Source organism: Pseudomonas sp. 24 E 13, from assembly GCF_900004715.1.
Taxonomy (GTDB): domain Bacteria; phylum Pseudomonadota; class Gammaproteobacteria; order Pseudomonadales; family Pseudomonadaceae; genus Aquipseudomonas; species Aquipseudomonas orientalis_A.
The window spans coordinates 33899-87703 of record NZ_CVTO01000099.1; the positions used below are offsets into that span (position 1 = coordinate 33899).

The window sequence follows — 53805 nt, forward strand, 5'->3', positions numbered from 1 at the left end:
CGGATTTGAACCGACGACCTTCGGGTTATGAGCCCGACGAGCTACCAGACTGCTCCATCCCGCGTCTGTGTGTCGGCATTCTACAGAGGAACGCGAGTGTGTCAACCCTAAAATCGAACAAAAGCGCTTGTGGTTCAATTGGTTAGCTCTCCAAGGCAGGTGTCGAAAGGGCGCCGAGCCAGTCAGGCCAGGGCTTCCAGCTCTATTGGAAGGTTGAATTCGATTGAGAAAACCAATTCATCTGAGATATTTCCTACCGCTCGGACGGAAGATTCAAACTACTGGTGCTATATACAGGGGTGAATGCGATACTGGCCACCCGTTGATTCACACCCCGTTTATATGACGCAGCGCAAAATCATCCACGTCGACTGTGATTGCTTCTACGCCGCCATCGAGATGCGCGACGACCCGAGCCTGGCGCAAAAGCCCCTGGCTGTCGGTGGCTCGGCGGACCGGCGCGGGGTGATTGCTACGTGCAATTACGAAGCGCGGGCTTACGGGGTGCGCTCGGCGATGTCATCGCGTCACGCATTGAAGCTGTGCCCGGACCTGACGATCGTCAAGCCGCGTATGGATGCCTATAAAGAAGCGTCGAAGGAAATCCAGACGATCTTTCGCGACTACACCGACCTGATCGAGCCGTTGTCGCTGGATGAAGCCTACCTCGACGTCTCCGACAGCCCGCACTTTGGCGGCAGCGCCACGCGCATCGCCCAGGACATTCGCCGGCGTGTGTCCAATCAGTTGCACATCACCGTGTCCGCCGGCGTTGCGCCCAACAAGTTTCTGGCTAAGATCGCCAGCGACTGGAAGAAACCCAACGGCCTGTTTGTGATTACCCCGGACCAGGTCGAAGAGTTCGTCTCGCAGTTGCGGGTGAGTAAATTGCACGGTGTGGGCAAAGTCACTGCCGACAAGCTGGCGCGCCTGGGCATTGAAGATTGCCTGCAACTGCGCGAGTGGAACAAGCTGGCACTGGTGCGCGAATTCGGCAGTTTCGGTGAGCGTCTCTGGAGCCTTGCCCGTGGGATCGATGACCGCGTGGTGCAGAACGACAGCCGGCGGCAATCCATCAGTGTGGAAAATACCTACGATGTGGACTTGCCGGATCTTTCAAGCTGCCTGGCCAAGCTGCCCGAGTTGCTGGAAACCCTGGCGGGGCGCATGGCGCGTATCGACAGCAGCTACCGGGCAGGCAAGCCGTTCGTGAAGGTCAAGTTTCATGACTTTACCCAGACCACTCTGGAGCAGGCCGGGGCAGGGCGGGATCTGGAGAGTTATGAACAGCTGATGACCCAGGCATTTAACCGTGGGGGTAAGCCTGTGCGGTTGCTGGGGATTGGGGTGAGGTTGCTGGATTTGAGCAGCGGTAACGAACAGCTCGAGTTTTCCTGGTAGAACCCAGGGTGCCCCTGTAGGAGCGAGCTTGCTCGCGAAAAACGTCAACGATAACGCGTGTTTCCTGGAAGAACGCGGTGCCTGTGAGTTTTTCGCGAGCAAGCTCGCTCCTACAAAAACAGCCTGGGATCAGCGCGCGCCGGGATCTGCGACGAGTCGCCCCGCATCCTTGGCCAATGCCTGCAAAAACTCCTGCTGCAGTTCCGGATCGTTGCGCGTCAGTTCAATCAGGCTTTGCTCCAGTTCGCTGGCTTCTTCTTCCAGGCCCAGCTCCGAGAGGCGCTTGACCCGGTGCACCCACTGATTGACCTCGTCGTCTTCCAAATCGTCATAGATCAGGCCATGGGCTTCCAGCAATTTGCCGCGCAGGGTGTTGCTGACCGCCAGGGTCGAATCCGTGTGCACATCGTCCTGGCCGTCTTCCACGCTGATTTTCAAGGTGGTGATGCGGTTCAGGTCCTGCTCGGCAAACGGACTGTCCAACAGGTTCAGGCGCAGCACGCCGTCGCGGTCGGTGGTCAGTTCATGGGTTTGTTTGCCGGCGGTGACCTGTACCGGGCGTTCGCTCCAGGGCAGGCTCGAATATTCCAGGCGCTTGTCACGCTGCACTTCATCGATAGCCGCGAGGTTCTGCTGCGCACGACCGTGAGATTGCACGTTCATGAACGGGTTGATGCCGTCCACGCCGTAGCTCAGCCAATCGCGCGTCATGCTCGCAGGCAGGTTGCCGAGGGCGAAGATATTCGCCACATTGGCGCCCGCGCCGGCCACCAACGCAACGGCACCCAGTGGCATCTCATAGAGTTTGCGCCACGGCTGGTAGGGCGTGTAGCGGTCGTAGCGCCGTGTGACTTCGAATTCGGTGACCTCGAACGTCTTCTGCTCGTGAATCCGAACCCGGCGTTGCGGCAGTTCCAGCACTTTGGGCTCGCCGACATCGATCTGCAGGCTGTGGTCGAGCAACTTTCGCTCGACCCGCTCCTCGTGCTCACTGCGTTGCGACATCTGGTTGGCGCAGCCGCTGACCAGCAGGGCGCCGCACAAGGCGGCGCCCCCCAGGGCTCTGGTGTTTCGCTTGAACATGACTTCTCTTGATCTGGTTTTCAGCGACGAATACGCGCCTGAAGGAAAGACAGCACGTCAGCCACCGGCAACGGTTGGGCTTCGGCTTCGGTCCGGCTCTTGTATTCCAGATTGCCATCGGCCAGGCCGCGGTCACTGACCACGATCCGGTGCGGGATGCCAATCAGCTCCATGTCGGCGAACTTGATGCCCGGGCTGGTTTTCTTGTCCCGGTCATCGAGCAGCACTTCAAAACCGGCGGCCGTCAGTTCGGCATACAGTTTGTCGGTGGCTTCGCGTACTTGCTCGGTTTCATAGCGCAACGGCACCAGCGCCACCTGGAACGGCGCCAGGGCGTCGCTCCAGATGATGCCTTTCTCGTCGTTGTTCTGCTCGATGGCGGCGGCGACCACACGGGAAACGCCAATGCCGTAGCAGCCCATGTCCAGGGTGATCGGCTTGCCGTTCTCGCCCAGCACTTCGCACTTCATCGCCTTGCTGTACTTGTTGCCCAGCTGGAAGATGTGCCCGACTTCGATGCCGCGCTTGATCTCCAGGGTGCCCTTGCCATCCGGGCTTGGGTCGCCGGCCACGACGTTACGCAGGTCGGCCACGGTCGGCACCGGCAGGTCGCGCTCCCAGTTCACACCGAAGTAGTGCTTGTCGTCGATGTTCGCGCCGATACCGAAGTCGCTCATCAGCTCGACCGAACGGTCGATGATGATCGGCAGCGGCAGGTTCAGCGGGCCGAGGGAACCGGCGCCGGCGCCAATGGCGTCGCGCAGTTCGGCATCGCTGGCCATGACCAGCGGGCTGGCCACGCCAGGTTGCTGGGCCGCCTTGATTTCGTTGAGCTCGTGGTCGCCACGGATCACCAGGGCGATCAGCTTGCCTTCTTCTTCGGCGTGCACGATCAGGGTCTTGATGGTCTTTTCAATCGGCAGATTGAATTTCTCCACCAGGGCCGCGATGGTCTTGGTGTCCGGGGTATCGACCAGGCGCAGTTCTTCAGCCGGGGCTGGGCGCGAGGTTTCGCGCGGTACGGCTTCGGCTTTTTCGACGTTCGCCGCGTAGTCCGAAACATTGCTGAACGCAATGTCGTCTTCGCCGGATTCGGCCAGCACGTGGAACTCGTGGGAGCCGGCACCGCCGATGGAGCCGTTGTCCGCTTCAACCGGGCGGAATTTCAGGCCCAGGCGCGTGAAGATATTGCAGTAGGCCTGGTGCATGCGGTCGTAGGTCGCCTGCAACGACGCCTGGTCGGCGTGGAACGAATAGGCGTCCTTCATGATGAATTCACGGCCGCGCATCAAGCCGAAGCGTGGGCGTATTTCATCACGGAATTTGGTCTGGATCTGATACAGGTTCAGCGGCAATTGTTTATAGCTGCTCAACTCGTTGCGCATCAGGTCGGTGATGACTTCTTCGTGGGTCGGGCCGGCGCAGAAATCGCGGCCATGACGGTCCTTGAAGCGCAGCAACTCAGGGCCGTACTCTTCCCAACGTCCGGATTCCTGCCACAGTTCAGCCGGTTGGGTGCTCGGCATCAACACTTCCAGAGAGCCGGCGGCGTTCATTTCTTCACGAACGATGGCTTCGACCTTGCGCATCACCTTCAAGCCCATGGGCAGCCAGGTGTACAGGCCCGAGGCCAGTTTGCGGATCATGCCGGCGCGCAGCATCAGCTGATGGCTGATCACAACCGCGTCGGAAGGCGTTTCTTTCTGTGTGGCGAGCAAATATTGACTGGTACGCATGGTAGGCCGTTGTCGGTTGCTTGGACTTGAAATGACTTGGGATTGTACGGGCGGTTGCCGCTGGAGTACAGGCGTGACATTGCCGGGGATCTGACCGGCTATGGAAGTTCCAAATGTGGGAGGGGGCTTGCCCCCGATAGCAATGTGTCAGCTACAAGATACTCGGCTGTTCCACCGCAATCGGGGGCAAGCCCCCTCCCACATTTCAGTCTTCTGCAGGGGGATTCAACCGGGCGCGCCGGTTTTCCTGGAACCAGTGCAGCGCAATCAGGAACAGCGTCGGCACTCCCATCAGGCAGGTGATCATGAAGAAGTTGTGATAGCCGAACTTCTCCACCATCACCCCCGAATACCCGCCGATCAGGCGCGGCAGCAACAGCATGATCGAGCTGAGCAGGGCGTATTGGGTGGCGGAGAACTTGAGGTTGGTCAGGCTCGACAGGTAAGCGACGAACGCCGATGTGGCCAGGCCCGAGCTGAAGTTATCCAGGGAAATGGTGACGATCAGCATCTGCAGGTCGGGGCCCATGTCGGCGAGCATCACGAACAACAGATTGGTGCCGGCCGAGGCCACGCCGCCGATGAACAGGATCGGCAGGATCCCGAACCGTACGATCAACAGGCCACCCATGCCGGCGCCGACCAGGGTCATGATCAGGCCGAAGATCTTGCTGACTCCGGCGATCTGGTCCTTGGTAAAACCCTGGTCGATATAGAACACGTTGGCCATCACGCCCATGACCGTATCGGACATGCGGTAGGTGGCGATCAAGCCGAGCAGCAGCAACGCTTGCCAGCGGTAGCGCAGGATGAAGTCGTTGACCGGCGTCAGCACCGGCGCCAGGCCACGTCGGCCCATGGCGGAGAGACACATTGCAGTCAGCAGGATATAGAGGATGGCGCGCAGGAACGCGCGGTCTTCCATCAGCAATTCCCACAGGCTCACGCCCTGGAACAGCACGCTGGCGAAGTCAGTGTTGTACAGCTGGGTAAACATCGCCGGCACCGACACCAGCAGCACGATCAGCACGAACACCGACACCAGCTGATGCGCGAAGCTGTAGCGCCCGGCCTGCAACTGGGTGCGCAGCGGTACGTTGGGTTCGCGCATGAACAGCGTGGTGAGCAGCGCCGGGACCATCAGCACGCCGAACAGCACATAGGTGCCGGTCCAGGCCGAATGTTTATAGTTGAAACCGGTGGAACCGAAGCCCTCGGCGAAGAACAGCGCACCGGCCGTGGCGAGCAGGGCGGCGATGCGATAACCGGACATATAACTGGCGGCCAGGGCCGCCTGGCGGCTGTCGTCGGCGATTTCCAGGCGATAGGCATCGACGGCGATGTCCTGGGTGGCCGACGCGAAGGCCACGACGACGGCAATGGCGATCAGCCAGGACAAGTGTTTTTGCGGGTCACAAAAGCCCATGCCGATCAATCCGAGGATCACCAGCGATTGGGCGAGCACCAGCCAGGAACGTCGGCGCCCGAGTTTTCCGAGCAATGGCAGGCGCCATTGGTCGAGCAGCGGCGACCAGACCCATTTGAAGGCGTAGGCCAGCCCGATCAGGCTTGCATAACCGATGGTCTCGCGGGCAACGCCGGCTTCGCGCAGCCACACCGACAGCGTCGAGAACACCAACATATAAGGCAGGCCGGCAGCGAAACCGAGCAACAACAGCACTAACGTCGAGGGGCTGGCATAGGCGGCGAGCGCGGCGCGCCAGGTTTTACGGGGCATGGGCTGGAGTCTGCCTCAGATTTGCGGAAACAAAGCGCGCACTCTAACCGCTGTGCTCTACCGGACGCCAGCCATGGCGCTGAATATCAACACGATTGTTCAGGATAGTGACGCCTTCGCTGCGTAAACGCGCACGTTGCTCGTCACCGGATGCACTGCCCGGCGGCAGACTTATCCGACCACCGGCACCCAGCACACGGTGCCAGGGCAATCGGGTATCGGCGGGAAGCTGGCTCAAGGTGCGCCCGACCCAGCGCGCGGCGCGGCCCAGGCCTGCCAGGTGCGCCAACTCGCCATAACTGACCACGCAACCTGACGGTACTTGCGCCAGCGTCAGGTAAAGCGCGGTGCGGCGCATTTCGGCGGGGCTTTGCGGGGTGTCGGCGGGTTCATTCACTGTGAGGCTATCCGTTTGGAACGTCGGTGTTTTGTAAGAAACGTCTGTAAACTTGCCGTTGAGAATTGAACTCAATATAAATAGTTGAGTCAGTTCAGGCTATCTAACACGATAGCGTCTTCTTTTCGCCAACCCCGAGCCCCGTATCCGCTTATGTTGTCCAGAACCCTGCTGTGCCTTGCTGTCCTCAGTGCTTCCACGCCCTTGCTCGCCGATACCGTCTGGTTGAAGAACGGTGACCGCCTGACCGGCAAGATCAAAGTCTTCGACGGCGGCAAGCTGCTGATCCAGACCAGCTACGGCGGGGCGATCCCGGTGGACTGGAAGCAGGTGAAAACCCTGGAGAGTGATCAGGAGTTGCTGGTCAAGCAGGACGCCTATGACGGTGAAAAGGCCAAGTCCCTCAAGCCTGCAGAGGATGGCAAAGTCGTGCTGGCCAATGGCGAAGCGCCCAAGACCGTGGAGTTGGCCAGCATTCAGCAGATCCTCAAGCCCAAGCCGGTGATCGAAGACCTGGTCTGGAAGGGCAACGTCGACCTGGCGCTGGACTACAAGCGCGCCGACAAAGACACCAACGACTACGACATCGACTTCAAGACCTCGGCCCGTCACGGCCAGTGGCGCCACACGGGCAAGGGCGAATATAACCGCGAGTTCCAGGACGACGTCACCACCACCGACAACTGGGCCCTGGAATACGACCTCGACCGCTTCTTCACCGAGCACTGGTTCTGGCAGGGCCGCCTGACCTACAAGCGCGACAAGGTCGAAGACCTGGCACGCCAACGCACCGTCGGTACGGGCCCTGGTTATCAGTTCTGGGACGATGAACTGGGCGCGTTCTCCCTGGGCTCGCTGGTCAACCGCACCGATTACGAATATGCCGATGGCGGCAAGGACAACTTCTACTCCCTGGCCATGAAGTGGAACTACAACCGCTACCTGGTGGGCAAGACCGTCGAGTTCTTCACCAACGGCGAGGTGGGCAAGCCGCTGGACGGTCCGGCCGAGTATTCCCTGGATGCCGAGATGGGCCTGCGCTACAAAGTCACCGAATGGGCGTCGCTCAATCTCAAGGCTGAGCGCGATGTCATCAGCGGCGACTCCGACAGCAGCTTGAGCAAGACCCGCTACACCGCAGGCTTTGGCGTGGCCTGGTAAAGCGGCATCGAGCACGCTGGCAACCTGCGCGGATATTGATTACCTTGTGTTGAGATCCATTCCCATATGCCATGGGCGGCGGGACAACCCAGGAGTCATACATTGAGCGCGCACGTTGCCAGGAACGCCCGAGAGCTGTTGCTCAAGGAATACCGTGGGGCCTTGGCCACACTGTCCAAAGCCATGCCCGGTTTTCCCTTCGGTTCGGTCGTGCCGTACTGCCTCGACGAACACGGCCAGCCGCTGATCCTGATCAGTCGCATCGCCCAGCACACGCACAATTTGCAGAAGGACCCCAAGTGTTCGTTGCTGGTCGGGGAGCGCGAAGCCGACGATGTGCAGGCCGTCGGGCGCCTGACCTACCTGGCTGAAGCCCACAAGCTGGAAGACGCCGCCGCCATCGAAGCCGCCGCCGAGCGCTACTACCGCTACTTCCCTGACTCGGCCAATTACCACCAGGCCCACGATTTCGATTTCTGGGTGCTCAAGCCGGTGCGCCACCGTTATATCGGTGGGTTTGGCGCGATCCACTGGGTCGATCAACTGACCCTGGCCAATCCGTTCGCGGGCAAGGCTGAGCGCAGCATGATCGAACACATGAACAGCGATCACGCCAAGGCCATCGCCCACTACGTCGACCTCGCCGGTTTGCCGACGACCGAGCCTGCGCAATTGGCCGGTATCGACAGCGAAGGCATGCACCTGCGCATTGGCCAGTCCCTGCACTGGCTGCCGTTTGCCGAGTCTTGCAACACGCCGACACAAGTACGCGAAGCCCTGGTTTCATTGGCTCACGCGCAGACCTGGCCGAAAAAATCAGACATTAGCGCTTGAATTCACGAAAAGGCGACGTCATCTAGGGTGAACTAGCAAGGCATTCTTGCGTTGAGGAACCATTTGATGCGCCCTTTTTTGTTGCTTTTTCTATTGTTCCCGGTGCTGGAGCTGTTCGTATTCGTTCAAGTCAGCGGTGCGATCGGATTTTTCCCGGCACTGTTACTGATCATTCTCGGCTCGATGCTCGGCGTCCTGGTGCTGCGCGTCGCCGGCCTGGCGACGGCCCTGCGCGCCCGTGAAAGCCTGAACCGCGGTGAGCTGCCCGCCCAGACCATGCTCGAAGGCCTGATGATGGCCCTGGCCGGTGGCCTGTTGATCCTGCCGGGCTTTATCAGCGACGTGGTCGGTGTGGTGATGCTGCTGCCGGTTACGCGCAAACTGCTGGCCGGCAAGATGCGCCAGCGTGCCGAAGAAGCGGCCGTGCGCCAGCGCGCATTTGCCGACGACCTGCAACCCCGTGGCGGCCCGGCCCCGCGCCAGCCTCTGGGGCGAGAAGGTGATGTGATCGAAGGCGAATTCGAACACCGCGACAGTAAATAACCGCTTCACCGGCACGGCATCTTCGGGTGCCGTGTTGCATTCTTCCCTGAGCAAAACACAAAAAAAATCATTCGCTGCCCCTTGTAATAAGCCTGGCCGCCCTTATGTAACGGTCACCGCAAGGTTTCTGGTGGTGACACTAGACAGACTTCCGCGGTTCGCCCTGCGAGCCGCGACCGGCACCGCCGGAATTTAACCCGCCGGAATTGATACCGGCCGATGAAACATACAATTAGGAGAGATCGACAATGAGCAAGCTTCGTCCTCTGCACGACCGCGTCGTCATCCGTCGCAGCGAAGAAGAAAAGAAAACCGCCGGTGGGATCGTCCTGCCAGGTTCGGCTGCTGAAAAAGCCAACCACGGCGTGATCGTCGCTGCTGGCCCAGGCAAGACCCTGGAAAACGGTGAAGTACGTGCGCTGGCCGTGAAAGTGGGTGACAAGGTTGTTTTCGGCCCTTACTCCGGCAGCAACACTGTGAAAGTCGACGGCGAAGACCTGCTGGTAATGGCTGAGAACGAAATTCTCGCTGTACTGGAAGGCTGATTCCCCGCTCATTTTCCCGTTACTACAAAGTATTTAAGGAATATCGATCATGGCTGCTAAAGAAGTTAAATTCGGCGATTCCGCCCGCAAGAAAATGCTCACCGGTGTCAACGTCCTGGCTGATGCAGTAAAAGCGACCCTGGGCCCGAAAGGCCGTAACGTGATCATCGAGAAGAGCTTCGGCGCTCCGACCATCACCAAGGACGGCGTTTCCGTAGCCAAGGAAATCGAGCTCGAAGACCGTTTCGAAAACATGGGCGCGCAGCTGGTCAAAGACGTTGCCTCCCGTGCCAACGATGACGCCGGCGACGGCACCACCACTGCGACCGTGCTGGCCCAGGCCATCGTCAACGAAGGCTACAAAGCCGTCGCTGCCGGCATGAACCCGATGGACCTCAAGCGCGGCATCGACAAGGCGACCATCGCCATCGTTGCCGAGCTGAAAAACCTGTCCAAGCCATGCGCTGACACCAAGGCTATCGCTCAGGTAGGCACCATCTCCGCCAACTCCGACAGCTCCATCGGCGACATCATTGCCGAAGCCATGGAAAAAGTCGGTAAAGAAGGCGTGATCACCGTTGAAGAAGGCTCGGGCCTGGAAAACGAACTGTCGGTTGTAGAAGGCATGCAGTTCGACCGTGGCTACCTGTCCCCGTACTTCGTCAACAAGCCGGACACCATGGTTGCCGAGCTGGACAGCCCGCTGATCCTGCTGGTCGACAAAAAGATCTCCAACATCCGCGAAATGCTGCCAGTGCTGGAAGCCGTCGCCAAAGCCGGCCGCCCACTGCTGATCGTTTCCGAAGACGTTGAAGGCGAAGCCCTGGCGACCCTGGTTGTGAACAACATGCGTGGCATCGTCAAAGTCGCAGCCGTCAAGGCTCCAGGCTTCGGCGACCGTCGCAAGGCCATGCTGCAGGACATCGCCGTATTGACCGGCGGTACCGTCATCTCCGAAGAGATCGGCCTGAGCCTGGAAAGCGCCACCCTGGAAAACCTGGGTAGCGCCAAGCGCGTGACCATCTCCAAGGAAAACACCATCATCGTTGACGGTGCTGGCGTTGAAGGCGACATCGAATCGCGTATCGCCCAGATCCGCGCCCAGGTGGCCGAGACTTCCTCGGACTACGACCGTGAAAAACTGCAAGAGCGTCTGGCCAAGCTGTCCGGCGGCGTTGCAGTGATCAAGGTTGGCGCCGGTTCCGAAGTTGAAATGAAAGAGAAGAAGGCCCGCGTTGAAGACGCCCTGCACGCAACCCGTGCAGCCGTTGAAGAAGGCGTGGTACCTGGCGGTGGCGTTGCGCTGATCCGTGCTCTGGAAGCCCTGACCAATCTGACCGGCGACAATGCTGACCAGAACGTCGGTATCGCTGTACTGCGCCGTGCCGTTGAAGCACCGCTGCGCCAGATCGCTGCCAACTCCGGCGACGAGCCAAGCGTTGTGGTCAACGAAGTCAAGAACGGCAAGGGTAACTACGGTTACAACGCTGCGACTGGCGTCTACGGCGACATGATCGAAATGGGCATCCTGGATCCAACCAAGGTGACTCGTTCCGCGCTGCAGGCAGCTGCTTCCATCGGCGGTCTGATCCTGACCACCGAAGCGGCCATCGCCGACAAGCCAAAGGCTGAAGGCGCAGGCGGCGGCGGTATGCCAGACATGGGCGGCATGGGTGGCATGGGCGGCATGATGTAAGCCAGCCTTACCCGGCTACTGAAAAACCCCGCCTGCAGTGATGCAGGCGGGGTTTTTTATGGCGCCGGTTTTATCATTCAGCCCATGGCACGCCGTCGCAGCAGCTTCTTGAGTATCATCCCCCGCGCGAACATCAACGGCGCGCGCAGCACATAGGCCATGGTGCCCTGCGCAGCAGCTTCAGACAGTGGCTGATATTCAGACAGGTGCGTGGGCTTTTTCTGAAGCGCCGGGCTGGGCCGCTCCCAATGCCCGGACATGACGACCATGCCCGGCAGCTTGAGGGTATTGGCATAATAATCATGGGACCTCAACGAGCGGCGTTGCAGGTTGTCCCAGATGTTATTCAACCAAGGCGGATTATCAGGGCTGATCATCGCGCTGACGCCCGGTGCGGCGATGAACACTGGATCGTCAGGGGCTTCGTCAAGCGGTCTGCCATCTACCCGGTAGCCGCTGTTGAACGCCGCCGGTGGCGTCACCGCAGTCATGGCAGGAGAGCAACGGGGTAAAACCGCGCCCGTCACGAGGCACAGCGACAGCATCAGGGCAAGCGCGGATTTCTTGGTGAAACACATGAAAGGGCTCTCCGACCTGGTTCAGGCGCAGAGGTTACAAGCTATCGCAAAGCTCTACTGTCACCGGCTGTAACGCCCCGGTCATTGAGGGCGCAGCGGCAGGACCAGGCTCACGCGTGCGCCGCCCAGCGGGCTGCGAGTCACTGACAGTTCACCACGCAGCCACTGGGTGGCGCGTTTTGCCAGCGCAAGACCGAGGCCGAAGCCGCCGGGTTCATCGCCGCCCATGGCCAGCCGGACAAAGGGTTCGAAGATTTTTTCGCGGTTCTCCGCGACCACGCCCGGGCCGTCATCGTCGACATGCAGTACCAGATGATGCGGGTCATGGTACGCCGCACTGACACGCACCTGATCGCGAGCGTAGGTGACGGCATTGCTCAACAGGTTGCGCACAATCAGATGCAACAAGGCGCGGTCACCGATCAGCTCCAGGTGCAATGGCTCGATTTCCAGGCTCAGCCGACGATGGTGCCCGTCAAGCAGGGCAAACTCCTGATGCAACCAGTCACGGATGGGGATCGGCTCATAGTGCAGGTCGCTCGGTGCGCCGGCCATCCGCGCAAAGGCCAGGCTGGCGCGAACCAGGGCCTCGAGTTCCTCGACATCAATTTGCAGGCGTTTCTCCAGGCGGTTGCGTGTGGCGGCGTCTTCACTCTTGCCGAGCAAGGTCAAGGCGAAGCGCATGCGCGCCAGTGGCGTGCGCAGTTCGTGGGACACGGCCTGGGAGACTTCGCGATGGCGCTCGCCCATGGCGGTGATGTGTTGCGCATGTTGTTGCAGGGTGTGCAGCAACGGCGTCCATTCCTTGCCCATGGCCGGCAGCAGGGCATTGGGCGTATGGGCCAGTTCACCCAGGCAGCCATTGAGCGTATCAAGGTCGAGGCTGCGCTGGCGGCGTGTGCGTAGGCTGATCCAGAGCAGCAGCACTAAAGGCAGGGCGGCGACGCAGGCCGTCACCCAATATACCGGAAATGTCAGCAGGTCCTTGACCTCGGCGGTGCCCCATAGCGGGCCGAATTGGATGGCTGTTTCGTCGTCGAAGGGGAAGTAAGTCATGTCTTCATCGCTGTTTTGCGCGGGTTGCTGATGCTTCAACATGATCAACGCTTCCGGTGGCATCTCGACATCCTTCAGCTTTATCAGGGCCACCGGGTATTGGAAGCGTTCGCGCAGCGTCTGCATGCGCGCCTCGCGTTGATCGGCAGGCAAGGTTTTGAGTTGTTCCGCCACCAGGTAGCCTGGCCCCGCCATCAAGCGCAAAAAGCTGTACTCACCCACATACACGGCGGTATTGGCACACAGCCATAACAGATAAAAGGTCAAGCCGGCCCAGCCTGCTCCGGCCACCAGTGCCATCCAGGGTTTGAATTTACTCGACATGTCGACCGCCCTGAGGAATTTCGACAAACAGATAGCCTTGTGCGGTGATGGTTTGGATAGTCACGGGGCACGCCAGGCTCATGAGCTTTTTACGCAAGCGCGAAACACGCATATCGACAGAGCGATTGAGCCCGTCGTACTCCAGGCCGCGCAGGCTTTGAAGCAGTTTCTCCCGTGTGAGCAACACGCCGCTGTGCCGGGCGAAAATCGCGAGCAGTTCGAACTCGGCGACCGAGAACTGCAAGGGCTGCTCGTCGAGCCAGGCGAAATGGCTATTGAGCTCCAGCCGAAAGCTGTGCCATTGGTAAAACGCCCGTGGCGCCTGCGGGTGGCGGCGCAGTAGCGAGCGGATTCTGGCCAGCAGCAGCAGCGGGTCGACCGGCTTGACCACATAGTCGTCCGCCCCGGCATTGAACCCGGTCAATTGCTCGGCGTTTTCATCCAGCGAGGTCATCATCAGGATCAAGCCGCAATACTGCGCGCGGATCTGCCGGCACAGGGAGAAGCCGTCAAGGCCGGGCAACATCACGTCCAGAATCAATAATGCGGGCTGCTCGTCGACAATGCGTTGCGCCGCGCGGTCACCACGGTGTTCCACCGCAACGGTAAAACCTTCCGCACGCAGGAACTCGGCCGTCAATGCGGCCAATGGGCGATCATCTTCGATCAACAGGAGAGTGTCGGACATGAGCGGGCGTCGTTGCAGGAAAGGACGCAAGTGTTACGCCCTTGCCTGGCGTCAGGCAAGGGCTGCGTAGGGCCGTCAGCGTGTGCTGATGGTCGGTGTCGTGTCCTTGGGCGCTTTCCAGCTCAGCAGTTGCTGCTTGTACCCATAACTGGCCGCTTGGTAGTAGGTGATCGCCCGTTGGATCAACGGGTCGTCGCTGCCGACGCGCAGTTCCTGGCTCTCGCCCAGCGCCTGGTCATGGCGACGCAGGCCCTTGCGGGGGCTGAGGATGGCGAGGTTGGTGCCGTCAAACAGACCCAGATGTTGGTAATTGCCGAGCACTACGCGCGGTGGCAGCGGGTTGTCCTGCAACAGATTGCGGCCGAAGAAGGTCGATTCGTAGCTCAGGTTGATCAATCCCAGCAGTGTGGGCGCCAGGTCGATCTGGCTGGCCAGTTGCGCAGTTTCCCGGGCCTCGATCAGCTTCGGCGCATAGATAAACAGGGGGATCTGGTAGTTGGCGATGGGCAGGTCTTCCTTGCCTGCGCTGCCGGCCGTGTGGTCGGCGACGAACACGAAGATGGTGTTATCGAACCATGGCTTCTGGCGCGCAGCGTCGAGGAATTGACCGATGGCGTAATCGGTGTACTTCACCGCGCCGTCGCGGCCGTTGCCGGATTTGATATCGATACGCCCGTCCGGGTAGGTGTAGGGGCGATGGTTGGAGGTGGTCATCAACTGCAACAGGAACGGCTGCTGCCGGGCGTAATCGGCATCGGCCAGGTTCAGGGTTTGTCGGTAGAGATCTTCGTCGGCCATGCCCCAGGCGTTTTTAAACGAAATTTGCGACTCGGGCACGCTGCTCTGGTCCACCACGCGATAACCGTTGCCACTGAAAAACGCGTTCATGTTGTCGAAGTAACCGCGTCCGCCGTAGACAAACACGCTGTCGTAGCCAACGGCGCCGAGCTGCTGCCCCAGGCTGGCGAAACCGCTTTCGCGGCCGATGCGCTTGACGATAGAGCGCCCGGGCGTAGGTGGAATCGCCAGGGTAATGGCCTCCAGGCCACGGTCGGTACGGGTGCCGGTGGCGTAGAAGTTATTGAAGTACAGGCTCTGTTGGCGCAGCGCATCGAGGTTGGGCGTGAGATTGCGCTCGTCACCGTTGCTGCCCATGTATTTGGCACTGAAGCTTTCGATGGTGACCAGCACGATATTGGGTTTGCGCAGCGTGCCGGGGTGGGTGATAGCGCGACGGATATCGAGTGGGTCCTGGCCGATGAAGCGCGCGTTGGGTTCACTGAGTTCGGCGCGCAATTGCTTGGCGACAACCTCAGTTGGCAGGCTTTTGTAGAACTGGGTGTAGTCCAGTTCGTTGTTACGAAATGCGGCAAAGAACTGATAGGGACCATTGCTGGCCAGTTCGTTGTTGTAGGCGTTGCCGCCCTGGGTGCGCGGGTGGTCCTGGCTGATCAATTGCAGGCTGATGCCGGCGACTGCCAGCAAGGCCAGGGCATTGACCAGGCGGCCACGCATTGCCGGTAACGGCGCGGCCATCGCGGCGTTGAAGGGCCTGCGCAGGACCACGCTCAGGATCAGTGCGAGCATTGCCAGCAGACTGAGCAGCTTGCCGATCGGGTAGGACTCCAGCAGGTTGTTCAAGACCTCGTCGGAGTACACCAGGTAATCAACGGCGATGAAGTTGAAGCGCACGCCGAACTCATCCCAGAACAGCCATTCAGCCACCGCAGTGAACAGCATCGCAAACAGGCTTGCGCTGAAGAGCACTTGCAGGAACCAGCGATGCCCACGGCGACGCCACAGCGCGGGTGGGCACAGCAACACGTACAGCCCCAGCGGCAATGCCGCATAAGTCAGGAACCCCAGGTCGTAGAGCAAACCCACGCCAAATACCGGCAGCAGGTTGCCGCCGACTTCATCCAGGTGAGTCACCAGCAGCACGCTGCGGGTGAGCAGGAAAATAACCAGCCAGGTACCGGTTACCAACAACAGATAGCGCATAGGCGCTGTTTTGGGGAATCCCATGTGCAACTTCCTTTTATCGATGGGCGCGATGTTCACGCTGACGCTGTCGTCAGTGTGTGAAGCGATAGTGAAAAACTCGTTCAGCTGGCTAATCAGTTGAAAACCTTTATCGACCGGCCCGGCAGGCCTATCCCTGAACTGCACTTGGCCTTAAGCTGCGCGAGCCAACACGGCTGTTACCGCGTACGGAGCACTGCCCATGCGAATTTTATTGGTTGAAGACAACCGCGATATTCTGGCCAATCTGGCCGATTACCTAGGGCTCAAAGGCTACACGGTGGATTGTGCCCAGGACGGCCTGTCGGGCCTGCACCTGGCGGCTACCGAGCATTACGACTTGATCGTGCTCGACATCATGCTGCCGGGCATCGATGGCTACACCCTGTGCAAACGCCTGCGCGAAGATGCACGCCGCGACACACCGGTGATCATGTTGACCGCCCGTGACCAGTTGGACGACCGGCTGCAGGGCTTCAAGTCCGGCGCCGATGACTACCTGCTCAAGCCGTTCGCCTTGTCGGAGCTGGCCGCTCGCATCGAAGCGGTGCTGCGCCGTGCCCAGGGGGGCGGGCGTCGTGCCCTGCAAGTGGGCGACCTCAATTATGACCTGGATACGCTGGAGGTGACCCGGGAAGGGCGCCTGCTCAAACTCAACCCGGTCGGCCTGAAGTTGCTGGCGGTGTTGATGCAGAAAAGCCCCCACGTATTGCGTCGGGAAATCCTCGAAGAAGCCTTGTGGGGCGATGATTGCCCGGACAGCGACAGCCTGCGCAGCCACGTCCACCAATTGCGCCAAGTGATCGACAAACCTTTCGCCAAGCCGTTGCTGCAAACGGTACACGGTGTGGGTTATCGCCTGGCCGAGGGCCGTGATGGAGTTTAAGCAAAGCCTTGCCCAACGGATCATCATCGCCTTTGCCTTGATGAGTGCGTTGGTCGCGGGGGCCTTCGCCATGGGCATTGTCGCGACCGTGCACCTGGTGGAAGAGAAGTTGATTTCAGCGGGCCTGGGCGGCGACCTGCAACGTCTGCTGTTGATGGACAGCATGGAAGACTGGCGACATCGGCCTGAGCCTGACCAGTTGTTCTATTTCAGCGGCGGCCCCGGCGATTTCGAGTTGCCCAAGGATTTGCGGCATCTGGACCCGGGCTTTCATGAAGTATTTCGCGAGTCGCTGTCCTACCACGCCATGGTCGAAGTGATCGACGGCCGACGTTACGTGCTGCTGCAGGACCAAAGCGATTTCGAAGAGCGCGAGCGTGTGCTGTTTGCCGTGGTGCTGGTGGGTTTCGTACTCAGCCTGGCACTGGCGGTGTTCCTGGGTTGGGTGCTGGCGCGCAAGGTGATGGCGCCGGTGGTGCGCCTGGCCCGCCAGGTGCGCCATCGCGACCAGTTGCTGGGGCTTGCGCCACCGTTGGCACCGGACTACGCGGCCGACGAAGTGGGCGAATTGGCCGTGGCGTTCGACGCCACCCTGGGCCGCTTGCGCCAGGCGCTGTCTCGCGAACAGTTGTTTACCAGCGATGTCAGCCATGAATTGCGTACACCCTTGATGGTGTTGGCCAGTTCCTGCGAGTTGCTGCTGGAGAATCCGGCCATCGATCAACGCGGGCGCAACCAGGTCCAGCGCATCGCCCGGGCCTGTGAAGAGATGCGCGAACTGGTGCAGACCTTCCTGATGCTGGCCCGCGCCAAGCATGACGATGCCGCCATGTCGGCCCAGGTGAATCTGACCCAGGTTGCCGAGGACCTGCTCGGTATCTGGCGCGGGCCCATCGAGCAAAAGGGCCTTGAGTTGATCTACTGCCCCGGCGACCCGCTGGATACACGCTACAACACGACGTTCCTGCATGCGGTGATGGGCAATCTGTTGCGCAATGCACTGCATTACACCGAGCAAGGGTTTATCCGCCTGACCCTGGAACCGAGCGGCTTTGTGGTGGAGGACACGGGTGTGGGCATCCCGGAAGACAAGCGTGAAGCGATGTTCGAGCCGTTCGTGCGTGGCAGCGAGAAGCGCGGCGAGGGTCTGGGGCTGGGCTTGTCGCTGGTGCAGCGTATCTGTGAGAGCCAGGGCTGGAGCGTGACCCTGAGCACCATGGAGCCCAACGGCTGCCGTTTTCATGTCGAACTGGGTCAAGTCAAAACCTGACCGAACAGTCTGTCATTTTGCTGCTGCACGACGCCTGCTTTTCGGCGAAGATGGCCCCATGCTACTGAATGTTTCTGTAAAGTCTTGAAATGTATGGGATTGGACAGGACAAGTTTTTCACAACGAGTTGACCTGTTGATCACAGTTCGCTGCTTAGGGTGTAGGCATCAGTTACCGGAGACGTAAGATGCCTTCCCCGATCAAGTTGGAATTCTCAGAAAAGTACGACGATCAACACGCGCGGCAATATTTGCTCAAGCACCAGGACAATCTGGCTCGCCGGTTGTCCCACAAGCGCGATGAGCAACTGGCGCGCGGTGCGCTGGCCATGGCCGGTGAACCGGGCCTGGTGCTGGACCTGCCGTGTGGTGCCGGGCGCTTTTGGCCATTGCTGGCCGAGAAACCCAATCGTGTGATCATCGGGGCCGACAATTCGGCGTCGATGTTGAAGGTCGCCACGGTGGCCCAACCGGCAGAAGTCGTCAAACGGGTACGCCCTTTGCAGATATCTGCCTTTGATATCGATTTGCCAGATAACTCGGTCGACAGTATTTTCTGCATGCGCTTGATGCACCACATCGGTGACCCGGCGCACAGGATGACAATACTTCGGGAGTTTCAGCGGGTTAGCCGTGACAGCGTGATTATCTCGCTGTGGGTCGATGGCAATTTCAAGGCCTGGAAACGCAGGCGCGCCGAGGTACGGCGTCGTAAGAAAGGTGAGCAGGAAGGTTACCAAAACCGGTTTGTGTTACCGGCTGCTACTGTCGAGGCAGAATTCGAGCAGGCCGGTTTCCGGGTTCAGGAATCCCTGGACTTCATGCCGCTCTACGCCATGTGGCGAGTCTATGTATTGCGCAAGAGGTAACAGGATGGCAGTTGAGTGCGTAGTCGGCAGTCATATAGCTCCCGAAGAACGATTTGATTTTTTCTGGCGTCAGCAGGGCGAGTGGGTGGAAGAACCCAATCGTCGGCGTGGCGGTGAAAGTGGCGTACAGCGGGTGATCAGTCCCAATGGGCGATTGCTCTATTGCAAACGCCAGACTGGCCATATCTACCGCAGTTGGTTGCATCCGTTTGGACGTCCGACCGTGCTGCGCGAGCGTGATGCCCTCAAGGGCCTGCGCCTGCTGGATGTACGCGTGCCGGAGTTGGTGTTCTGCGAGGCGCGACGCGACCCGCAGCATCAGTGGAAAGCGTTGCTGGTCACCGCGTCGCTGGACGGTTTCGACGAGATCGAAAACTGGTACGCCGCGGGTGGCCGTGAGCAATACGGCGAGGCGGTCCACGAGCGCTTGCTCGAGGAATTGGCCGGCACCCTGGCGCGCATGCACAAAGGCCGCTGGCAGCACGGTTGCCTGTATATCAAGCACATCTTCGTTCGGGTAACGGGCGAGGGCGATGGGGTGAACGTTGAAGTGGCGCTGCTGGACTTTGAAAAATGCCGCCAGCGTTTGACCGCTTATCGGGCCGCCTCCCATGACATGCTGCAATTGCGCCGCCATTCGTCGTGGAACGATACCGACTGGAAAAAACTCAGCTACTTTTACGAGACGGCGTTTGGCAGCGCTATCAAGGGTTTAACCAGATGAAGCTAGAAATAGCACGAGGTTTGTTCCTGGTCGGGGCGTTGGCGGTTACGGCCCTGGCCCTGGCGGCATGGGAACAGCCTCGCACACAGGTACTCAGTGCGACGCAAGGCGGCGGGCAATGCCTGCTGCCACGTGTGGCCAAGGTCAGTGTGGCGGCCAAACCCGATCATGAGTTGCTGTTATTCATGTTCGGGATGTCTCAAGCGATGAGGCCGCAGAGTTGAAACGATTAAAACCCGCAAAAGGCCTCGCAGTGCGAGGCCTTTTTTTGTGCGCTATCGGGTCAGATGATCGTTCCCTCGCTCCGCGTGGGAATGCATCCCGTGACGCTCCGCGTCACCATTACGAAAGTGCCGGATTTTGTGCTGAAAGCAAAACGCGGAGCGTCCACGGCGGCATTCCCACGCAGAGCGTGGGAACGATCATGTGGTGCCCTGTTTCAGGACTAGGCAGCGCTATCGGGTCAGTGCCCTGGCTGTGTTGTCCGCTTTGGTCAGCGTCGTATACACCGTGGGCAGGACGAATAGGGTAAACAGGGTGCCGATCGACATGCCGGTGGCGATCACCATGCCGATATCGAACCGACTGACCGAGCCCGCGCCGCTGGAGAAAATCAGCGGTACGACGCCCATTACGGTGGCCAGCGTGGTCATCAGAATCGGCCGCAGACGGGTCGCGGCAGCTTGTTCGACCGCAGCCCGCGCGGACAGGCCTTGTTGCTTGCGCAGTTGATTGGCGAACTCGACGATCAGGATGCCGTGTTTGCTGATCAGGCCGATTAACGTGACCAGGCCGATCTGCGTGTAGATATTCAGGGTGGACCAACCCAGAAACAGCGCGATCAATGCGCCGCACACCGACAGCGGCACGGTCAGCAGTATTACCAGTGAATCACGCAGGCTTTCAAACTGCGCCGCCAGCACCAGGCCGATGATGGCCAGTGCCAGGCCGAACGTGCCCCATAGCGCATTGCCCTCCTGCACGAACTGGCGCGTAGCGTTGCTGTAATCGAAGCTGTAATCCGCTGGCGCCTCGTCCTGGGCAATGGTTTGCAAGGTCTGCAATGCGTCGCTCATGCCGACAATCGGAAAGGCCGACACGGTGACCGAATTGAGTTGCTGGAACTGATTCAACCGCTGGGGACGAACCTGCGGGCTGGAGACGGTGATCAGCGTCGACAAGGGCAGCAATTGGCCCTTGGCGTTCTTTACCGCGTACTGGCTCAGCCATTGGGGGTTGTCCCGGTAGTTGCGCTCGACCTGGGCTATCACTTTGTAGAGATGCCCGTCGATGCTGAACCGGTTGATTTGCGCCTCAGCCAGAAGGGTGGTGAGGGTCAGGTCCAGGTCCTCCATGGATACGCCCATCTGGGCGGCCTTGGTCCTGTCAATGTCGACCATGACTTCCGGGCGGTCGAAGGCCAGGTCGATATCCACATAGGCAAACTTCCCCGAGTCGATCGCTCGTTGCTTGATGCGCTCGGCCACGTTCATCATCGAACTGTGGTCCTGCTGGGAACTGATGACAAAGCCGAAGGGCAGCCCTTCACCGGTCCCCGGCAGGGAGGGCAAATTGAATGCGAAGACTTGCAGGCCGGGGTTGCTGTCGAGTTTTTCACGTACGTCTGTCAGGACTTGCATTTGTGTGCGCTCACGTTCCTCCCAGGGTTTGAGCAGGAAGCCGCCGACGCCTGAATGTAATCCGTCCAGGCCGTTGATCTGGAAGGATGAATGATATTCGGGCACGGTGTTGAACGGTTCGATAAAGTCCTGGGTGTAGCGATTCAGGTAGGCCAGGTTCGTTGCCTGGGGCGCGCTGGACAGGATGAAAATCAGGCCTTTGTCCTCGTCGGGCGCCAATTCCGAGAGGGTGAACGTGAGCATGGCGGGTATCAGGCAGAGCACGAGCGCGGCGAAAACCAATACCACCGACCGCGCTCGCATGATCTGGCGCAGGCGCCGTCGATAGCGTTTTTTCAGGGCATTGAAAAAACGCTCCAGAGCCAGCGACAGGCCCGTTGGATGTTCTTCAGGCCGCAGTAAAATGGCGCACATCATCGGTGACAGCGTCAACGCCACGATCCCGGAAATCACCACAGCGCCGGCCAGGGTCAGGGCAAACTCCTTGAACAGCGCCCCGGTCAAACCCTGCATGAAGCCGATAGGCGCAAAGACCGCAGCCAGCGTGATGGTCATGGACACCACCGGAACGCATACCTCTCTTGCCCCCTTGATGGCGGCCTCAAGTGGAGATTTGCCTTTTTCGATGTGCCGGTGGATGTTTTCCATCATCACGATGGCGTCGTCGACCACCAGGCCGATAGCCAGGACCATGGCCAGCAGCGTCAGCACGTTGATGGAATAGCCCAGCAGTTGCATGAGGAACAAAGTGCCAAGCAGCGACAGTGGAATGGTGATGACGGGAATGATCACTGAGCGCAACGAACCCAGGAACAAAAACACCACCAACACCACAATCAGCAAGGCTTCCGTCAGGCTGGACAGCACCTGTTCGATCGAAGCGTTGATATACAGCGTCGAATCGTAGGCGATATCCGAGTGCAGGTCGGGTGGCGCCTGCGCCTGCAATTGGGGCATCAGTTCGCGAACACGCTTGCCCAACTCCAGGGGGTTGGCATCGGGTGTGGCTTGAATGCTGATATAGACCGCCGGGGTGCCATTGAAGGTGCTGAAACTGTCGTAGTTTTGCGAGCCCAGCTCAACGCGCGCCACGTCCCCCAGGCGCACCTGGTTGTCGCCCTCGGTTTTCACTGGAATGGCGCTGAACCCCTCGACCGATTGGAGTTCGGTGTGGGTGGTCGCGCTGGTGACGACATATTCGCCGGTAAGGTCCCCCGCGACAGGTTGTACGTTGTAGCGTTTGATTGCCTGGGTTATGTCACTGGCGCCCAGACCAAACCCGGCGAGTTTTATCGGGTCGAGCCACAGGCGCATGGCGAAGCTCTGGCTGCCGATAATCTGCGCTTGCGCCATGCCCGGCAGTGTCACCAACCGAGGCTGGACCACCCGCTGCAGATAGTCGGTGATCTGCGCGTTGTTCATGGTTTTGCTGGAAAAGCTCAGGTACATCAGCGCGGTACTGTCCACTGCAACTTTGCTCAATACCGGATCTTCGATGCCGCTGGGCAACTGGTTCCTGACTTCATTGGACTTGGCCAGCAGTTCGGTGAACAGGCGGTCGCTGTCGGCGCCGACCCGACTGTAGATGGAGATGAACGAAATATTCTGACGGCTGGACGAGGTCATATAGTCGATGCCTTGTGCGCTGGCCAGGCTCTGTTGCAAGGGCTGGGTGACGTAACTCTGGATGGTTTGCGCACTCAGTCCCGGTGCGACCGTGGTGACCGTAACCAGTGCGTTTTCCATCTGTGGAAACTGGCGCAGTTGCAGTTTTTCGTAGGCCTGGCATCCAAGCAGCACGATCAGCAGGCTGACGACCACGGCCAGCACCGGGCGACGAATGAACAGGTCGGTGAAGGTCATTGCGCACCCTCCTGATGAGGCATCGGCAGCGTCCCCTCCGGCTGGCTTCGGTCGATACTGATACGCACAGGAGTGCCGTGTTTGAGTTTGAGCTGGCCGGCAGTGACCACCTGTTCGCCCTTGTGCAGCCCCTTGGAAACCACCACCAGGCCATTGCGCCGTTCGCCTGTTTCGACCAGGCGCTGCTCGGCGATCAGTTGCGGCGTATCGCCGGCATCGGAGGCGTGCGGCTCGCCGTGGTTACTGGGTGTTATTACGAAAATGTACTGTCCATAAGGACTGAAGGCGATCGCACTTTCCTGGATCACGGTGTGTGCAGTCGGTTCGTCCAGCAGCACCCGCAGATGGGCGAACATTCCCGGCAACAGCTCATCGCGCGGGTTGGGCAGCGTTGCGCGCACCAACACGTTTCGCGTGCTGTCATCGACGAGCGGGTTGATGGCACTCACCTTGGCGAGGCTGAAGATGCCGGGGCGTGCCGAGATTTCAACCTGAACCGACTGCCCCTTCCTGATCAGTTGAACGGCTTGCTCGGGCACATAAAAGTCAACGTAAAGCTGGCGTGTGTCCTGCAGACTGGCGATAACCTGGGTACTTTGCAGGTAATCGCCCGCATTGACCTGGCCAATGCCAATGGTGCCGGTGAAGGGCGCGACGATGCGCTTTTTTTCCAGCGCCGCAGTACGCTGTGCCACCACGGCGGTGTTGCGATTGAGTTCAGCGCCGAGCCGGTCGAACTCGCCTTTGGAGATGGCGCTGATTTCCACCAGTTTGCGGCCGCGCTCAAAGTTCTGAAGGGCCAGGCGCTGGTCGGCCTTTGCCACGTCCAATTCGGCCTGCTCGGTCTGGTACTCAAGCTGCAGCAGGGGCTGCCCGGCCTCGACCCTTTGCCCTGACTCAAAGTGCAGCTGTGTCACAACACCGGGCACCTCAACCCTCAGATCGATACCTTGCAATGCCTTGAGCGTGCCCGCCGCCGGCATCTGGCGCTGCCAGGGTATTTCAAAGGCATTGGACGTCGCCACGCTGACCGGTGGCTTTGGCCCATGCAAAAGCTGCAACTGTTGATAAATCCAATGCGCCTTGTAGCCGGCGAGCATCAGGACGACGGACAGAACGAGGCTGAGCATGATAATCATCCGGCGGCCCGGCATGGTCATAGTGGGGGTCCTTGTGAAACCTGTGCAGGTTGAACGAAGCGCGAGCACGCAAGAGCAGGCGGCGCTGCACTGAGCGCCGCAGTCTTGATCAGGACGGGGACGGGGATAAGGAGTGGTTTCGCAAGTTATTGTGAGAACACTGTTCGCCGGGTGAGAGACAGTTCCACAGGTTGCGTAGGAGAAGTGCCAAACGGCTGTCGGCGGATGGGCTCCCGGGCGTCAGCGCAGGAGCGTTGCGATCAAGATGGGGGGTTACGTCATGAGATGCAGGTGGTTGTCCCACAACCCTGCCGGCAGGGTCAGCGGGGTCGCCACCGGCTGTTTCTGACGGCAATCGTAGAAGCGGCAGCGCCCCTGGCCCGAGGTCACGACAAAGCCGTCCGCCACCGCACCCACGCCGGCACAGTCCGGCAATGGCCCGTCCAGGCGCAACTCGCCGCTGTCCATGTCCCAGATAAAGAAGCGATTACCGCGTGGCGCCGTCAGCGCTACCAGGCGCAGCTCGCTGTGCACCGCGACGCTGGCGGTGTAGTGCCCCATGGCCTGCCACTGCGCATCATCCACCGGGAACGCCATGAACGGCTGCCCCGGGCGCTTGATCGCGAGTAATTCGGAACGCTCCTGGGACGGTCCCATGAACTGTTGCCCGGTGAGGATGGTGCCATCGCTGGCGATCCCCATATGGCGCACGCTGTTCATCTGCTGGCCCAGGGTTTCCTTGCTGATCAGGCCGCCGTCGCGGTGCATCAGCACCAGGCTCGGCTCCATGGCATTGAGGTTCATCTCCACGCGGCTTTCGGCTTCGGTGCGGATGCCGCCGTTGGCCACCACCAGGGTTTCGCCATCGGGCATCCAGGACACCTGGTGCGGGCCGATGCCGTGGGTGGAGATCTCGCCGCTGTGCACCAGCCGCTCGCCTTCGAACTTGTACACACCCAACAGGCCACGGCCGGGGTCGGAGGTGTCGTTTTCGGTGGCATACAGCCAGTCGCCGCTCTTGTGGATCACCGCGTGGCCATAGAAGTGGCGATTGGCGTTCGAGGTGATGGTTTGCAACAGCGCACCGTCACGCAGGTCGATCAGGTAACTCTCGGTGCCCGGACGGCGGGCGACAAACAACGCAATCGGCAGCGTCGGGTGGTTGATGATGTCGTGGCAGCGCTGGCCGACCTGGGTGGCGAACACCTGCTTGCCGTCCAGGCGATAACCGACGGCGTAGTGCCTGCCGTCGGCATCATCGCGCGCCGACAGCAGCAGCGGGCGCTTGTCCTTGTGCTTGAACAGCGTCCAGCCGCCCAAGGTGAGGGCGCTGAGCAGTACGCTGCCAACCGCCAAAGCCTGTCGCCTGAGCATCATCAGTCACCGTCGTTGGCGTTGAAGCCCAGTTGGATGCCCAGCGCCTTGGCCAGCTCGCCTTCGTGCAGGCGATGGACCACGTTGAGGCTGTCGTAGAGGTCGTTGAGCTGCTGGCGCCCGGCGTCGTCGTTCAACAGTTCGTTGAGGGTGCGCTGGTTGCTGGCGAACAGTTTGAGGGACGCGGCATAGGCGGCGTCGATCTTGTCGGCGAGGGCTTTCTGATCGGCCGGCAACAGCCCGCGCAGGCCTTTGTTGTCGACGCCCACCCAGACGGTCTGGGCCGCCGCGAGGCTGGCTTCCAGGCTCTGCAGGGACGATTGGCTGCGCCATGCATCGGCCTGGAACGGTTGCGGGATGCCCTTGGTCTGGCGGCCCATCGGCGTGCCGAGTTTTTTCTTCAGGGTATCCAGGGCGGTGACTTGCACGCGCAGCAGATCCGCGATGGCTTCGTGGGAATCGGCGTAGCGCTGGTTGGGGAACTTGGTCATCTGTGCAAGCATGCCGTCGGTGCTGTTCCAGCTGGCCAGGATTTCTTCGGCCAGGGCTTTCTGGCGTTCGCCGATGGCCATCAGCAGCGGGCAGTAACGGGCTTTCTGGGCCGGGTCGGCGACGTCGGGCTTGGCGTCGTAGAGGATATATTCATAGGCCGACAGGCCTTGCACCACCACGCTGGATTTGGCGAGGGCGGCCGCATCGATCTGCGGCTGGGCGCTGACCAGTTGCTCGACCTGGCGACCCACCAGGTTCTTCTTGTCCGGCCAGAACTGGATTTGCCAGGCGCGGTTGCCTTCGGCCAGCGGGCCGATCAGCAGCGGTTGCAACTCGGCCCAGGCTTTTTGCGCGTGGAGGAAGTCGGCGCGGGCGGTGTCCAGGCTCTCTTGATCCTGGCAATAGGCCAGGGCGCTGACCGCCAGTTGGCGGTCGGCTTCAACCCAACGGCTGTAAGTCGGCAGGATGACTTGCTTGGCGATGGCTGCCGAGGTTACCGCTTGCGGGTCCTGGGGCGAGCAGGCGCCGAGGGCAAGGGCGGCCAGGCTGGTGAACAACAACTTGGGACGGAACATGTCGAGCTCCCTTCTGTAATTGGGGCAAAGCTTATAGAGAATTCAGGAACGCCAGCAACGCGGCGCGCTGCTCGGCGTTGAATGACAACACATGCTGCTGCGCCGCTTGCGCCTCGCCGCCATGCCAGAGCACGGCTTCGAGCAGGTTGCGGGCGCGGCCGTCATGCAGAAACTGGGTGTGACCACTCACGGTTTGCGTCAGGCCAATGCCCCACAACGGCGGGGTACGCCAGTCGCGGCCACCGGCCTTGAATTCGGTACGGTTATCGGCGAGGCCTTCGCCCATGTCGTGCAGCAGCAAGTCGCTGTAGGGGCGGATCAGCTGATTGGCCAGTTCGGGTTCGGAGGCAGAGGCCGCCGTGGTGAACGTCGGCTTGTGACAGCCCTGGCAGCCGGCCTGGAAGAACAGGTTCTTGCCGGCCAGCACCTGCGGCGCATCGACGTCGCGGCGCAGCGGCACGGCGAGGTTTCGCGTATAGAACAGCACCAGGCGCAGGATGTTGTCGCTCACTTCCGGCTCGCCCTCGGGGCCGTTGCCGTTGGGTGCCTGTTTGCAGGCCACCTGGGCGTCGGTGCAGTCATCGAAGGGTCTCAGGGACGTGGTGAGGCCCATATCACCGGAAAATGCGTGAACATTTTGTTGATTGAGGTTGGGTTGCCCGGCTTTCCAGCCAAAGCGCCCTAAAACAGTCTTTTGTTCGGCGTCATCCCACACCTGATTCGCCCGGCCGACGATGGCTTCACGGTCGGCGGTTTTCGGGTTGGTGTTGCGCAGGATGTCGGCGTCGCTGATGGCTTCGAGCAAACCCAGGCCAATCATCGGCGGCGCGATGCGCGCAGAAAAGCGCGTGTCGGGGTGCATCGGACCATAGCCAAGCTGGGTGATCTGCAGCTCGGGCTTGCGCAGCTCGACCACCGTGCCGTCCTTGAACCTGACGTTGACCGGCGTGTAATCGACGCGCACCTTGCCCTCCGGCGCCACACCCGGCACGGCCATGTCCTGCAGTTGGCCGCCGTAGACCGGCTCGGGCACCACGCCAAGCTGTTCGATGAGTTTGGCGTAAGGCGCCAGCTCTGTAGCGGGCGGGGAGATGGACAGGCGCACCAGCATCGACACGGCATTGGGCGCATCGGCCAGCGGTGGGTGGCCCCGGCCGTCCTTGATATGACAGTTCTGGCAGGCGTTGGTATTGAACAGCGGGCCCAGGCCGTCGCGCGCAGTGGTGGTCGAGGGCGCGATCACCCAAGGGCTGCGAAAGAAACTGTTGCCGACGCTGAAGTCCAGGCGGCGGGTAGGCGCCAGGTTGGCCGAGGGCAGGGAGAACGCGTTCTGGTCGCGCTTGTTCACGGTCGCCGCGCCGCCGGCCCGTGCTTCACCCGGCTCAGCCTGGGTGAACCTTGGGGCGTCGTCGCAGGCAGTCAGGCCCAGGGCCATCAATGCTGCGCACAGGCGTAGTAGCGAACGGAACATCGAGTTTCCTGAACGAAGGCGAAAAATCCGGTGGCAAAGTCTAACAGGGCAGGGCAGTTTGAATAAGAGCAATTATCGTTTGGTGGCGGCCCGATGCATTCCGCTAGAATGACCGTACATTTTTTTCTGGAGGTGGCCAATGCAGGCTCTCGACGCTTTGCTCAACCGTGTTTCCGTGCCGCGTTTGCTGGAACCGGCACCGACCCAGGAGCAGCGCGATGTGCTGTTCGCCGCCGCCATGCGCGCGCCCGACCACGGCCAGTTGCGCCCGTGGCGTTTCCTCACCGTGGAAGGCCCGGCCCGTGAGCGCATGGGCACGTTGCTGGCCGAAGCCGCGCGTTTGCAGGATGCCGAAGCCCCGCAAGCCGCTATCGACAAGGCTCAGAACGGCCCGTTGCGAGCGCCGCTGGTGGTGGTGGTGATTGCGCGCCTGCAGGAGCATTTCAAAGTGCCGAAGTCCGAACAATTGCTGGCCGCCGCCTGCGCCGCTCACGGCATTCTGCTGGCGGCGTATGCCCAGGGGATTGGCGCGGTGTGGCGCACCGGTGAGTTGTCCTATTCGGCCCATGTGGCCAAAGGGCTGGGGCTGAGCGCAGATGAAGAAGTGATCGGCTTCCTGTACCTGGGCACGCCGCAAAACCCGCCGCGCACGGCACCGAAGGAGGATGCTGCGGCGTTCGTCCAGGCCTGGACCGGTCTTTAAGCGGCGCGCGGTCAACATGTGGGAGGGGGCTTGCCCCCGATGCGGTGTGTCAGCCACCCATTTATTGACTGATACACCGCTATCGGGGGCAAGCCCCCTCCCACATTGGACCTGCCCTGTTTCTTATACCCTGAACTGATCCATCAACTTCATCTGCTGGCTGGCCAGGGCGTTGAGCTGGCTGCTGATGGCCGCCGATTCGGTGGCCTGGCCGGTGAGGGTTTCGGTCACGGTGCGGATCGCCGAGACGTTGCGATTGACCTCTTCGGCCACCGCGCTCTGCTCTTCGGCGGCACTGGCGATCTGCAGGTTCATGTCGCTGATCACGGTCACGGCGTCACTGATCTTGCCCAGTGCCTGCACGGCTTGATGGATCTGCCCGGCATTGCTCTGGGCCTGATGCTGGCTGGAATGCATGGTCGCCACCACGCCGCGGGTGCCGGTCTGAATGCGTTCGATCACCAGGCGAATCTGTTCCACCGAATCCTGGGTACGTTTGGCCAGGTTGCGCACCTCGTCGGCCACGACTGCAAAGCCTCGCCCGCTTTCCCCGGCGCGTGCGGCTTCAATCGCGGCGTTCAAGGCCAGCAGATTGGTCTGCTCGGCAATGCTGCGGATCACTTCCAGCACGGAGCCGATCTGCTCGCTGTTCACCGCCAGGGCTTCCACTTCCGCCACGGCCTTGCTGACTTCTTCGGCGAGGGTGGTGATGTCGTGGGTGCTTTGCTCAATGATCGACGTGCCTTCACGGGCTGCCTGGTCCGCCTCGCGTGCCGCGTTGGCGGCGCTGGATGCGCTGTTGGCCACCTCATGGGCGGTGGCGCTCATTTCATTGGACGCGGTGGCCACCTGATCGATTTCGCGGAACTGCACCTGCATGCCTTCACTGGTCTGACGGGCGATCGCCTAAGACTGATCGGCCGTGACCCGCGCTTCGGTGATGCTTTGCTTGATCTGGGCGATGGTCGGTTGCAGCTTGTCGAGGAAGCGGTTGAACCAACTGACCAGTTCGCCCAGTTCATCTTTCTTCGTGTAGGTCAGGCGCTGTGTCAGGTCGCCGTCACCACTGGCGATGTCCTTGAGCATGGCCGCCACCCCATTGATGGGCCGGGTCACGCCGGTGGCGGTCAGCCAGATCAGCAGCAAACCGAACAGCGCGGCGGCGGCTCCGACGAGCAGGGCCTTGAGGGTGCCGCTGGCCTGGGCCTTGTCGAGAAAGTCCTGCAGCTTGATCGAGTCGGCAAGCAGCACCTTCTTGGGCAGGTCGATGACCACACCCCACGTTGCGGCCTCGGCAATCGGTTTGACCGGGTAGACGGCCCGGATCACATCATCCTGTTGAAGAATCTCACGGCGGCCACTGGCCAACAGTTGCATGACTTCCTTGCCCTCGGCGCTCAACACATCGCCGATGTTCTTGCCGATCTTGTCCGGCTGGCCGCTATAGGCTGCCAGCAAGCCAGGTGCCCCGCGCCGTCGAACAGCTCGTGCTGGGCGGCGTCGGCCGAGGCTTGCAGGGCGTTGAGCGCAATATCGATACCGACAATGCCGAGCACCTTGCCGTCTATCAGTAAGGGCAGGGAAATGCTGGTCATCAACATGGGTTTGCCCGCCACGTTGTCTTCATACGGGTCCAGCAGGCAGGTGCCTCGTCTTTCCCGCTGGCAGATGTCGCCGGCTGTACCGCTGAGGGTGGTAGAGGTCTTGACCAGGTCCGCTTCCGCCATCACCGAGTTCGCGCCTGCACCGCCGGTGCGGGTCCAGTAAATGGAGAAGCGTCCGGCGTCGTTGGATCCGCGGGCGGTGTCGTTGATGAAGTCGCTGTCCTTGCCGTCCAGGGCGTTGGGGTCGAAGGATAGCCACACGCCCAGGACCTTGGTATTGCGTTCGAAGGTGGTCTTGGTGCTCTGGTTGAGCGCTTCGCGCAAGGTCGCTGCGTCGATCGAGTGTCGGGTGCCCATGGTGTGCAGGTCCTTGACCTGGTCGGCGAGGGCGGTGACGGCCATCAGGCTTTCGCTGAAGGTTTTTTGCACGTACGCGGCCTGTTCGGCGGCCTTGGTCTGCAGCAGGTCCTGCACGCTGGCAGTGAGCGTCCGCGAGCTCGACGCGCTGATCAGTTTGTGGTTCTGGTTGGTTTCGTAGAGGTTGATACCGACTATCAGCGCAATTACGCCCAATAGGCAAAGACCGGACAACAGCACGATTTTCAATCGGATGGAGACTGCGTTGAACATGGCGTTTACTCGCGTTTTTACTTATTAGAATGCAAGCGGACAAGCAGAGCCGATTACTCACTCGTATGGCCAAGTCCATTTGACGCTACCTGCACTATCGGCACAGGTGGGGTATTCATGAGATAAATCGAAGAGCGGTGGCGTTTACGGGGGCGTGGAGGCCAAGCGTTCGGGGCGCGACCAGATCCACAGATTGCCCAGGCTCATCCCGGCAATCGCCAGATAGATTGGCCAGCCATGGTCGAGCATCACCAGCATCAGGACGGCGCACAGCAGCATGCTCACGGTGGCGCTGACTTTGGCCCGGCGCGCGATGATCTTGCCATTGCGCCAGTTGAACAGGATCGGCCCGAACAGGCGGTGGTTTTCCAGCCAGGCGCTCAGGCGCGGTGAGCTTTTGGTCGCGGCCCAGGCGGCCAGCAGGATGAATTCGGTGGTGGGCAAACCCGGTATGACAATCGCCACCAGGCCGATCCCCAGGCTGACGTAGGCCAGCAGGCCGTAGAGTATCTGCGCGATCCTGGAGGTGGATTGGGTTTTGCCGGTCATAGGTAGGGTTATCACAGAAAAACAATGTGAAATGCGTTCCAACTGTGGGAGGGGGCTTGCCCCCGATAGCGGTGTATCAGTCAATCAATTCTTTGCTGACACAGCGCATCGGGGGCAAGCCCCCTCCCACAGTTGATTGCACTTCAATCAGTAGGTCAGGCCAGTTCAGGGGCCGTAGCGTACGCCTGTTCCAGCAATACGGTGAAGCGTACAAACGCATCGATGGCGCCTTTTTCTACCGCGGCTTCTTCTTCGGCGCTGAACTGCAGGCCGTCGAGGATGCGAGTAAAGCGTTTCCAGCCCTCGGCGCGACCGCCCGCCGGTTCGCCCAGGTGGCGGGCGCCGAAGGTCTCGCTCAGGCCCAGGCCCACGGCCCGTTTGATCAGGAACGCGGCGCCCAGTTTGGAGCCCTCGGAGACGAACAGCCAGCCCAGGGCTTGGGCCTTGCCCGGGTTGCTCACGGCACCGGCAACCGGCGCCGGTACGTCGGTGTCGAGGTCGCCCAGATCAAGCCTGGCCGCTTCGGCGCGGCAGCGCTCGGCCAGGTCCGGGATGATCCGGTTCAATTCGGCATCGTTGTACAGCGCGACCAGCTCCGATTGGAACAGGTACTGCGCCACCACGAAGCGGGCGAAGTTGGCCTGGGTCTCAAACGGGGCGTGCGCCTTGACCAGTGCGTCGAGCTTGGTGTGCGGCTCATGGGTGATCTGGTTCAGGCGCTGGGAGCGCAGGGCTGGACGTTCTGCGGTAGGAGATGCGGTCATGAAAAAATCCTTGAGGGGGGTAGCGCCTTGTGGCTCTAAAGAGAGCGGTTATCAACTAGACGAACAGGGAGACGCGGCACAGTAAAAAATCCTCACCTCGCCGCACGATCATTGCGGCGAGGTGCGGCAGGTTTCGTCAGATGTCCCAGATCAGGTTGATCGCAAAGTTGCGTCCCGGCTGGGTCAGCCGATCAAGGTTGGCCGGGCCGGTCACTGCGGCTTCGCCGACGCTGTCGTAGCTGCGCACGTCATCCCAGTTCCAGTACTTCTTGTCGGTGAGGTTGTAGATGCCGCCGTTGACGGTCACGTCGTTGGTGACCTTGTAGTAGGCGGTCAGATCAAGAATGCCGAAGCCCGGCGTCTTGAACGGGCCGCTGGTGTCACCGTCGGGGGCGTGGAAGGTGCTGCTGTCGACGCGATCCTGTTTCTTGACCAGGGTCCAGCTCACCAGGCCGCCGTAGTTGTCCTGGTCGTAGCCCAGGCCGAAGACGCCCTTGAGCGGGTTGACGCTGTTGAGCGGCTCGCCGTTGTCGTTGTTGCGGCCATGGGCGTAGGAGATCGCGCCTTGGGTGTACAGGCCTTGCGGCGCGCCGAATGCATCCAGATTCAGGCGGCCCTTGGCTTCGGCGCCCTTGACGGTGGCGCGTTTGATATTCACGGCCTTGAACTGTTCGACGGTACCGCCGACCACTGCGTTGTCTTCGTCGATGAAGTCGCGGTACTTGTTGTAGAACACGGCGATCTCGAACGAGCCTTCGTCGAACTTGCCGCGCAGCCCGGTCTCGATGCCCTTGCTGGTTTCCGGCTTGAGGTCGGGGTTGGGCTGCACGGTGTAGCCCAGGTTGAGGTTTTCGAAGCGGCCATACAGCGCTTTGGCGGACGGGGTGCGGAAACCCTCGGCGTACTGGCCGAACCAGGTGTATTGATCGGTCAGGGCATAGGTCATGCCGAACTTGGGCGTGACGCGGTGCCAGGTTTTGTCCTTGCCGTCGACCGTGTCCGCTCCGGTGGGGTTCACGGTGCTGAGGAATTCTTCGGTCAGCTTGGGTTTGAGCCGGGTGTAGTCGTAGCGCACGGCGGGCAGGAAGGTCCACTTGTCCCAGGTGATCTGGTCCTGGGCGAACAGCGAATAGGTGTTGATGGTCGGGTCGGGGAAGTCGCTGGCTTTCTTCACGCTGTCGCTGGCCATCGGGCTGGGCGCGCCGATGGCAGTGCAGCCGCTGCCGACCGCCAGGCAGGTGGCGCCGCCTTCACGGGAGCCGGTGACTTTCTGCTGCTTGAGGGTGGTGCCGTAGGTCACCTGGTGATCGGTGTCGCCGAGGCTGAAGGCCTTGTCCAGCTGTGCATCGAAGACCCACTGTTTTTCTTCGTACAGCGTGTCGCGGGTGCGCAAGACACGGCGGCCGGACTGATAGATTTCGGCGGTCTTCTGGTCGGTCTTGGCGATCTGGTAATTGAGGCTGGTCTTGATGCGGTCGGCGATCGGCGACTCGAGGGCGAAGCTGTTTTCCAGGCCGAAGCGTTCGCGGGTAATGGTGTCGTTGCCGCGACGGTCACGGTACAGATTGAAACCACGGCCACCAATGAACGGGCCGCCTACCGCATTCTTGAGGTTGACGTCGCGATCGTCCTTGTACTTCTCGTAGGTCAGGCCCAGGCGGTTGTCGTCGCCATAATTCCAGCCCAACTTGGCCAGCACGTTGGTGGTGCGCGCGTCTTCCGGGTTGGCGCCGGTGCGGGCGAGGCCGGTGGCGTTGTTGCCATCATAGGATTCGGTTTCGTGGCCGTTACGCTGGCTCAGGTGCAGCAAGCCGTCGACATCCTGCACGCGGCCGGCGACGGTGGCGGAGGTCAGCAAGCTTTCGTCGGCGGAGCTGTAGCCGGTTTTCAGGCGCGCGCCGACGTCCTGGCCGGGCTTGATGATGTCATCCGCGTCGAGGGTGAAATAACTCACTGCGCCACCGATGGCGCTGCTGCCGTACAGGGCCGACGCCGGGCCGCGCAGGATCTCCACGCGCTTGACGATTTCCGGGTCAACGTAGTTGCGCCGGGTCTTGGCGTAGGGGCCGTTGAAGAAGCTGTCCGGCACTTCCACGCCATCGACCTGGGTCAGAATGCGGTCGCCGTCGATACCGCGAATGTTATAGCCCGCGTTGCCCGAGCGGGTGCCGGCGCCGCCCACGGACACGCCCGGTTCGTAGCGCACCAGCTCACGGCTGTTGTTGACGTTCTGGCGGTCCAGTTCCTGGCGATCGTGCACGCTGACCATGCTCGGTACGCTGTCGACAGCCTGCTCGGTACGGGTGGCGCTGATGGTCACTTGCTGCAGGTTGAGGGCGCTGCCGGCGGCACGTTTCTCCAGGACGATGTTGTTGTTGCCCAGTTTGCGGTAGCTCAGGTTGGTCCCCACCAACAGCCGCTCCAGCGCTTTCTCCGGCGACAACGCACCGCGCACGCCCGGGGACGACACACCCTGGCCCAACTCGGCCGGCAGGCCGACTTGCCAACCGGTCACGCCGGTAAACGCGTTCAGCGCCGCCACCAGCGGCTGCTGTTCGATGCTGAAGTGGTAGTTGCCGTGGCTGCGCGGCGCAGGTTCGGCGGCAGTGGCGGCCATTGCCGGCACGCCGGCCATCAGGATGGCGGCGGTCAGCAAGGACAGAACGGGGGAACAAGACCGGCGGTTGAAACGAGAGGACATCGAGAGCGCTCCGGAAATACGAATCTTATAGTTGCGAACAGAAACCAAATAGGAATCAGTTGCATTGGCTATAACGAGACGTATCGCCGGTTAACATCGAGTAAAAATATTTCTCATTCAGTTCAAAATCACCAGCGCCGGGTATTCCGACAGCTTGGCCGAGGTGATGTGGGCCAGGGAACGCACCACGTCCAACGGTTGGTCAAGGCGATAGTTTCCGGTGACGGCGACGCTGGCGAGCTTGTCGTTGGTGTTGACGATCCAGCCCGGGTAATAGCGGCGTAACTCCGCCAGCACTTCGCTCATCGGGCAGTTTTCGAACACCAGTCGGCCCTGGACCCAGGCCAGGTCCTTGCCGGCGTCCAGCTTGGCCGGCTGACTAAAGCCCTTGGGGCCGACGCGAATGCTTTGGCCGGCACTCAGGCGCACCCGGGCGTCGTCGAAGGTGTTGCTCAGGTCGACATCACCGCGTTGCACTTGCACCTGGGCTTCGCCGTCCAGATAGCGCACGGCAAAGGCGGTGTCGCGTACGCTGGCGCGCACCGGGCCGGCGTCGATTTCCAGCGGCAGGCCACGGGCGGGGGCGATGTCGAAAAACGCTTCACCCTGGTAGAGGCGGGCGATGCGCTGGTGATCCTGGATGCGACTGGAAAACGCCGAATTGGTGTTCAGCAGTACGTTGGAGCCGTCATCCAGCTGCAGACGCTGACGCTCACCGACCACGGTGAGGTGGTCGGCCTGCAGGCGTACCGGCAGGTTGCTGAAGCTGAACAGGCCGAGCAGCAGCACGGCAGCGGTGGCCAGGGGTTTCCAATGCGGTTTGACCCGGCGCCAGGCGCTTGGTCTGCGCGGCGCGGCCAACGCCACGGCGGCGCTGTGCACCGGCGCGCCACCCCAGGCGGACTGGGCCTTGCTGAACGCATGGGCATGCGCCGCGTCCTGCGCCAGCCAGGCCTGGAAAGCGGCTTGCTGGCCGGGTTGCGGGCACTGCAAGGCAATCAGCCAATCGAGCGCTTGGTCCATGGCCGTGTCTTGCAGCACCTCATGAGCCAGCTCATGGGGGCGCAGTTTATTCGGGTCCGTCACGGTGTTCCTCGGGTCTTCGCCACGTTTTATTCGTTATTTCCTACAGCCTGGATCGATACCTCTGTCGGATGAAGCTTAAGGCTGATCCAACCGTTCGGCCACACCTACACAGATGGCCATGATCAATTTCAGTTCCTTTTGCACGGTGCTCAAGGACACCTGCAACTGATCGGCAATTTCCTGGTAGCTGCAACCGTGCAGGCGGCTGAGGATGAAGATGCGTTGCTGGCGCGCGCTCAACTGGCCCAGGCTGACGCTCAGGTGCTCAAGCAATTGCTCGGCCTGGGTGGCGTCTTCGGGCGTGCTGATGGGGGCGGCGACGCTTTGCAGGATATCCAGCGGGACATCTTCCTGCAGCGTGCGGGCCTGGATCCTGCGCGAACGCAGATGGTCCAGCGCCAGGTTGCGCGCGGTCTGGTAGACGAAGGGTTCAAGGTGGTCGATCGGCCGTTCACTCAAGGCCCGAGTCACGCGCAGGTAGGTTTCCTGCAACAGGTCCTCGGCGGTGCTGTGGTTATTCACCATGCGCTGCAGCGTGCGCAGCAGAATCACCCGTTGGGCGAGAAAGACGTGGTTGAAGCGAGATTGGCTCACAGTGATACCAGACTGACATGCAGTGAATGATAATGCTTATCATCAACTGAAATGGCAAGTGGCGATTTCTGCGGCCCCGCGCAAAGCAAATGTGGGAGGGGGCTTGCCCCCGATGGCGGCGTATCAGCCAGCTTACCTCTAGCTGACCCACCGCTATCGGGAGCAAGCCCCCTCCCACACAAGCGAGATCCCAGAGGGATTATTCGGCGTTACACAGCGCCAGACAGTTATCCAGCATCCGGTTGGAGAAGCCCCATTCGTTGTCGTACCACGCCAGCACCTTGAGCAGCTTGCCGCTGACCTTGGTGTGGTTGGCATCGAAGATCGACGACAGCGGGTTATGGTTGAAGTCACTGGAAACCAGCGGCAGTGTGTTGTAGCCGAGGATCTTCGAGTGCTGGCTGGCCTGTTTCAACAGCGCGTTGACTTCGTCGGCCGTGGCTTCTTTTTTCAGCTGTACGGTGAGGTCCACCAGCGACACGTTGATCACCGGCACGCGCACGGCCATGCCGGTCAGCTTGCCCGCCAGTTCCGGCAATACCAGGCCGACGGCTTCGGCGGCGCCGGTCTTGCTCGGGATCATGTTCTGGGTGGCCGAACGCGCGCGGTACGGGTCGGTGTGGTAGACGTCGGTCAGGTTCTGGTCGTTGGTGTAGGCGTGAATGGTGGTCATCAAGCCGCTTTCGATGCCCAGCTCGCGGTGCAGCACCTGGGCGACCGGTGCCAGGCAGTTGGTGGTGCAAGAAGCGTTGGAGATGATCTGGTGCGATTGACGCAGAATGTCATGGTTTACGCCATAGACCACGGTCGCGTCCGCGCCCTTGGCCGGTGCGGAGATGATCACCTTGCGCGCGCCGGCGCTGATATGGGCGGCAGCCTTGTCACGGTCGGTGAACAGGCCGGTGCATTCGAACACCACGTCGATCTTGTGCGCGGCCCACGGCAGGTCGGCCGGGTTGCGAATGGCACTCACGGCAATCCGGTCACCGTTGACGGTCAGGCCTTCCTGATCGTGGGTGACCTCTGCGTCGAATGTGCCATGTACGGTGTCGTATTTGAGCAGGTGGGCGTTGATCGAACTGTCGCCCAGGTCGTTGATGGCGACGATCTGCAAATCCTGGCGATAGCCTTGGGTATACAGTGCGCGCAGGACATTACGGCCGATACGGCCAAAACCATTGATTGCGATACGTAGAGTCATTGGAAAAGTGCCTGTCGTCGATTTGTTGTAAGAATTACAAGATTATTCGCATAAAAATAGAAAACAAGCCTTTTTAGTGGCAATATTTTGTTCAATCTACAACGAGTGACCTGAATCAACTGGTCCGATGATCCAAACGACCCCCTGCCATCCCATGAGCTGTGGGCGTTTGATCAGCATAGACTCTCAGGTCGCCACATCCGTTAGCCTGGAGTTCTATACATGCATCCCCGCGTTCTTGAGGTCACCGAACGGCTTATCGCCCGCAGCCGCGCCACCCGCCAGGCCTACCTTGCGCTCATTCGCGGCGCCGCCAGCGACGGTCCGATGCGCGGCAAGCTGCAGTGCGCCAACTTTGCCCATGGCGTGGCCGGTTGCGGCACCGAGGACAAAAACAGCCTGCGCATGATGAATGCCGCCAACGTGGCAATTGTTTCTTCATATAACGACATGCTCTCTGCGCATCAGCCGTACGAACATTTCCCTGAACAGATCAAAAAAGCCCTGCGCGAAGTCGGCTCGGTCGGCCAGTTCGCCGGCGGCACCCCGGCCATGTGCGACGGCGTGACCCAGGGCGAGCCGGGCATGGAGCTGAGCCTGCTCAGCCGTGAAGTCATCGCCATGTCCACGGCGGTAGCGCTGTCCCATAACATGTTCGATGCCGCGCTGATGCTGGGCATCTGCGACAAGATCGTCCCCGGCCTGATGATGGGCGCGCTGCGCTACGGTCACCTGCCGATGATTTTCGTGCCCGGCGGGCCGATGCCGTCGGGTATCTCCAACAAGCAGAAAGCCGATGTGCGCCAGCGCTACGCCGAAGGCAAGGCCAGCCGCGAAGAGTTGCTGGAGTCGGAGATGAAGTCCTACCACAGCCCCGGCACCTGCACCTTCTACGGCACCGCCAACACCAACCAACTGTTGATGGAAGTCATGGGCCTGCACCTGCCGGGCGCCTCGTTCGTCAACCCGTACACGCCGCTGCGTGATGCATTGACCCGCGAGGCCGCGCACCAGGTCACGCGCCTGACCAAGGCCAACGGCAACTTCACGCCGATCGGCGAGATCGTCGACGAAAAATCCATCGTCAACTCCATCGTCGCCCTCAACGCCACGGGCGGGTCCACCAACCACACCCTGCACATGCCGGCCATCGCCATGTCGGCGGGCATCATCCTGACCTGGCAGGACATGGCCGACCTCTCCGAGGTGGTGCCGACCCTGTCCCACGTGTACCCGAACGGCAAGGCCGACATCAACCACTTCCAGGCGGCGGGCGGTATGTCGTTCCTGATCCGTGAGCTGCTCGAAGCCGGCCTGCTCCACGAAGACGTCAACACCGTGGCGGGCAAGGGCTTGAGCCGTTACACCCAGGAGCCGTTCCTGGTCGACGGCGAACTGATCTGGCGCGACGGCCCCATCGAAAGCCTCGACGAAACCATCCTGCGCCCCGTGGCACGTGCGTTTTCGCCCGAAGGCGGCTTGCGTGTGATGGAAGGCAACCTGGGTCGTGGGGTGATGAAAGTGTCTGCGGTCGCACCGGAGCATCAGGTGGTCGAAGCCCCGGCGGTGGTGTTCCAGGATCAACAGGACCTGGCCGATGCCTTCAAGGCGGGCCAACTGGAAAAAGACTTCGTTGCGGTGATGCGCTTTCAGGGCCCGCGCTCCAACGGCATGCCGGAATTGCACAAGATGACCCCGTTCCTCGGCGTGTTGCAGGACCGTGGTTTCAAAGTGGCGTTGGTAACAGACGGGCGTATGTCCGGCGCCTCGGGTAAGATTCCCGCCGCGATCCACGTCAACCCCGAAGCCCAGAGCGGCGGGCCGCTGGCGCGGGTCCAGGATGGCGATATCATTCGCGTCGATGGCGTCACCGGCACCCTGGAGCTTAAGGTGGACGCCGACGTATTTGCAGCGCGTACGCCTGCCACTGGCCTGTTGGGCAATAACGTGGGCGCCGGTCGCGAGTTGTTTGCATTCATGCGCTTGGCCGCAAGCTCCGCAGAGCAGGGCGCCAGCGCCTTTACCTCTGCCTTGGAGACGCTTAAGTGAAGTTAGCGCTGGTCGGTGATATCGGGGGTACCAACGCCCGTTTTGCGTTGTGGCGGGATCAGGCATTGCATTCGATTCGTGTGCATGCCACGGCGGACTACGCCAGCCCTGAAGACGCGATCAGGTTCTATCTGGCGGAAGAAGGCTTGAATATCGGTGATATCGGCGCAGTTTGCCTGTCGGTGGCCGGGCCGGTGAGCGGCGATGAATTCAAGTTCACCAACAATCACTGGCGCCTGAGCAAGACCGCGTTTTGCCAGGCGTTGCAGGTGGATGAATTGCTGCTGGTCAATGACTTCTCGGCCATGGCCCTGGGCATGACCCGCCTGCAGCCCGACGAATTCCGCGTGGTGTGCGAAGGCACCCCGGAGCCGTTGCGCCCGGCGGTGGTGATCGGCCCGGGCACCGGCCTGGGCGTCGGCACCCTGCTGGACCTTGGCGCAGGGCGCTTTGCGGCATTGCCGGGGGAGGGCGGCCATGTCGACCTGCCCCTGAGCAGTGCGCGCGAAACCCAGTTGTGGCAGCACATCCACAGCGAGATCGGCCATGTCAGCGCCGAAACCGCCTTGAGCGGCGGCGGTTTGCCGCGCCTGTACCGGGCGATCTGTGCGGTGGACGGGCACACACCTGTGCTGGACACACCCGAAGCCATCACGGCGGCGGGCTTGGCTGGCGATCCGGTGGCGATGGAAGTCCTGGACCAATTCAGCATCTGGCTGGGCCGGGTGGCGGGCAACAACGTGCTCACCACCGGCGGGCGTGGTGGCGTGTACATCGTGGGCGGGGTGATACCGAGGTTTGCCGACTTCTTTATCAACAGCGGTTTTGCCAGGAGCTTCGCCGATAAAGGCTGCATGAGCGACTACTTCAAGGGCATTCCGGTATGGTTGGTGACGGCACCGTATTCCGGGTTGACCGGGGCGGGTGTGGCGCTTGAGCAGGCATTTGCTTAGGCTGTGATGGCCTTATCGGGGGCAAGCCCCCTCCCACATTTGAAGGTATTCACAAATCGATAGGTGGGAGGGGGCTTGCCCCCGATGAGGCCCTCAAGAACACCCACAACAACAAGGAGGACCCCGTGAGCGCAATCAGTAAATCCATTCTCCTCGTCGACGACGACCAGGAAATCCGCGAATTGCTGCAGACCTACCTCAGTCGCGCCGGCTTCCAGGTCCGTGGCGTGGCCGATGGCGCGGGGTTTCGCCAGGCGATGAGCGAGGCGCCGTGCGACCTGGTGATCCTCGATGTGATGTTGCCGGATGAAGACGGTTTCAGCCTCTGCCGCTGGGTTCGTCAGCACCCGCGCCAGGCGCAGGTGCCGATCATCATGCTCACCGCCAGTTCCGACGAAGCCGACCGCGTGATCGGCCTGGAGCTGGGCGCCGATGACTATATCGGCAAGCCGTTCAGCCCCCGCGAGTTGCAGGCGCGGATCAAGGCGCTGCTGCGTCGCTGCCAGTTCGGCCAGGAGCGCAGCAGCGGTGGCGAAGTGCTGGTGTTCGACGAATGGCGCCTCGATACGGTCAGCCACCGCCTGTTTCACGTGGACGGCGAAGAGGTGATCCTCTCCGGCGCCGACTTTGCCTTGCTCAAGCTGTTTCTCGACCACCCGCAACAGATCCTCGACCGCGACACCATCGGCAACGCTACCCGTGGCCGCGACCTGATGCCGTTGGACCGTATCGTCGACATGGCCGTCAGCCGCCTGCGCCAACGCCTGCGCGATACCGAGAAACCTCCGCGGCTGATCCGCACCGTGCGCGGCAGCGGCTATCAACTGGCAGCCAGCGTGGTTGCCGGCAATGCCCACTGAACACCTGAGCGAACGCCGCCGCCGTTTTCCCGTGCCGCGCTCGCTGCTGGGGCGCATGTTGCTGCTGACCTTGCTTGCCGTGTTGTTCGCCCAGGCGCTGTCCAGCGTGATCTGGGTCTCGCAGCTGCGCGCCACGCAGTTGGAAGGCCTGGTCACCAGCGCCCGTAGCCTGGCGCATTCGATGACCGCCAGCGTGAGTTACTTCCGTTCATTGCCGGTGGCCTATCGCCCGCTGGTGCTCGACCAGTTGCGCAGCATGGGCGGCACGCGTTTTGTGGTGACCCTCAATGATCGTCCGCTGGACATGCAGGTATTGCCCGAAACCCCGCGCAAGCAGGCGGTGCTGGTGGCTGTGGACGACGTGTTGCGCCAGACCCTCGGCGCCGATGTGCATATCTCGGTGGAGTTCGTCAGCGCCGAAGACCTGCGCATCTTCAATGCCGGCCTCAAGCTCGACGAACTGCCGCGCTCCTGGGCCCACTACGCATTGACCCTGGAGCCGGTCAACCCGCCGGTGCTGGTCACCCAGATTCAGCTGGCGCAGGGTGAATGGCTGTACATCGCCTCGCTGTTGCCCGAACCCTACACCAGCCTTGAAGAGCAGGGCCTGCCCGCCCAGCAGGTGTGGTTTATCGTGTTGACCAGTGGCTTCCTGCTGCTGTTTATCGGCCTGCTGGTGCATTGGCAAAGCCGACCGCTCAAGCGCCTGGCGCGGGCGGCGCGGGACATGTCCCTGGGCGCGGACGTGGAGCCGGTGGCCGAAGGCGGCGGCAGTGAAGTGGTGGAAGTGGGGCGTGCGTTCAATGCCATGCGTGAGCGCATCAGCCGCTACCTGACCGAGCGCAGCCAGTTGTTCAGCGCCATCTCCCACGACCTGCGCACACCCATCACGCGCCTGCGCCTGCGCGTGGAACTGCTCGACGATGAGAACCTGCAGACCAAGTTCGGGCGTGACCTGGATGAGCTGGAATTGCTGGTCAAGGGCGCGCTGCAATGCGTGAAAGACACCGATATCCACGAGAACATCCAGCCGGTGGACCTCAACCACGTCCTCGAATGCCTGGTGGAGCCCTACCTTGCGCCCAACGGCAACGGGCGAGTGACCCAGCATGGCCAGGCCCTGGCCACCTACCCAGGCAAGCCGCTGGCGCTCAAGCGCTGTATCGGCAACCTGATCGACAATGCGCTGAAATATGGACAAAACGCCCATTTGCACATCGAGGACGATGGCGCCGAGTTCATCCTGCACGTGGACGACGAAGGCCCCGGCGTGCCGGAACAGCGCCTGGAACAAGTGTTCGAGCCCCACTTTCGCCTGGCCGGGCAGCAGCAGGGCTATGGGCTGGGGTTGGGCATTGCGCGCAATATTGCCCACAGCCATGGGGGCGAAGTGAGTTTGCAGAACCTGCGCGAAGGCGGCCTGCGGGTCACTCTGAAGCTACCCCGCGGATTGGACTGACTGCGCCCGGACCCAATGTGGGAGGGGGCTTGCCCCCGATTGCGGTGTATCAGTCAGCTCATTGGCAACTGACCCACCGCTATCGGGGGCAAGCCCCCTCCCACATTTTGAAACTCATTGTGTCAGATGCTTTGGCGCAAGCGGGCCAAGTCGCGCAAGGGCGGCGCACCAAACAACCGGCTGTACTCCCGGCTGAACTGCGACGGGCTTTCATACCCCACTCGATACCCCGCCGCCGAGGCCTCCAGCCCTTCGGCAATCATCAGTCGCCGAGCTTCCTGCAGGCGCAGCTGTTTCTGGTATTGCAGCGGGCTCATGGCGGTGATCGCCTTGAAACGGTGGTGCAGGGTCGAGACGCTCAGGTTCACTTCCCTGGCCAGGTCATCGATGCGCAGCGGCTGTTCGTAGTTGCCGTTCAACCACTTGATCGCCTGGCTCACCCGGTGGCTCTGGCTGTTGGCGACGGCAATTTCGTACAGGCGATAGCCCTGGGGCCCACGTAACAAACGGTAGAGAATTTCGCGGCTGATCAGCGGCGCAAGCATCGCGATATCTTTGGGCGTGTCCAGCAGGCGGGTCAGGCGAAGCACGGCGTCGAGCAGTTGATTGTCGATGCGGTCGACGTACATGCCACGGGACGTGGGACGCGACGGCACGCCCATCGGCCCGGCTTCGGCAATCAATGCGGTGAGCTGGGCCGGGTCGATATTGATGCGCACCGACAGGTTGGGGTCTTCCGGCGTGGCCTCGATAATCCGCCCGGCCACCGGCATGGCCACCGAGAACACCAGATAGTTGAGCGGGTCATAGGCGAAGATTTCGTCGGCCAGGCGCACTTCCTTGCTGCCACTGGCGAGGATGCACAATGCCGGCTCCACCAGCACCGGCATGAAGTCGCGCGGCGTGTTGTGGCGGTTCAGGTACAGCGAGGTGATCGCCGTGCCGTAGGAACCGTCTTCCCAGGTATGGCGGTGCACGATGCTGGCCAGTTCGGCACGCTGCTTTTCCATCTCGGCATCGAGGGGAGTGGGCTTGAGGTCGGGCGACGGCATGAGACGTCCTCTACACGCGAATTTGATGGGGCTCAGCTTAGCGGTGGGTTTTCAAAAGTGTTACGTCGATTCTGCACAATCCTTGCCTGATCCTGCGGCCTTTCGTGAATCAGGCAAGCAAAGCGCCTGTCATGTCCCTGAAACAAGCCGCTCGGGCGTGGAATAAAACGGCTGCGCAAACGTCCTGCCTACGCTTCTCGCAGGATTGTGCAATAAGCCTGCAGGAATTGACTAACCGCGCCCAACCCTGCGCCGCTATCTTTGATCCTGTGGCAACACGCCCTCACAGTGCTTGCCGAGCATCACTTCTCAACGGGAGAGTCGAACATGTCCACCCCCATTCCCGCGAGCCATATGGCCTTTATCCGTGCCCGTAACGGGTGCAGCACCGAGCTGGGTGCACGCTTGAGCAGTTTGATCGAACCGGGCCGACAGGCTCAGGGTTGCCTGCAATTTTCGTTGCAGCATTCCCAGGTCGACCCCGATGTGTGGTTGGTCACGGGTTTATGGAGCAGCGAGCAGGCGATGAGCGCCTACTTCAATTCCCCGGCCCTGATGATCTTCACCGAGTTGTTGAACGACATGGTCGTGCGCAGCATGGACTTCCAGACCTTCACCGACGCATCCGCCGTCAACGCCTACGGCGAGTACCTGCAACTGGCCGGTTAGGGGTTAGAATGGCCGACTTTTCATTGGCCAGGACCTGCAACATGGCACGTAAACAGTTTGCCCACCACGAAGCCGTTTCCGCCGTCGTACCGGGAGAGAGTGGCTACAGCGCCGCCGTTGCCGTCAAGGCACTCGATGGCATGGGCGCTCCGAGGTTTCACAAGATCCTGGACGGTCAGACCTTCAAGACCGCGTCCGATGCCGATGATGCGGCGGCGGTGGAGCTTGAGCGCCTGGTCGATGTGGATGCGGAAGGCCAACTGGATTGGGCCACTCCAACCTGAGGACACCGGTGATCAAATGTGGGAGGGGGCTTGCCCCCGATAGCGGTTTGTCAGCCAGAAAATTTGCAACTGATACCTAGTCATCGGGGGCAAGCCCCCTCCCACAGTTTGACTGCATTTCAGTCAGGGTTTTGTGGCGCCTGGTCGGTACATTTTGAAGAGCGCTTCAGGGCCTAACTGGAAATAATCCGCCGGGCCGCCACCGCGCAGAATCGGCTCGGCGGCCGCCGTGTCGTAGATCCCATCCTTGAGCAGCCATTTGGCGATGTGCACCGCGACCACTTCGCCCAGCACTAGCCAGCTGGGGACCAATTGCTGGTCGGCGCGTTGCAGCTGGATAATCTGCGTCACCTTGCATTCGAACGACACCGGACTTTCGCCCACCCGCGGTACGCCGACGACTTTCGAAGCCACCGGCGTCAGGCCGGCCAGTTCGAATTCATCCACGTCCGACGCAACGGCCGCGCAACTCTGGTTCATCTGCTCGGCCAGCGGGCGGGTCGCCAGGTTCCACACAAACTCGCCGGTCTGCTCGATATTGTTCAGGCTGTCTTTACGCCCGACGCTGGAAAACCCAATGATCGGCGGGATGTAGTTGAACGCGTTGAAGAAACTGTAAGGCGCCAGGTTCAGGCGACCTTCGCGGTCGTGTGACGAGATCCAGCCGATCGGACGTGGGCCGACGATGGCGTTGAACGGATCATGGGGCAGGCCGTGGCCGTTGGCGGGTTCGTAGAAATGGATATCGTCGGACATAACCTGTCTGCTCTCAATTCTGGAGCCCACATCATACCCAATGTGGGAGGGGGCTTGCCCCCGATAGCGGTGGGTCAGTCTATACATTACTGACTGACCCACCGCTATCGGGAGCAAGCCCCCTCCCACAGGTTTTATCTCATCATGCAGTTAGTCGGTGGTGATCCGCGAATGCTTGCGGGTGTCTTTCATGGTCACATAGACCAGCAACGACACCGCGATACACGCGGTCACGTACCAGTAGTAGCCGGTCTCCATGCCGATGCTCTTGAACCACAAGGCGATGTATTCAGCGGTACCGCCGAAGATTGACACGGTCAGGGCATACGGCAGGCCCACGCCGAGGGCGCGGATTTCGGTCGGGAACAGCTCGGCCTTGACCACCGCATTGATCGAGGTATAGCCGCTGACGATGATCAGCGCGGCCATGATCAGGAAGAACGCGCCCCACCAGGTCTGGATGGTGTGCAGGGTGGTGAGGATAGGCACGGTGAACAGGGTGCCGAGGACGCCGAAGGCGATCAGGATCGGGCGCCGGCCAATCTTGTCCGACAGCCCGCCCACCAGGGGTTGCAGGCACATGAACAGGAACAGCGTCGCCGCCGAGATGGTGGTGGAGTCGGAGATGCTCATGCCGACGGTGTTCACCAGGTATTTCTGCATGTAGGTGGTGTAGGTGTAGAACGCCAGGGTGCCGCCCATGGTCAGGCCGACCACGGTGAGCAGTTCCTTGGGGTGGCGCATCAAGGTGCGCATGGCGCTTTCCTTGGCTTTTTCCTTCTTGGTGAACGACTCGGTCTCTTCCATGCCGCGACGCAGATACAGCGCGACCACTGCGCACAGGGCGCCGATGGCGAACGGAATGCGCCAGCCCCAGGCATACAGCTGTTCGGTGGTCAGGGTTTGCTGCAGCACGATCAGCACACCCAGCGCGATGAGCTGGCCGGAGATCAGGGTCACGTACTGGAAGCTGGAGTAGAAACCGCGGCGTTCCCGGGTCGCCATCTCGCTGAGGTACGTGGCGGAGGTGCCGTACTCGCCACCTACCGACAGCCCCTGCAGCAAGCGGGCGAATACCAGCAGGATGGGTGCGCCGATACCGATGAGTTCATAGCTTGGGCTCAGGGCGATCAACAGTGAGCCGAAGCACATCAGGTAGACCGAGGCCATCAGGGCTTTTTTACGCCCGACTTTGTCGGCGTAAAGGCCCATCAGCCAGCCGCCGATAGGGCGCATCAGAAAGCCCACGGCGAAGATCGCGGCGGTGTTGAGCAATTGGGCGGTGGTGTCGCCTTTGGGGAAGAAGGTCTTGGCGAAGTACAGCGAGAAGGCGGCATAGACGTACCAGTCATACCACTCGACCATGTTGCCCACGGAGCCGCTGAAGATCGATTTGATCCGGCTGGAGGTCGTGCGTTCTTTCGCCGGCGCAGTTGCCGACCCCAGAGGCAAGGTATTGGAGTTATCCATTGAAGGATCCTTCATCTAGTTGTTTTTATGAAGCGTGCCTGAGCACTGCCTGGCTGGGGCTATAGCAGAAGCTGTGCCAGGTGGATGAAGGCCCGGGATAGAAGGGTTGCGAGGTTTTTTTGAGCGGAAAGTCGCTGATGGTTTTGGGGTGATGAGCGGAAATCCGCTTATGGCTGCGGGCGCCATCGGGGGCAAGCCCCCTCCCACACTTGGATGTGTTCACAAATCAAAATGTGGGAGGGGGCTTGCCCCCGATGGCGATCGGAAGGCCGCTAGAGAAACATCTCCCTTGCCAACCCATGCCTCTGCATCTTTTCATTGAAGGTGCGGCGCGGCAGTTGCAGCTCGGCCAGCACCGCCTTGATATCGCCTTTATGCCGGGCCAGCGCAGCTTTCAGGCAATGCGCCTCGAAGGCTTCCTGTTGCGCCGCCAACGATTGCCCGGCCTCGACTCCTTCAGGTTCCGGCTCTCCAAGCCCCAGCACCTGGCGCTCGGCAACGTTCGCCAGTTCACGTACGTTGCCCGGCCAGTCATGGCTGAGCAGGCGTCCCAACTGCGGCCCGCTCAAGGGCTCGACCTGGCGGCCCAAGCGCTCGGCAGCGCTTTGCGCAAAATGTTCATACAGCAACGGGATGTCTTCGCGCCGCTCGCGCAACGCCGGCAGGCGCAGTTGCGCGACGTTCAGGCGATACGCCAGGTCTTCGCGAAAACGCCCGGCACGGGCCTCTTCCAGCAGGTCCGGCTTGGTGGCGGCAATGATGCGCAAATCCACCTGGATGCTCTGATTGGAGCCCAACCGCTCCAGCTTCTGCTCCTGCAGCACCCGCAACAATTTCACCTGTTGGGCCAGGGGCATGCTTTCGATTTCATCGAGGAACAGCGTGCCGCCGTGGGCATACTCCAGCTTGCCGATACGCTTGCCCTGGGCGCCGGTGAATGCGCCGCTTTCATGGCCGAACAACTCGGCCTCGAACAGCTGCTCGGGAATGGCCGCGCAATTGAGCGCGACAAACGGCTTCTTCGCCCGTGGGCCGAAATCATGCAGGCAGCGGGCGACCAATTCCTTGCCGCTGCCGGTCTCGCCACGGATCAACACATTGACCGGCAGCGTGGCCAGGTCCAGCACCTGGCGGCGCAGGTTCTGCAGGCTGCGGGACACCCCCAGCAGGCTGGATTCGAGCTGGGCGCGGTGGTCGGCCTGCTGATGCAGGCGGCGGTTTTCCAGGACCAGGCCGCGTTTGTCGAGTGCTCGACGCAGGCTATTGAGCAGGGTATCCGGGCTGAAGGGTTTTTCCAGGAAGTCGTAGGCACCGTCGCGCATGGCGTCGACGGCCATGGGGACATCGCCATGGCCGGTGAGCAGGATGACCGGCAGGTCGGCATCGCGCCGCTGTACTTCAGCCAGCAACTCCAGGCCGCTGAGACCGGGCATGCGCACATCGCTCAGGATCACGCCGGGGAAGTCCCTGGGCAACTGCGCCAGGCATTCTTCGGCACGGCTGAACAACTGCACCTCGAAACCCGACAGGCTCAACCATTGTTCGACGGCCGTACGAATGCTGGCTTCGTCATCAACCACAATCACCGCGTTCAACATAGATCGGGCGTCTCCAGCGCGACAGGCAAGGTCAAGGTAAACACTGCGCCGTCGCCCCGGTTGCCGGCGATCAGGCGTCCGCCTAGTTCGTGCACGATAGCGTAGGACACCGCCAACCCCAAGCCGAGCCCGTCGCCCACCGGCTTGGTGGTGAAGAAGGGGTCGAAGACGTTGTTCAAGTGCTCTTCGGCAATCCCGCCACCGCTGTCGCTGACGCTTAACTGCCAGAGCTGCTGGTCGGCGTGCAAACGAATCTCCAGGCGTTTGCGCGGTTTGTCGGCCATGGCATCCAGGGCGTTGCGCAGCAGGTTGATCAACACCTGTTCGAGGCGAATCGCGTCGCCGCGCACCCAGGCAGGGCGGGTCAGGTCCAGCGCTACGCCGATATGTTCATCGCGCAGGCGCGCGTCGAGCAGGTGCAGGGACTGGTCGACCACGGTGGCCAGGTCCAGGCGTTCGCGCAGGCCGCTGGGGCTTTTGCGGGCGAAGGTCTTGAGGTGGCCCGTCAGCGCCGCCATGCGCGTGAGCATGTCATCCAGCGGTGTGAGTGCCTTGTAGGCATCGTCCACGCGGCCGTGGTCGAGCAACAGCCGCAGCGTCGCCAATTGCATGCGTTGCGCGGTCAGCGGTTGGTTGATTTCGTGGGCAAGGGCGGCGGACATCTGCCCCAGCGCCGCCAGTTTGGCCGACTGCACCAGGCCATCCTGGGCGGTGCGCAGGGCCTGGGTGCGCTCCTCGACCAATTGCTCAAGCTCTTCGCGGCTGCGTTGACGCAGACGCGCCAGGCGCCAACGCTGGCTCAGGAACAGCACAAGAAACACCAGGGCCAGCCACGAACCGGCGGCGGCAAGGCCGGCGTTGCGCTGGTCTTCCAGCGGGAACTGGGGTTTGCGCAGCAGGTGCAGGGTCCAGCCTTCGGCTTTGAGCGGCAGCGACTCCCAGATGTAGTTGGCACTGCCGTCGGGGCCGTTGACGCGCATCAAGTGGCTGTTGTCGTCGAAGCGTTGCAGGGTGCGGGTCTCCAGCGGCTGCAGTTGCTTCTTGTCGTATTGACGGGTGGCCTTGAGTTCAGCCAGGTCGCTCTCTGACAACGGCCGCAGGTTGCGATAGCGCCAGCCCGGCTGGTTGGCGATAAACACAATGCCGCGTGCATCGCTGACCAGCAGCAAGTCATTGCCCTGGGCCCATTCGCGTTCCAGTTCGGGAAACTCCAGCTTGACCACCATGGCGCCAAGGAACTGCTCGTGCTCATCGACCACCGCGCTGGAAAGGAAGTAGCCCGGGATGCCGGTGGTCACCCCCACGGCATAAAAGCGCCCGGTGCCCTGGCTCAGGGTCTGGCTGAAATAAGGCCGAAATGCGTAGTTGTGTCCCACATAACTGCTGGGCAGCTTCCAGTTGCTGGCGGCCACGGCCAGGCCGGTGCGGTCCATCAATTCCAGGGTGGACGACTGCGCGGCGCTGTTGATGCGTTCCAGTTTGCGGTTGAGCAGGTCCTGGGTGTCGACAGTCAGCGGGCCTTTCAAGGCGTTGATCATCTCCGAGTCCAGGGCCAGCACGGCGGGCAGGGCGCGGTAGCGTTCGATCAGGGTGTGCAGCGAGTTGGCATACAGCGCGAGCTGCTGGTTGGCGCGAGCGGCATCGTCCACCAGGGCCTGGCGTTCGGCATGGCGCGTGGCCAGGGCGGCAGCCAGCACGGCACCAGCGATGATCAGCAGGGAGTAGAACGTCAGGCGCAGGGGGCGAGGGATCGCGATCATACGATGATGAACAGGCCGGTAGGGGGCGAGCACCATACCATGAGCCATTGGGTAGTGCAGTGAGGGGGCTTGTGTGGGAGGGAGCAAGCCCCCTCCCACATTTGACTGCACTCATCAAAAAAAAAAGGCGACTGGGCCCTTGGGGCCGCAGTCGCCTTTATCCTTGGAGGGAGGTGCTTACTGCACTTCCACCGCCAGGCTCTCACTGATCTTCTTCTGCCAGATGGCAGGACCGGTGATGTGTACCGACTCGCCGTTGCTGTCCACCGCAACGGTGACCGGCATGTCCTTCACGTCGAACTCGTAGATCGCTTCCATGCCCAGTTCGGCGAAAGCGACGACGCGCGATTTTTTGATGGCTTGGGCCACCAGGTAAGCGGCGCCGCCTACGGCCATCAGGTAGACGGCCTTGTGGTCCTTGATCGCTTCGATAGCGGTCGGGCCGCGCTCGGATTTGCCGATCATGCCCAACAGGCCGGTTTGTTCGAGGATCTGACGGGTGAACTTGTCCATCCGCGTCGCGGTGGTCGGGCCTGCCGGGCCAACCACTTCTTCGCGCACCGGATCAACCGGGCCGACGTAGTAGATGAAGCGACCCTTGAGGTCCACCGGCAGGGTCTCACCCTTGTTCAGCATCTCGACCATGCGCTTGTGCGCGGCGTCGCGACCGGTGAGCATCTTGCCGTTGAGCAACACGGTTTCGCCCGGCTTCCAGCTCTGCACTTCTTCCGGGGTCAGGGTGTCGAGGTTGACGCGACGGGCCGATGGGCCGGCTTCCCAGACGATCTCCGGGTAGGCGTCCAGCGGTGGCGCTTCCAGCGATGCCGGGCCCGAACCGTCGAGCACGAAATGCGCATGGCGGGTGGCGGCGCAGTTGGGGATCATGCACACCGGCAGGGAAGCGGCGTGAGTCGGGTAGTCCATGATCTTCACGTCGAGCACGGTGGTCAGGCCACCCAGGCCCTGGGCGCCGATGCCCAGTTGGTTGACCTTCTCGAACAGCTCCAGGCGCATCTCTTCGATACGGTTCTGCGGGCCGCGCTTCTTCAGTTCATGGATGTCGATGGATTCCATCAACACTTCCTTGGCCATCACCGCGGCTTTCTCGGCTGTGCCGCCGATGCCGATGCCGAGCATGCCCGGTGGGCACCAGCCGGCGCCCATGGTCGGAACGGTCTTGAGCACCCAGTCGACGATCGAGTCGGACGGGTTGAGCATGGCCATTTTCGACTTGTTTTCGGAACCACCGCCCTTGGCGGCCACGTCCACTTCCACGGTGTTACCCGGGACGATGGAGTAGTGGATCACCGCCGGGGTGTTGTCCTTGGTGTTTTTGCGCGCGCCTGCCGGGTCGGCGAGGATGGATGCGCGCAGGACGTTTTCCGGCAGGTTGTAGGCGCGACGCACGCCTTCGTTGATCATGTCGTCCAGGCCCATGGTGGCGCCATCCCAACGTACGTCCATGCCCACGCGCACGAACACGGTGACGATGCCGGTGTCCTGGCAGATCGGGCGATGGCCGGTGGCGCACATGCGCGAGTTGATCAGGATCTGGGCGATGGAGTCACGGGCCGCCGGCGATTCTTCGCGCAGGTAGGCCTCGTGCATCGCCTGGATGAAATCAACCGGGTGGTAGTAGGAAATGAATTGCAGGGCGTCGGCAACGCTCTGAATCAGGTCGTCTTGCTTGATCACGGTCATGAGTCGCGCTCCTCTATAAGGGAACATTCAATAAAGGTGGCTTCAGTGTTGCATCGGTCGGCTGAAGCCACCTTCCACAGGCACGCCATTGGTGCAGGCGCGACGCTAAAAAGGCGCGGCAGTATAACCCGTGGCGGTGGCCGATACACCCGACTATGGTCAAACTGTCGCAGGCATGATTCCCTGTGCGCGTCCCTTCTGATAGAGCCTTTATATGCCTGAACTGCACGTCGGCGAACGCCACTGGTCGGTCGCCACCGGCAGCAACCTGCTGGATGCCTTGAACCAGGCAGGTGTGGCCGTGCCCTACAGTTGCCGCGCCGGCAGTTGCCATGCCTGCCTGGTACGTTGCCAGGGCGAGGTTCAGGACCGCCAACCTGACGCGTTGAGCCTGGAGCAACGCCAGCACGGTTGGCGCCTGGCCTGCCAGTGCCAGGTGGTTGGCGATCTGCAGGTCGAAGCCTTTGATCCTGTGCGCGACGGTGTGGCGGCGCAGGTGGTGGGTGCCGGTTGGCTGACGGCGTCGGTGCTGCGTCTGCGCCTGCAACCGCAGCGCGGCCTGCGTTACAGCGCTGGGCAGCACCTGGTGTTATGGGCGGGGCAGGTGGCGCGGCCGTATTCCCTGGCGAGTTTGCCGCAGGAGGACCCGTACCTGGAGTTTCATCTGGATTGCCGTTTACCCGGCGAATTCAGCGATGCGGCGCGACAGTTGAACCTGGGGGATTGTCTGCGCCTGGGCGAGTTGCGCGGCGGGGCGCTGCATTACGATCCGGACTGGCAGGCGCGACCGCTGTGGCTGCTCGCCTCCGGTACCGGGCTGGGGCCTTTGTGGGGGGTGTTGCGTGAGGCGTTGCGCCAGGATCACCAAGGTGCCATTCGCGTGGTTCATCTGGCGCATGATGCTGATGGGCATTATCTGGCCGGGCCCCTGATGGCGCTGGCCGCGCAGCATCAGAACCTTACAGTGGAGTTGTGGACCGCACATGAGTTGGCCCAGGCATTGGGGCAACTGCGGCTCATATCGCGGCAGACGCTGGCCTTAGTCTGCGGGCATCCTGACAGCGTCGAAGCCTTTTCCAAACGCTTGTTCCTGGCGGGGCTGCCGCGTAATCAACTGCTGGCCGATGTATTCCTGCCCCGTGGTTGAACGCTGGCTGTCGAGCACAGGCGTTGCGGGTGTACGCGGTTAACTGTGGGAGGGGGCTTGCCCCCGATGGCGGCCTCTGGGCCGACCAGGATGTTGGATTGGACCGAGTAC

General features: G+C 61.4%; 47 protein-coding genes and 1 tRNA gene (1 of these 48 running past the window's edge). 19 read left to right on the forward strand and 29 right to left on the reverse strand.

Translation table 11 applies throughout. From position 1 onward, the window contains the following. Window positions 1–64 (reverse strand) — tRNA-Met (locus BFP90_RS28935) (it extends 80 nt beyond the left edge of the window). A gap of 278 nt (window positions 65–342) precedes the next feature. On the opposite strand from BFP90_RS28935, the gene dinB reads away from it, so the two are divergent. Beyond that, window positions 343–1401, forward strand: a complete 1059-nt coding sequence (gene dinB, locus BFP90_RS07500) for a DNA polymerase IV (protein WP_065895127.1) — start codon at window positions 343–345, stop codon at window positions 1399–1401. Between the two features lie 129 nt (window positions 1402–1530). On the opposite strand, the gene BFP90_RS07505 is transcribed toward dinB, so the two are convergent. From BFP90_RS07505 to BFP90_RS07520, 4 genes are all read right to left on the reverse strand, one after another. After that, complete coding sequence (locus BFP90_RS07505; protein WP_065887536.1) at window positions 1531–2484, reverse strand: hypothetical protein; 954 nt, start codon at window positions 2482–2484, stop codon at window positions 1531–1533. 20 nt (window positions 2485–2504) lie between these two features. Beyond that, window positions 2505–4220 (reverse strand): proline--tRNA ligase, encoded by a 1716-nt coding sequence (locus BFP90_RS07510; protein WP_065895125.1) that lies wholly within the window; start codon window positions 4218–4220, stop codon window positions 2505–2507. A gap of 205 nt (window positions 4221–4425) precedes the next feature. Beyond that, window positions 4426–5958 carry an AmpG family muropeptide MFS transporter gene (locus tag BFP90_RS07515; protein ID WP_065895124.1) on the reverse strand — a complete coding sequence of 511 codons (1533 nt, stop codon included), beginning with the start codon at window positions 5956–5958 and terminating at the stop codon, window positions 4426–4428. 43 nt (window positions 5959–6001) lie between these two features. Further along, window positions 6002–6316: an MGMT family protein gene (locus tag BFP90_RS07520; protein WP_256095237.1), complete on the reverse strand. Its 315-nt coding sequence runs from the start codon at window positions 6314–6316 to the stop codon at window positions 6002–6004. 192 nt (window positions 6317–6508) lie between these two features. Here BFP90_RS07520 and BFP90_RS07525 point away from each other — a divergent pair, with 192 nt between their 5' ends. From BFP90_RS07525 to groL, 5 genes are all read left to right on the forward strand, one after another. Beyond that, window positions 6509–7516 carry a DUF481 domain-containing protein gene (locus BFP90_RS07525; RefSeq protein ID WP_065895122.1) on the forward strand — a complete coding sequence of 336 codons (1008 nt, stop codon included), beginning with the start codon at window positions 6509–6511 and terminating at the stop codon, window positions 7514–7516. 102 nt (window positions 7517–7618) lie between these two features. Further along, complete coding sequence (locus BFP90_RS07530) at window positions 7619–8350, forward strand: HugZ family pyridoxamine 5'-phosphate oxidase (protein ID WP_065896368.1); 732 nt, start codon at window positions 7619–7621, stop codon at window positions 8348–8350. A 66-nt stretch (window positions 8351–8416) separates the two neighbouring features. Beyond that, window positions 8417–8893 carry an FxsA family protein gene (locus tag BFP90_RS07535; RefSeq protein WP_065896369.1) on the forward strand — a complete coding sequence of 159 codons (477 nt, stop codon included), beginning with the start codon at window positions 8417–8419 and terminating at the stop codon, window positions 8891–8893. 248 nt (window positions 8894–9141) lie between these two features. Beyond that, window positions 9142–9438 (forward strand): co-chaperone GroES, encoded by a 297-nt coding sequence (gene groES, locus BFP90_RS07540; protein ID WP_017846112.1) that lies wholly within the window; start codon window positions 9142–9144, stop codon window positions 9436–9438. A gap of 49 nt (window positions 9439–9487) precedes the next feature. Beyond that, window positions 9488–11134 carry a chaperonin GroEL gene (gene groL, locus BFP90_RS07545; protein WP_065887544.1) on the forward strand — a complete coding sequence of 549 codons (1647 nt, stop codon included), beginning with the start codon at window positions 9488–9490 and terminating at the stop codon, window positions 11132–11134. A 77-nt stretch (window positions 11135–11211) separates the two neighbouring features. Here groL and BFP90_RS07550 read toward each other — a convergent pair whose 3' ends face one another. The 4 genes from BFP90_RS07550 to BFP90_RS07565 all read right to left on the reverse strand — a co-directional run bounded on the left by BFP90_RS07550 (window position 11212) and on the right by BFP90_RS07565 (window position 15805). Next, window positions 11212–11712, reverse strand: a complete 501-nt coding sequence (locus BFP90_RS07550; protein WP_065896370.1) for a hypothetical protein — start codon at window positions 11710–11712, stop codon at window positions 11212–11214. An 81-nt stretch (window positions 11713–11793) separates the two neighbouring features. Beyond that, entirely contained in the window at window positions 11794–13092 is a 1299-nt protein-coding gene (locus BFP90_RS07555; RefSeq protein WP_065896371.1) for a sensor histidine kinase, read from the reverse strand. Then, a complete protein-coding gene (locus tag BFP90_RS07560; protein WP_065887547.1) occupies window positions 13082–13780 on the reverse strand; it encodes a response regulator transcription factor in 699 nt (232 codons plus the stop codon). The genes BFP90_RS07555 and BFP90_RS07560 overlap by 11 nt, the downstream gene beginning before the upstream one ends. A gap of 75 nt (window positions 13781–13855) precedes the next feature. Beyond that, entirely contained in the window at window positions 13856–15805 is a 1950-nt protein-coding gene (locus BFP90_RS07565; RefSeq protein ID WP_065896372.1) for an LTA synthase family protein, read from the reverse strand. A 199-nt stretch (window positions 15806–16004) separates the two neighbouring features. Between BFP90_RS07565 and colR the strand changes: the two genes are divergently transcribed. The 5 genes from colR to BFP90_RS07590 all read left to right on the forward strand — a co-directional run bounded on the left by colR (window position 16005) and on the right by BFP90_RS07590 (window position 19774). Next, on the forward strand, window positions 16005–16688 hold the full coding sequence (gene colR / locus BFP90_RS07570; RefSeq protein WP_003208587.1) for a two-component system response regulator ColR: 684 nt from the start codon (window positions 16005–16007) through the stop codon (window positions 16686–16688). After that, window positions 16678–17958 (forward strand): sensor histidine kinase, encoded by a 1281-nt coding sequence (locus BFP90_RS07575; RefSeq protein ID WP_065895116.1) that lies wholly within the window; start codon window positions 16678–16680, stop codon window positions 17956–17958. Before colR ends, BFP90_RS07575 begins: the two co-directional genes overlap by 11 nt. A 187-nt stretch (window positions 17959–18145) precedes the next feature. Further along, entirely contained in the window at window positions 18146–18826 is a 681-nt protein-coding gene (locus BFP90_RS07580; RefSeq protein WP_065896373.1) for a class I SAM-dependent methyltransferase, read from the forward strand. A gap of 4 nt (window positions 18827–18830) precedes the next feature. Further along, entirely contained in the window at window positions 18831–19550 is a 720-nt protein-coding gene (locus BFP90_RS07585; protein WP_065887551.1) for a lipopolysaccharide kinase InaA family protein, read from the forward strand. Next, window positions 19547–19774, forward strand: a complete 228-nt coding sequence (locus tag BFP90_RS07590; protein ID WP_065887552.1) for a hypothetical protein — start codon at window positions 19547–19549, stop codon at window positions 19772–19774. The genes BFP90_RS07585 and BFP90_RS07590 overlap by 4 nt, the downstream gene beginning before the upstream one ends. Window positions 19775–20005: 231 nt before the next feature. Here the strand turns inward: BFP90_RS07590 and BFP90_RS07595 are convergent, their stop codons facing one another. From BFP90_RS07595 to BFP90_RS07615, 5 genes are all read right to left on the reverse strand, one after another. Further along, window positions 20006–23053: a multidrug efflux RND transporter permease subunit gene (locus tag BFP90_RS07595; protein WP_065896374.1), complete on the reverse strand. Its 3048-nt coding sequence runs from the start codon at window positions 23051–23053 to the stop codon at window positions 20006–20008. Continuing rightward, complete coding sequence (locus tag BFP90_RS07600) at window positions 23050–24207, reverse strand: efflux RND transporter periplasmic adaptor subunit (RefSeq protein ID WP_065896448.1); 1158 nt, start codon at window positions 24205–24207, stop codon at window positions 23050–23052. Before BFP90_RS07600 ends, BFP90_RS07595 begins: the two co-directional genes overlap by 4 nt. 258 nt (window positions 24208–24465) lie before the next feature. Then, on the reverse strand, window positions 24466–25566 hold the full coding sequence (locus tag BFP90_RS07605; protein ID WP_065896449.1) for a DUF1513 domain-containing protein: 1101 nt from the start codon (window positions 25564–25566) through the stop codon (window positions 24466–24468). A gap of 2 nt (window positions 25567–25568) precedes the next feature. After that, on the reverse strand, window positions 25569–26633 hold the full coding sequence (locus tag BFP90_RS07610) for an imelysin family protein (protein ID WP_065887554.1): 1065 nt from the start codon (window positions 26631–26633) through the stop codon (window positions 25569–25571). Window positions 26634–26664: 31 nt separating this feature from the next. Further along, window positions 26665–28104: a di-heme oxidoreductase family protein gene (locus BFP90_RS07615; protein WP_065896375.1), complete on the reverse strand. Its 1440-nt coding sequence runs from the start codon at window positions 28102–28104 to the stop codon at window positions 26665–26667. Between the two features lie 139 nt (window positions 28105–28243). Between BFP90_RS07615 and BFP90_RS07620 the strand changes: the two genes are divergently transcribed. Next, entirely contained in the window at window positions 28244–28807 is a 564-nt protein-coding gene (locus BFP90_RS07620) for an NAD(P)H nitroreductase (protein WP_065896376.1), read from the forward strand. Between the two features lie 123 nt (window positions 28808–28930). Here the strand turns inward: BFP90_RS07620 and BFP90_RS29505 are convergent, their stop codons facing one another. The 9 genes from BFP90_RS29505 to gap all read right to left on the reverse strand — a co-directional run bounded on the left by BFP90_RS29505 (window position 28931) and on the right by gap (window position 37936). Beyond that, a complete protein-coding gene (locus BFP90_RS29505) occupies window positions 28931–29686 on the reverse strand; it encodes a methyl-accepting chemotaxis protein (protein ID WP_370671231.1) in 756 nt (251 codons plus the stop codon). 27 nt (window positions 29687–29713) lie between these two features. Further along, the gene (locus BFP90_RS29510; protein WP_370671687.1) at window positions 29714–30265 is read right to left on the reverse strand and encodes a HAMP domain-containing protein; all 552 of its coding nucleotides are present in this window, start codon (window positions 30263–30265) and stop codon (window positions 29714–29716) included. After that, window positions 30205–31041 (reverse strand): cache domain-containing protein, encoded by an 837-nt coding sequence (locus BFP90_RS29515; RefSeq protein ID WP_370671688.1) that lies wholly within the window; start codon window positions 31039–31041, stop codon window positions 30205–30207. Before BFP90_RS29515 ends, BFP90_RS29510 begins: the two co-directional genes overlap by 61 nt. Before the next feature lie 144 nt (window positions 31042–31185). After that, window positions 31186–31590, reverse strand: a complete 405-nt coding sequence (locus BFP90_RS07630) for a YbaN family protein (protein ID WP_065895110.1) — start codon at window positions 31588–31590, stop codon at window positions 31186–31188. Between the two features lie 155 nt (window positions 31591–31745). After that, the gene (locus BFP90_RS07635) at window positions 31746–32354 is read right to left on the reverse strand and encodes a biliverdin-producing heme oxygenase (protein WP_065896377.1); all 609 of its coding nucleotides are present in this window, start codon (window positions 32352–32354) and stop codon (window positions 31746–31748) included. A gap of 136 nt (window positions 32355–32490) precedes the next feature. Beyond that, the gene (locus BFP90_RS07640; protein ID WP_065896378.1) at window positions 32491–35055 is read right to left on the reverse strand and encodes a TonB-dependent receptor; all 2565 of its coding nucleotides are present in this window, start codon (window positions 35053–35055) and stop codon (window positions 32491–32493) included. Between the two features lie 117 nt (window positions 35056–35172). Continuing rightward, complete coding sequence (locus BFP90_RS07645; RefSeq protein WP_065887561.1) at window positions 35173–36141, reverse strand: FecR family protein; 969 nt, start codon at window positions 36139–36141, stop codon at window positions 35173–35175. Window positions 36142–36216: 75 nt separating this feature from the next. Then, on the reverse strand, window positions 36217–36735 hold the full coding sequence (locus BFP90_RS07650) for an RNA polymerase sigma factor (RefSeq protein ID WP_065895106.1): 519 nt from the start codon (window positions 36733–36735) through the stop codon (window positions 36217–36219). 199 nt (window positions 36736–36934) lie between these two features. Then, the gene (gap, locus tag BFP90_RS07655) at window positions 36935–37936 is read right to left on the reverse strand and encodes a type I glyceraldehyde-3-phosphate dehydrogenase (protein WP_057723881.1); all 1002 of its coding nucleotides are present in this window, start codon (window positions 37934–37936) and stop codon (window positions 36935–36937) included. A 222-nt stretch (window positions 37937–38158) separates the two neighbouring features. On the opposite strand from gap, the gene edd reads away from it, so the two are divergent. The 4 genes from edd to BFP90_RS07675 all read left to right on the forward strand — a co-directional run bounded on the left by edd (window position 38159) and on the right by BFP90_RS07675 (window position 43257). After that, complete coding sequence (gene edd, locus BFP90_RS07660) at window positions 38159–39985, forward strand: phosphogluconate dehydratase (RefSeq protein WP_065887564.1); 1827 nt, start codon at window positions 38159–38161, stop codon at window positions 39983–39985. Continuing rightward, the gene (locus BFP90_RS07665) at window positions 39982–40938 is read left to right on the forward strand and encodes a glucokinase (RefSeq protein WP_065887565.1); all 957 of its coding nucleotides are present in this window, start codon (window positions 39982–39984) and stop codon (window positions 40936–40938) included. Before edd ends, BFP90_RS07665 begins: the two co-directional genes overlap by 4 nt. Window positions 40939–41063: 125 nt before the next feature. After that, a complete protein-coding gene (locus BFP90_RS07670; protein ID WP_065895105.1) occupies window positions 41064–41798 on the forward strand; it encodes a response regulator in 735 nt (244 codons plus the stop codon). Then, window positions 41788–43257, forward strand: coding sequence for an ATP-binding protein (locus tag BFP90_RS07675; RefSeq protein ID WP_065895104.1), 1470 nt, complete (start codon window positions 41788–41790; stop codon window positions 43255–43257). The genes BFP90_RS07670 and BFP90_RS07675 overlap by 11 nt, the downstream gene beginning before the upstream one ends. A 122-nt stretch (window positions 43258–43379) precedes the next feature. On the opposite strand, the gene BFP90_RS07680 is transcribed toward BFP90_RS07675, so the two are convergent. After that, a complete protein-coding gene (locus BFP90_RS07680; RefSeq protein WP_065896379.1) occupies window positions 43380–44309 on the reverse strand; it encodes an AraC family transcriptional regulator in 930 nt (309 codons plus the stop codon). 327 nt (window positions 44310–44636) lie between these two features. On the opposite strand from BFP90_RS07680, the gene BFP90_RS07685 reads away from it, so the two are divergent. Both BFP90_RS07685 and BFP90_RS07690 read left to right on the forward strand, forming a co-directional pair. Further along, entirely contained in the window at window positions 44637–44978 is a 342-nt protein-coding gene (locus tag BFP90_RS07685) for a putative quinol monooxygenase (protein ID WP_065887569.1), read from the forward strand. Between the two features lie 41 nt (window positions 44979–45019). Next, window positions 45020–45262, forward strand: a complete 243-nt coding sequence (locus BFP90_RS07690) for a hypothetical protein (RefSeq protein WP_065896380.1) — start codon at window positions 45020–45022, stop codon at window positions 45260–45262. Window positions 45263–45385: 123 nt separating this feature from the next. Here the strand turns inward: BFP90_RS07690 and BFP90_RS07695 are convergent, their stop codons facing one another. From BFP90_RS07695 to BFP90_RS07715, 5 genes are all read right to left on the reverse strand, one after another. Continuing rightward, window positions 45386–46018, reverse strand: a complete 633-nt coding sequence (locus tag BFP90_RS07695) for a flavin reductase family protein (protein WP_065895101.1) — start codon at window positions 46016–46018, stop codon at window positions 45386–45388. Window positions 46019–46168: 150 nt separating this feature from the next. Beyond that, complete coding sequence (locus tag BFP90_RS07700) at window positions 46169–47488, reverse strand: MFS transporter (protein ID WP_065895100.1); 1320 nt, start codon at window positions 47486–47488, stop codon at window positions 46169–46171. Window positions 47489–47760: 272 nt separating this feature from the next. Beyond that, a complete protein-coding gene (locus BFP90_RS07705) occupies window positions 47761–49086 on the reverse strand; it encodes a sigma-54-dependent transcriptional regulator (RefSeq protein WP_065896381.1) in 1326 nt (441 codons plus the stop codon). Beyond that, window positions 49080–50846, reverse strand: a complete 1767-nt coding sequence (locus BFP90_RS07710; protein ID WP_065896382.1) for an ATP-binding protein — start codon at window positions 50844–50846, stop codon at window positions 49080–49082. The genes BFP90_RS07705 and BFP90_RS07710 overlap by 7 nt, the downstream gene beginning before the upstream one ends. A gap of 177 nt (window positions 50847–51023) precedes the next feature. Next, on the reverse strand, window positions 51024–52547 hold the full coding sequence (locus BFP90_RS07715; RefSeq protein WP_065887574.1) for a fumarate hydratase: 1524 nt from the start codon (window positions 52545–52547) through the stop codon (window positions 51024–51026). 214 nt (window positions 52548–52761) lie between these two features. Between BFP90_RS07715 and BFP90_RS07720 the strand changes: the two genes are divergently transcribed. After that, window positions 52762–53694 carry an iron-sulfur-binding ferredoxin reductase gene (locus BFP90_RS07720; protein WP_065896383.1) on the forward strand — a complete coding sequence of 311 codons (933 nt, stop codon included), beginning with the start codon at window positions 52762–52764 and terminating at the stop codon, window positions 53692–53694. Window positions 53695–53805: the final 111 nt, after the last annotated feature.

What these genes read in the sequence shown, in the direction of transcription:
- BFP90_RS07700 (WP_065895100.1), bottom strand. Translation starts at nt 47,488, where the DNA reads ATGGATAACTCCAATACCTTGCCTCTGGGGTCGGCAACTGCGCCGGCG.
- BFP90_RS07525 (WP_065895122.1), top strand. Translation starts at nt 6,509, where the DNA reads ATGTTGTCCAGAACCCTGCTGTGCCTTGCTGTCCTCAGTGCTTCCACG.
- BFP90_RS07565 (WP_065896372.1), bottom strand. Translation starts at nt 15,805, where the DNA reads ATGGGATTCCCCAAAACAGCGCCTATGCGCTATCTGTTGTTGGTAACC.
- BFP90_RS07680 (WP_065896379.1), bottom strand. Translation starts at nt 44,309, where the DNA reads ATGCCGTCGCCCGACCTCAAGCCCACTCCCCTCGATGCCGAGATGGAA.
- BFP90_RS07555 (WP_065896371.1), bottom strand. Translation starts at nt 13,092, where the DNA reads ATGTCGAGTAAATTCAAACCCTGGATGGCACTGGTGGCCGGAGCAGGC.
- BFP90_RS07690 (WP_065896380.1), top strand. Translation starts at nt 45,020, where the DNA reads ATGGCACGTAAACAGTTTGCCCACCACGAAGCCGTTTCCGCCGTCGTA.
- colR (WP_003208587.1), top strand. Translation starts at nt 16,005, where the DNA reads ATGCGAATTTTATTGGTTGAAGACAACCGCGATATTCTGGCCAATCTG.
- BFP90_RS07600 (WP_065896448.1), bottom strand. Translation starts at nt 24,207, where the DNA reads ATGCCGGGCCGCCGGATGATTATCATGCTCAGCCTCGTTCTGTCCGTC.
- BFP90_RS07610 (WP_065887554.1), bottom strand. Translation starts at nt 26,633, where the DNA reads ATGTTCCGTCCCAAGTTGTTGTTCACCAGCCTGGCCGCCCTTGCCCTC.
- BFP90_RS07720 (WP_065896383.1), top strand. Translation starts at nt 52,762, where the DNA reads ATGCCTGAACTGCACGTCGGCGAACGCCACTGGTCGGTCGCCACCGGC.
- BFP90_RS07640 (WP_065896378.1), bottom strand. Translation starts at nt 35,055, where the DNA reads ATGTCCTCTCGTTTCAACCGCCGGTCTTGTTCCCCCGTTCTGTCCTTG.
- BFP90_RS07675 (WP_065895104.1), top strand. Translation starts at nt 41,788, where the DNA reads ATGCCCACTGAACACCTGAGCGAACGCCGCCGCCGTTTTCCCGTGCCG.
- BFP90_RS07505 (WP_065887536.1), bottom strand. Translation starts at nt 2,484, where the DNA reads ATGTTCAAGCGAAACACCAGAGCCCTGGGGGGCGCCGCCTTGTGCGGC.
- BFP90_RS07550 (WP_065896370.1), bottom strand. Translation starts at nt 11,712, where the DNA reads ATGTGTTTCACCAAGAAATCCGCGCTTGCCCTGATGCTGTCGCTGTGC.
- dinB (WP_065895127.1), top strand. Translation starts at nt 343, where the DNA reads ATGACGCAGCGCAAAATCATCCACGTCGACTGTGATTGCTTCTACGCC.
- BFP90_RS29505 (WP_370671231.1), bottom strand. Translation starts at nt 29,686, where the DNA reads ATGCAGGTGCAGTTCCGCGAAATCGATCAGGTGGCCACCGCGTCCAAT.
- BFP90_RS29515 (WP_370671688.1), bottom strand. Translation starts at nt 31,041, where the DNA reads ATGTTCAACGCAGTCTCCATCCGATTGAAAATCGTGCTGTTGTCCGGT.
- BFP90_RS07635 (WP_065896377.1), bottom strand. Translation starts at nt 32,354, where the DNA reads ATGACCGCATCTCCTACCGCAGAACGTCCAGCCCTGCGCTCCCAGCGC.
- groL (WP_065887544.1), top strand. Translation starts at nt 9,488, where the DNA reads ATGGCTGCTAAAGAAGTTAAATTCGGCGATTCCGCCCGCAAGAAAATG.
- BFP90_RS07520 (WP_256095237.1), bottom strand. Translation starts at nt 6,316, where the DNA reads ATGCGCCGCACCGCGCTTTACCTGACGCTGGCGCAAGTACCGTCAGGT.
- BFP90_RS07615 (WP_065896375.1), bottom strand. Translation starts at nt 28,104, where the DNA reads ATGTTCCGTTCGCTACTACGCCTGTGCGCAGCATTGATGGCCCTGGGC.
- BFP90_RS07535 (WP_065896369.1), top strand. Translation starts at nt 8,417, where the DNA reads ATGCGCCCTTTTTTGTTGCTTTTTCTATTGTTCCCGGTGCTGGAGCTG.
- gap (WP_057723881.1), bottom strand. Translation starts at nt 37,936, where the DNA reads ATGACTCTACGTATCGCAATCAATGGTTTTGGCCGTATCGGCCGTAAT.
- BFP90_RS07695 (WP_065895101.1), bottom strand. Translation starts at nt 46,018, where the DNA reads ATGTCCGACGATATCCATTTCTACGAACCCGCCAACGGCCACGGCCTG.
- groES (WP_017846112.1), top strand. Translation starts at nt 9,142, where the DNA reads ATGAGCAAGCTTCGTCCTCTGCACGACCGCGTCGTCATCCGTCGCAGC.
- BFP90_RS07595 (WP_065896374.1), bottom strand. Translation starts at nt 23,053, where the DNA reads ATGACCTTCACCGACCTGTTCATTCGTCGCCCGGTGCTGGCCGTGGTC.
- BFP90_RS07710 (WP_065896382.1), bottom strand. Translation starts at nt 50,846, where the DNA reads ATGATCGCGATCCCTCGCCCCCTGCGCCTGACGTTCTACTCCCTGCTG.
- BFP90_RS07510 (WP_065895125.1), bottom strand. Translation starts at nt 4,220, where the DNA reads ATGCGTACCAGTCAATATTTGCTCGCCACACAGAAAGAAACGCCTTCC.
- BFP90_RS07685 (WP_065887569.1), top strand. Translation starts at nt 44,637, where the DNA reads ATGTCCACCCCCATTCCCGCGAGCCATATGGCCTTTATCCGTGCCCGT.
- BFP90_RS07630 (WP_065895110.1), bottom strand. Translation starts at nt 31,590, where the DNA reads ATGACCGGCAAAACCCAATCCACCTCCAGGATCGCGCAGATACTCTAC.
- BFP90_RS07605 (WP_065896449.1), bottom strand. Translation starts at nt 25,566, where the DNA reads ATGCTCAGGCGACAGGCTTTGGCGGTTGGCAGCGTACTGCTCAGCGCC.
- BFP90_RS07715 (WP_065887574.1), bottom strand. Translation starts at nt 52,547, where the DNA reads ATGACCGTGATCAAGCAAGACGACCTGATTCAGAGCGTTGCCGACGCC.
- BFP90_RS07705 (WP_065896381.1), bottom strand. Translation starts at nt 49,086, where the DNA reads ATGTTGAACGCGGTGATTGTGGTTGATGACGAAGCCAGCATTCGTACG.
- BFP90_RS07620 (WP_065896376.1), top strand. Translation starts at nt 28,244, where the DNA reads ATGCAGGCTCTCGACGCTTTGCTCAACCGTGTTTCCGTGCCGCGTTTG.
- BFP90_RS07515 (WP_065895124.1), bottom strand. Translation starts at nt 5,958, where the DNA reads ATGCCCCGTAAAACCTGGCGCGCCGCGCTCGCCGCCTATGCCAGCCCC.
- edd (WP_065887564.1), top strand. Translation starts at nt 38,159, where the DNA reads ATGCATCCCCGCGTTCTTGAGGTCACCGAACGGCTTATCGCCCGCAGC.
- BFP90_RS07580 (WP_065896373.1), top strand. Translation starts at nt 18,146, where the DNA reads ATGCCTTCCCCGATCAAGTTGGAATTCTCAGAAAAGTACGACGATCAA.
- BFP90_RS07560 (WP_065887547.1), bottom strand. Translation starts at nt 13,780, where the DNA reads ATGTCCGACACTCTCCTGTTGATCGAAGATGATCGCCCATTGGCCGCA.
- BFP90_RS07575 (WP_065895116.1), top strand. Translation starts at nt 16,678, where the DNA reads ATGGAGTTTAAGCAAAGCCTTGCCCAACGGATCATCATCGCCTTTGCC.
- BFP90_RS07590 (WP_065887552.1), top strand. Translation starts at nt 19,547, where the DNA reads ATGAAGCTAGAAATAGCACGAGGTTTGTTCCTGGTCGGGGCGTTGGCG.
- BFP90_RS07585 (WP_065887551.1), top strand. Translation starts at nt 18,831, where the DNA reads ATGGCAGTTGAGTGCGTAGTCGGCAGTCATATAGCTCCCGAAGAACGA.